Source organism: Achromobacter sp. SD115, from assembly GCF_017355315.1.
GTDB lineage: Bacteria > Pseudomonadota > Gammaproteobacteria > Burkholderiales > Burkholderiaceae_B > Achromobacter > Achromobacter xylosoxidans_B.
Window position 1 is genome coordinate 1 of record NZ_JADIJM010000028.1, and the last position, 57,515, is coordinate 57,515.

Annotated in this window: 49 protein-coding genes (1 of these 49 running past the window's edge); 36 read left to right on the forward strand and 13 right to left on the reverse strand. The window is 64.2% G+C overall.

Annotation, left to right across the window (positions count from 1 at the left end; all coding sequences use genetic code 11):
• Positions 1–111 precede the first annotated feature (111 nt).
• Positions 112–867: a bifunctional 2-polyprenyl-6-hydroxyphenol methylase/3-demethylubiquinol 3-O-methyltransferase UbiG gene (locus tag IPU70_RS28345; protein WP_207472508.1), complete on the forward strand. Its 756-nt coding sequence runs from the start codon at positions 112–114 to the stop codon at positions 865–867.
• A gap of 53 nt (positions 868–920) precedes the next feature.
• On the opposite strand, the gene IPU70_RS28350 is transcribed toward IPU70_RS28345, so the two are convergent.
• The 4 genes from IPU70_RS28350 to IPU70_RS28365 form a co-directional block, all read right to left on the reverse strand.
• The gene (locus IPU70_RS28350) at positions 921–2,987 is read right to left on the reverse strand and encodes a M3 family metallopeptidase (RefSeq protein WP_207472509.1); all 2,067 of its coding nucleotides are present in this window, start codon (positions 2,985–2,987) and stop codon (positions 921–923) included.
• Between the two features lie 172 nt (positions 2,988–3,159).
• Positions 3,160–4,011 (reverse strand): bifunctional methylenetetrahydrofolate dehydrogenase/methenyltetrahydrofolate cyclohydrolase FolD, encoded by an 852-nt coding sequence (folD, locus tag IPU70_RS28355; RefSeq protein ID WP_118933566.1) that lies wholly within the window; start codon positions 4,009–4,011, stop codon positions 3,160–3,162.
• Entirely contained in the window at positions 4,008–4,634 is a 627-nt protein-coding gene (locus IPU70_RS28360; RefSeq protein WP_013393357.1) for a response regulator transcription factor, read from the reverse strand. The genes folD and IPU70_RS28360 overlap by 4 nt, the downstream gene beginning before the upstream one ends.
• A complete protein-coding gene (locus IPU70_RS28365) occupies positions 4,631–6,385 on the reverse strand; it encodes a PAS domain S-box protein (RefSeq protein ID WP_013393358.1) in 1,755 nt (584 codons plus the stop codon). Before IPU70_RS28365 ends, IPU70_RS28360 begins: the two co-directional genes overlap by 4 nt.
• A 350-nt stretch (positions 6,386–6,735) precedes the next feature.
• Here IPU70_RS28365 and aceE point away from each other — a divergent pair, with 350 nt between their 5' ends.
• From aceE to lpdA, 3 genes are read left to right on the forward strand one after another with little or no spacing between them, the layout of a single operon-like run.
• Positions 6,736–9,444, forward strand: a complete 2,709-nt coding sequence (aceE, locus tag IPU70_RS28370; protein WP_207472510.1) for a pyruvate dehydrogenase (acetyl-transferring), homodimeric type — start codon at positions 6,736–6,738, stop codon at positions 9,442–9,444.
• 12 nt (positions 9,445–9,456) lie between these two features.
• Complete coding sequence (gene aceF / locus IPU70_RS28375; protein ID WP_207472511.1) at positions 9,457–11,115, forward strand: dihydrolipoyllysine-residue acetyltransferase; 1,659 nt, start codon at positions 9,457–9,459, stop codon at positions 11,113–11,115.
• Positions 11,116–11,127: 12 nt separating this feature from the next.
• Positions 11,128–12,903, forward strand: coding sequence for a dihydrolipoyl dehydrogenase (gene lpdA, locus IPU70_RS28380; RefSeq protein WP_207472512.1), 1,776 nt, complete (start codon positions 11,128–11,130; stop codon positions 12,901–12,903).
• 200 nt (positions 12,904–13,103) lie between these two features.
• Here the strand turns inward: lpdA and IPU70_RS28385 are convergent, their stop codons facing one another.
• The 6 genes from IPU70_RS28385 to IPU70_RS28410 all read right to left on the reverse strand — a co-directional run bounded on the left by IPU70_RS28385 (position 13,104) and on the right by IPU70_RS28410 (position 18,419).
• Positions 13,104–13,298 (reverse strand): YjfB family protein, encoded by a 195-nt coding sequence (locus IPU70_RS28385; RefSeq protein ID WP_013393362.1) that lies wholly within the window; start codon positions 13,296–13,298, stop codon positions 13,104–13,106.
• A gap of 103 nt (positions 13,299–13,401) precedes the next feature.
• Positions 13,402–13,722, reverse strand: a complete 321-nt coding sequence (locus IPU70_RS28390; RefSeq protein WP_013393363.1) for a helix-turn-helix domain-containing protein — start codon at positions 13,720–13,722, stop codon at positions 13,402–13,404.
• Between the two features lie 2 nt (positions 13,723–13,724).
• Positions 13,725–14,078: a type II toxin-antitoxin system RelE/ParE family toxin gene (locus IPU70_RS28395; protein WP_207472513.1), complete on the reverse strand. Its 354-nt coding sequence runs from the start codon at positions 14,076–14,078 to the stop codon at positions 13,725–13,727.
• A gap of 398 nt (positions 14,079–14,476) precedes the next feature.
• Positions 14,477–15,322, reverse strand: a complete 846-nt coding sequence (locus IPU70_RS28400) for a hypothetical protein (RefSeq protein ID WP_242702735.1) — start codon at positions 15,320–15,322, stop codon at positions 14,477–14,479.
• 370 nt (positions 15,323–15,692) lie between these two features.
• On the reverse strand, positions 15,693–17,198 hold the full coding sequence (locus tag IPU70_RS33040) for a flagellin (RefSeq protein WP_207472515.1): 1,506 nt from the start codon (positions 17,196–17,198) through the stop codon (positions 15,693–15,695).
• 465 nt (positions 17,199–17,663) lie between these two features.
• A complete protein-coding gene (locus IPU70_RS28410; protein ID WP_207472516.1) occupies positions 17,664–18,419 on the reverse strand; it encodes an RNA polymerase sigma factor FliA in 756 nt (251 codons plus the stop codon).
• 430 nt (positions 18,420–18,849) lie between these two features.
• On the opposite strand from IPU70_RS28410, the gene flhD reads away from it, so the two are divergent.
• From flhD to flhF, 16 genes are all read left to right on the forward strand, one after another.
• Positions 18,850–19,173, forward strand: a complete 324-nt coding sequence (flhD, locus tag IPU70_RS28415; protein WP_207472517.1) for a flagellar transcriptional regulator FlhD — start codon at positions 18,850–18,852, stop codon at positions 19,171–19,173.
• 32 nt (positions 19,174–19,205) lie between these two features.
• Positions 19,206–19,787: a flagellar transcriptional regulator FlhC gene (flhC, locus tag IPU70_RS28420; RefSeq protein WP_207472518.1), complete on the forward strand. Its 582-nt coding sequence runs from the start codon at positions 19,206–19,208 to the stop codon at positions 19,785–19,787.
• A 118-nt stretch (positions 19,788–19,905) separates the two neighbouring features.
• On the forward strand, positions 19,906–20,781 hold the full coding sequence (gene motA / locus IPU70_RS28425; protein ID WP_013393371.1) for a flagellar motor stator protein MotA: 876 nt from the start codon (positions 19,906–19,908) through the stop codon (positions 20,779–20,781).
• An 11-nt stretch (positions 20,782–20,792) separates the two neighbouring features.
• Positions 20,793–21,785 (forward strand): flagellar motor protein MotB, encoded by a 993-nt coding sequence (gene motB / locus IPU70_RS28430; RefSeq protein WP_207472519.1) that lies wholly within the window; start codon positions 20,793–20,795, stop codon positions 21,783–21,785.
• Positions 21,786–21,787: 2 nt separating this feature from the next.
• On the forward strand, positions 21,788–22,168 hold the full coding sequence (locus tag IPU70_RS28435) for a response regulator (protein WP_207472520.1): 381 nt from the start codon (positions 21,788–21,790) through the stop codon (positions 22,166–22,168).
• A 29-nt stretch (positions 22,169–22,197) separates the two neighbouring features.
• Positions 22,198–24,300: a chemotaxis protein CheA gene (gene cheA / locus IPU70_RS28440; RefSeq protein ID WP_207472521.1), complete on the forward strand. Its 2,103-nt coding sequence runs from the start codon at positions 22,198–22,200 to the stop codon at positions 24,298–24,300.
• Between the two features lie 16 nt (positions 24,301–24,316).
• The gene (gene cheW / locus IPU70_RS28445) at positions 24,317–24,817 is read left to right on the forward strand and encodes a chemotaxis protein CheW (RefSeq protein WP_207472522.1); all 501 of its coding nucleotides are present in this window, start codon (positions 24,317–24,319) and stop codon (positions 24,815–24,817) included.
• 91 nt (positions 24,818–24,908) lie between these two features.
• Positions 24,909–26,612, forward strand: a complete 1,704-nt coding sequence (locus IPU70_RS28450; protein WP_013393376.1) for a methyl-accepting chemotaxis protein — start codon at positions 24,909–24,911, stop codon at positions 26,610–26,612.
• 8 nt (positions 26,613–26,620) lie between these two features.
• Entirely contained in the window at positions 26,621–27,478 is an 858-nt protein-coding gene (locus IPU70_RS28455) for a CheR family methyltransferase (RefSeq protein WP_207472523.1), read from the forward strand.
• Between the two features lie 20 nt (positions 27,479–27,498).
• Positions 27,499–28,557, forward strand: coding sequence for a chemotaxis response regulator protein-glutamate methylesterase (locus IPU70_RS28460; RefSeq protein WP_013393378.1), 1,059 nt, complete (start codon positions 27,499–27,501; stop codon positions 28,555–28,557).
• Positions 28,558–28,607: 50 nt separating this feature from the next.
• Complete coding sequence (cheY, locus tag IPU70_RS28465; protein WP_013393379.1) at positions 28,608–28,997, forward strand: chemotaxis response regulator CheY; 390 nt, start codon at positions 28,608–28,610, stop codon at positions 28,995–28,997.
• Between the two features lie 8 nt (positions 28,998–29,005).
• A complete protein-coding gene (gene cheZ, locus IPU70_RS28470) occupies positions 29,006–29,638 on the forward strand; it encodes a protein phosphatase CheZ (RefSeq protein WP_207472524.1) in 633 nt (210 codons plus the stop codon).
• A gap of 247 nt (positions 29,639–29,885) precedes the next feature.
• Complete coding sequence (locus IPU70_RS28475; RefSeq protein WP_207472525.1) at positions 29,886–31,403, forward strand: methyl-accepting chemotaxis protein; 1,518 nt, start codon at positions 29,886–29,888, stop codon at positions 31,401–31,403.
• A 186-nt stretch (positions 31,404–31,589) separates the two neighbouring features.
• Positions 31,590–32,744 (forward strand): flagellar biosynthesis protein FlhB, encoded by a 1,155-nt coding sequence (flhB, locus tag IPU70_RS28480; RefSeq protein WP_207472526.1) that lies wholly within the window; start codon positions 31,590–31,592, stop codon positions 32,742–32,744.
• A 3-nt stretch (positions 32,745–32,747) separates the two neighbouring features.
• A complete protein-coding gene (gene flhA, locus IPU70_RS28485; protein ID WP_013393383.1) occupies positions 32,748–34,868 on the forward strand; it encodes a flagellar biosynthesis protein FlhA in 2,121 nt (706 codons plus the stop codon).
• A complete protein-coding gene (flhF, locus tag IPU70_RS28490; RefSeq protein WP_207472527.1) occupies positions 34,865–37,597 on the forward strand; it encodes a flagellar biosynthesis protein FlhF in 2,733 nt (910 codons plus the stop codon). Before flhA ends, flhF begins: the two co-directional genes overlap by 4 nt.
• Positions 37,598–37,731: 134 nt before the next feature.
• Here flhF and IPU70_RS28495 read toward each other — a convergent pair whose 3' ends face one another.
• The 3 genes from IPU70_RS28495 to flgA form a co-directional block, all read right to left on the reverse strand.
• Positions 37,732–38,211: a flagella synthesis protein FlgN gene (locus IPU70_RS28495; protein ID WP_207472566.1), complete on the reverse strand. Its 480-nt coding sequence runs from the start codon at positions 38,209–38,211 to the stop codon at positions 37,732–37,734.
• A 31-nt stretch (positions 38,212–38,242) separates the two neighbouring features.
• Entirely contained in the window at positions 38,243–38,536 is a 294-nt protein-coding gene (flgM, locus tag IPU70_RS28500) for a flagellar biosynthesis anti-sigma factor FlgM (protein WP_059374439.1), read from the reverse strand.
• A 129-nt stretch (positions 38,537–38,665) separates the two neighbouring features.
• Positions 38,666–39,379 carry a flagellar basal body P-ring formation chaperone FlgA gene (gene flgA, locus IPU70_RS28505; protein WP_207472528.1) on the reverse strand — a complete coding sequence of 238 codons (714 nt, stop codon included), beginning with the start codon at positions 39,377–39,379 and terminating at the stop codon, positions 38,666–38,668.
• A 177-nt stretch (positions 39,380–39,556) separates the two neighbouring features.
• Between flgA and flgB the strand changes: the two genes are divergently transcribed.
• The 16 genes from flgB to IPU70_RS28585 form a co-directional block, all read left to right on the forward strand.
• A complete protein-coding gene (gene flgB, locus IPU70_RS28510) occupies positions 39,557–39,964 on the forward strand; it encodes a flagellar basal body rod protein FlgB (RefSeq protein ID WP_013393388.1) in 408 nt (135 codons plus the stop codon).
• Positions 39,965–39,986: 22 nt separating this feature from the next.
• On the forward strand, positions 39,987–40,406 hold the full coding sequence (flgC, locus tag IPU70_RS28515) for a flagellar basal body rod protein FlgC (RefSeq protein ID WP_013393389.1): 420 nt from the start codon (positions 39,987–39,989) through the stop codon (positions 40,404–40,406).
• A 20-nt stretch (positions 40,407–40,426) separates the two neighbouring features.
• Positions 40,427–41,125, forward strand: a complete 699-nt coding sequence (locus IPU70_RS28520) for a flagellar hook capping FlgD N-terminal domain-containing protein (protein WP_207472529.1) — start codon at positions 40,427–40,429, stop codon at positions 41,123–41,125.
• 71 nt (positions 41,126–41,196) lie between these two features.
• The gene (locus IPU70_RS28525; protein ID WP_207472530.1) at positions 41,197–42,696 is read left to right on the forward strand and encodes a flagellar hook-basal body complex protein; all 1,500 of its coding nucleotides are present in this window, start codon (positions 41,197–41,199) and stop codon (positions 42,694–42,696) included.
• Between the two features lie 37 nt (positions 42,697–42,733).
• Positions 42,734–43,498, forward strand: coding sequence for a flagellar basal body rod protein FlgF (locus tag IPU70_RS28530; RefSeq protein WP_013393392.1), 765 nt, complete (start codon positions 42,734–42,736; stop codon positions 43,496–43,498).
• A 65-nt stretch (positions 43,499–43,563) separates the two neighbouring features.
• Positions 43,564–44,349, forward strand: coding sequence for a flagellar basal-body rod protein FlgG (flgG, locus tag IPU70_RS28535; protein ID WP_013393393.1), 786 nt, complete (start codon positions 43,564–43,566; stop codon positions 44,347–44,349).
• Complete coding sequence (locus IPU70_RS28540; protein WP_207472531.1) at positions 44,349–45,038, forward strand: flagellar basal body L-ring protein FlgH; 690 nt, start codon at positions 44,349–44,351, stop codon at positions 45,036–45,038. Before flgG ends, IPU70_RS28540 begins: the two co-directional genes overlap by 1 nt.
• Before the next feature lie 2 nt (positions 45,039–45,040).
• A complete protein-coding gene (locus IPU70_RS28545) occupies positions 45,041–46,177 on the forward strand; it encodes a flagellar basal body P-ring protein FlgI (RefSeq protein ID WP_207472532.1) in 1,137 nt (378 codons plus the stop codon).
• A gap of 5 nt (positions 46,178–46,182) precedes the next feature.
• Entirely contained in the window at positions 46,183–47,160 is a 978-nt protein-coding gene (gene flgJ / locus IPU70_RS28550) for a flagellar assembly peptidoglycan hydrolase FlgJ (RefSeq protein ID WP_207472533.1), read from the forward strand.
• A gap of 70 nt (positions 47,161–47,230) precedes the next feature.
• Positions 47,231–48,898, forward strand: a complete 1,668-nt coding sequence (gene flgK, locus IPU70_RS28555) for a flagellar hook-associated protein FlgK (RefSeq protein WP_207472534.1) — start codon at positions 47,231–47,233, stop codon at positions 48,896–48,898.
• A gap of 47 nt (positions 48,899–48,945) precedes the next feature.
• Positions 48,946–50,193: a flagellar hook-associated protein FlgL gene (flgL, locus tag IPU70_RS28560; RefSeq protein WP_207472535.1), complete on the forward strand. Its 1,248-nt coding sequence runs from the start codon at positions 48,946–48,948 to the stop codon at positions 50,191–50,193.
• Positions 50,194–50,332: 139 nt separating this feature from the next.
• Complete coding sequence (locus tag IPU70_RS28565) at positions 50,333–52,210, forward strand: methyl-accepting chemotaxis protein (protein WP_207472536.1); 1,878 nt, start codon at positions 50,333–50,335, stop codon at positions 52,208–52,210.
• Positions 52,211–52,309: 99 nt separating this feature from the next.
• Positions 52,310–54,160: a methyl-accepting chemotaxis protein gene (locus IPU70_RS28570; protein WP_207472537.1), complete on the forward strand. Its 1,851-nt coding sequence runs from the start codon at positions 52,310–52,312 to the stop codon at positions 54,158–54,160.
• Positions 54,161–54,189: 29 nt separating this feature from the next.
• Positions 54,190–54,657 carry a hypothetical protein gene (locus IPU70_RS28575; RefSeq protein ID WP_207472538.1) on the forward strand — a complete coding sequence of 156 codons (468 nt, stop codon included), beginning with the start codon at positions 54,190–54,192 and terminating at the stop codon, positions 54,655–54,657.
• Between the two features lie 139 nt (positions 54,658–54,796).
• Entirely contained in the window at positions 54,797–56,530 is a 1,734-nt protein-coding gene (locus IPU70_RS28580; protein ID WP_207472539.1) for a methyl-accepting chemotaxis protein, read from the forward strand.
• 295 nt (positions 56,531–56,825) lie between these two features.
• On the forward strand, positions 56,826–57,515 hold the 5' portion of the coding sequence (locus IPU70_RS28585) for a PAS domain-containing methyl-accepting chemotaxis protein (RefSeq protein ID WP_207472540.1). Its footprint extends 906 nt past the window's final position; only the first 690 of its 1,596 coding nucleotides appear in the window; the start codon lies at positions 56,826–56,828; its stop codon lies beyond the right edge, outside the window.

Below are 57,515 nucleotides of genomic sequence, written 5' to 3' on the forward strand. Positions count from 1 at the left end.
GTAAAGCTTTGTCTGTTTATTGTTTGGAAGTGGCGAAATCGCCTGATATGGCGGCATGGCTCCCGCTACATTCAGGGCCGTGTCAGATTTCAGAGTCTAGAGGCGCCACACATGGACATGCCGGTCAGGAATTCCTTGGGCTATCCCTACTATCCGTACTATCCCGTCGTGCTCGACCTCCTGCGCAGCCGCCTGGCGGACTCGGTGCTGGACGCGCCCTGCGGACTGGGCTGGCTGGGCGACATGCTGCCCGCCGCCAGCGGCCGGCAGGTCGATATCGACGGCGTGGGACTGTGGGAGTTTCCGCAGAGCGGCGGCGGCTATCGTCAGCTAAGCGAGCACGACCTCGAAACGCCGCTGACGGTGGCCACATCCTATGACGCCGTGGTCTGCTGCGAAGCGATCCATCTGTTGACCAATCCCGGCGTGCTGATGCAGAGCTTCCACCGCGCGCTGCGGCCGGGCGGTACGCTGATCATCACCACGCCCAACACCTGGTACTTCCGTTCGCGCCTGCAGTTCCTGCTGCGCGGCTTCCATTCCGGGTTCCGGCCCATGGTGGGGCGGCAGCGCGGCGAGGACTACATCACCTACTTCCCCTGGAGTTTTCCGCAACTGCACCTGCTGCTCAAGCACTACGGCTTTACGGACATCACGTTGCACGACGTGGACGAGCACAAGCCCAAGCGCATGGTGGAGCATGTGCTGGCGGTGCCGTCGCGGCTGTACTACGGGCGCCGGCTCAGGCAGGCGCAAGACGAGGAAAGTCGCCGTTACTGGAAGCAGGCCGGCTCCGACCAGTCCGTGCATGGCCGCTGGCTGGTGATGTCGGCGCGCCGGCCGGTTGCCGACACCGCTGGCGGATAGAAAGAAAACGGCCCGCCAGGGCGGGCCGTCGGTTTGCGCACGGGGTGCGCCGCTCAGGCGGGCGTCATGCCGCTGTGGCGCAGCAGGGCGTCGATGCGCGGGGCGCGTCCGCGGAAGGCGGCAAAGGATTCAGCCGCCGGGCGCGAGCCGCCCACGGCCAGCACTTCGCGGCGGAAGCGCGCGCCGGTTTCGGGATCCAGCGTACCCAGGGCGTTGCCAGCCTGGCGCGCCGCCGCTTCCTCGAAGGCTTCGTAGGCGTCGGCCGACAGCACCTCCGCCCATTTGTAGCTGTAGTAGCCCGCGCCGTAGCCACCCGCGAACAGGTGCGAGAAGGCATGCGGCAGGCGGTGCCAGGCGGGCGGGAACAGCACGGCCACTTCCTGGCGCACTTCCTGCAGCAGGGCCAGCACTTCGGCAATCGAGGCGCCCTGGGAGCGGTCGTGCATCAGCATGTCGAACAGCGCGAATTCGATCTGGCGCACGGTCTGCATGCCGCTCTGGTAGTTGCGGGCGGCGACCAGGCGATCGTAGAGCGCGCGCGGCAGGGGCTCGCCCGTGTCGACGTGGGCGGACAGCTTCTGCACCACCGCCCATTCCCAGCAGAAATTTTCCATGAACTGCGAGGGCAGTTCGATGGCGTCCCATTCCACGCTGGCGAAGGCCGCCGCGCCGGGTTCGTCCACCTCGGACAGCAGGGCGTGCAGCGCATGGCCGGTTTCATGGAACAGCGTGATGACGTCATCGTGCGTCAGGACGGCGGCCTTGTCGCCGTTGGGGCGCGAGAAATTGCAGGTCAGGTAGGCGATGGGCGTCTGCACCTTGCCAGCCACGACGCGGCGCGTGCGTTCGCTGTCGACCCAGGCGCCGCTCTGCTTGCCGGCGCGGGCGTACAGGTCCAGGTACAGATAGCCGATGAGTTCGCCCTTGGGGTTTTCCACGCGCACGCCGCGCACGTCGCCGTGCCAGGATGACACGGGCGTTTCCGCCAGGCGCACGTCGAACAGGGTTTCGATGACCTCGAACAGGCCGGACAGCACGCGCGGTTCGGTGAAGTACTGCTTCACCTCGTCCTCGGAATAGGCGTAGCGCGATTCGCGCAGCCGCTCGGAGGCATAGGCCACGTCCCAGGGCTGCAGGTCGTCCAGGCCCAGTTCGCCGGTGGCGTAGGCCTTCAGTTCGGCCAGGTCGCGCTGGGCATAGGGCTTGGCGCGCGCGGCCAGGTCGCGCAGGAATACGGTGACTTCGCGGGCGTCGCGGGCCATGCGGGTCTGCAGGCGCAGCGCGGCGAAGGTGCCCAGGCCGAGCAGGCCGGCTTCTTCGGCGCGCAGGGCCAGCAGTTCCTCGATCAGGGGCGAATTGTCGAACTTGCCGTCGCCGTGTTCCGACGCCACGGTGCCGTAGCCGCGGTACAGCGCCTCGCGCAGTGTGCGGTCCTGGGCGTACTGCATGACGGGCAGGTAGCACGGCATCTTCAACGTGAGCTTCCAGCCCGGCTTCCCGTCTTCCTCGGCGGCGGCGCGGGCCGCGGCGCGCACGTCGGCCGGGATGCCGGCCAGGCGGGCTTCATCGTCGACCAGCAGCGACCAGGCGTCGATCGAGTCCAGCACGTTTTCGGAGAACTTCTGCGAAGCCTGGGCCTCGCGGTCGGAAATGGCGGCGTAGCGTTCGCGGTCGGCGCCTTGCAACTCCACGCCGCTCAGGCGGAAGTCGCGCAGGGCCATTTCCACAATGCGGCGGCGCACCGGTGTCCAGGACGCGAAATCGGGGGCGGCGGCCAGGCGCTGGTACTGCTTGTACAGGCCTTCGTGCAGGCCGACCCAGGTCGAGAATTCGGTCACCAGGGGCAGCGCGGCGTTGTAGGCCTCGCGCAGCTCCGGCGTATTAACCACGGCATTCAGGTGGCCGGCCACCGACCAGGCGCGCCACAGGCGTTCCGAGGCGGTATCCAGCGGTTCCACCACGGCGTCCCAGGAGGGCGCCAGCGCCGGGTCGGCGGCGCGGTCCACGGCCTGGCGGGCGATGCCCAGCAGCTCCTCGACCGCGGGCACGATGTGTCCGGGCTTGACGGCCGCATAGTCGACGAGGTCGGAAACAGGGGCGAGCAGGGGGTTCTGGGACATGGCGGTAGCGGCAGGAATGAGTACAGGAATCAGATAAGGGCGATTCCGGGGAATGCAAGCGGGATGGGTGTGGCCAGGGCGGCGCAGGTGCGAAAAACGTCGCTGCCTGGCGCGCCTGACCAATCAGGCAGCGCCGCGGAACCTGATTCCCCGGCGCTGCGTCCATCCTGGTTCAGCCGGCGGCGCGTTCCGCGGCTTCGATGGTGTTGACCAGCAGCATGGCGATGGTCATGGGACCCACGCCGCCGGGGACGGGCGTGATCGCGCCGGCCACTTCCTTGGCCGAGGCGAAGTCCACGTCGCCGCACAGCTTGCCGTCGGCGCCGCGGTTGATGCCCACGTCGATGACGACGGCGCCAGGCTTGATCATCGAGCCATCGATCATGCCGGGCTTGCCGGTGGCGACCACCAGCACGTCGGCGCGGCGGGTCTGGGCCGCCAGGTCGCGCGTCTTGGAATTGCAAATGGTGATGGTGGCGCCGGCTTGCAGCAGCAGCATCGCCATGGGCTTGCCGACGATATTGCTGGCGCCCACTATCACGGCTTCGGCGCCGCGCAGCGTCACGCCTTCCGATTCCAGCATCTTCATCACGCCATAGGGCGTGCAGGGGCGGAACAGGGGCTGGCCGGTCATGAGCAGGCCGGCGTTGCTGATGTGGAAACCGTCCACGTCCTTCTCGGCCGCGATGGCCTCGATGACCTTGTGCGAGTCCATGTGCTTGGGCAGCGGCAGCTGCACCAGGATGCCGTGGATGGTCGGGTCCTGGTTCAGGATGGCGATGCGGGCCAGCAGTTCGGCCTCGGTCATGTCCGCGGGGTACTGTTCCTTGACGGAATGCAGGCCGGCTTTTTCGCAGGCGGCGACCTTGTTGCGGACGTACACCTGGGAGGCGGGGTCTTCACCCACCAGCACCACGGCCAGGCCGGGGCGGGTGCCCTTGGCGGCCAGGGCCGCAACGCGTTGGGCCGCTTCTTCGCGAATGCGCGCCGACAAGGCCGCGCCGTCGATAATCCTTGCCGTCATGCCGTCGCCTCGGGTTTGGCCAAGGCCACTTTCATCAAATCAGCTACGGTGGTCACTTCAAGTTTTTCCATGATGTTGGCGCGGTGCGCCTCTACGGTCTTGATGCTGATGCCCAGGTCGTCGGCGATCTGCTTGTTCAAGCGGCCCGCGACGATGCGCTCCAGCACCTGCTGCTCGCGCGCGGTCAGGCGCGCCAGCATGGCTTCGTGGTCTTTCTGGGCCTGGTGCTTGCTCACGCGCTGCGTGGCCTGCTCCAGCATGCGCGCCACGATCTCGCGCAAATCGGATTCATTGAACGGCTTTTCCAGGAAGTCGACCGCGCCTTTCTTCATGGTGGACACGGCCATCGGCACGTCGCCGTGGCCAGTGATGAACACGATGGGCAGCGGGGCATTGCGGGCGAGCAGCTGTTCCTGCAGTTCCAGGCCGCTCATGCCGGGCATGCGCACGTCGGCGATCAGCACGCCGATCTGGCTGGCGTCGTAGTCTTCAAGGAAGGATTCGCCGCTGGCGTAGGCGCGAACGCGATAGCCATTGGCCTCCAATAGCCAGCGCAGCGAATCGCGGACCGCTTCGTCGTCGTCAACAATGAAAACCGTGCTCGACAGGTGGGGCGTGTTCATGCGTGCAACTCCTCGGACTGATCGTTCTGGGCCTGCGACTGGGGTGCAGCGCAGGGCAGGGTAAAGCGGAAAATGGTGCCGCCGGCGGGATTGGGATCCGCCCACAGGCGACCATGGTGCGATTCAATAATGGTACGGCAGATATTCAGCCCCATGCCCAGGCCCTGGGTCTTGGTGCTGAAGAAGGGTTCGAACAGGCGCTCGGGTTCGGCCAGGCCGTGGCCGCGGTCGACCACCGCGACCTCGATGTGCTGTTCATGCAGGATCACGGCGACCTTGAGCTCGTCGGATTCACTCTTTTCCATGGCCTCCAGCCCGTTCTTCAGCAGGTTCAGCAACACCTGCTCGATCAGGATGGGATCGGCCAGCACGTCCGGGGCGTTCGACGGCACGAAACGGTCGATGCGGATGCGGCGCTTGCGGGCGTCGATCTCGGCGAAGCCGATGGCGTTGTCGACAATCCGGCTGATCGCGACGCGCTGGCGGCGGGGCTCGCTGCGCTTCACGAATTCGCGGATGCGGCTGATGATCTTGCCCGCGCGTTCGGCTTGGGACGCGGCCTTTTCCAGGGCCGGCAGCAGCATGTTGGGACTGGTGTGGCCGGCCTTGACCAGGGCGACGGCGCCCATGCTGTAGTTGGCGATGGCGGTCAGCGGCTGGTTCAGTTCGTGCGCCAGCGACGAGGCCATTTCGCCCATGGTGGTCAGGCGGCTGGTGAGCTGGATCTTCTCCTGCTGCACGCGCGAGGCTTCTTCATGGACGCGGCGTTCAGTGATGTCGCGCGCCACCTGCATGCGCACGCGGCGGCCGTCGGTCCAGGCCAGCATGCGGTGGTGCACTTCGAACCAGCGTTGCACGGACGGCGCGAAGACTTCCACGGACTCGTCGGTGAAGCGGCCGCGGCGTCCGGCCAGCAGCTCGTCGTGGCCGCCGGTCTGGGCGCCGAACACGCGGCGGTAGGTGCGGTTGGCGAACAGCAGCTCCAGGCCGTCATGGGTGTCGGCAGTGACCGAAATCGCGTCGTCCAGGCCTTCCAGCACCGTCATGAAACGCTCGTGCGCGGCCGTCAGGGCCTCGCGGATGCGCTTGGGTTCGGTGATGTCGGTCATGGAGGTCATCCAGCCGATCTGGTTGCCGTTGGGGTCCAGCAGCGGGGACACGTACATGCGCGCCGTGAAGCGCGAGCCGTCGCGGCGCTGCGCCTCGACTTCGAGGCCGCTGCTGGGGGTCTTGCCGGACATCAGCACGTCCAGGGTGTGCTGGTGCTGCTCGTGGCGGCCCGGCACCCAATAAGGGAAGGGCGGGCTGCGGCCGATCAGGTCGGCCTCGTTCCAGCCGATCATGCGGCAGAACGCCGGATTCACGTAGGCGATGCGCCCCTCCATGTCGAGCACGCGCATGCCGGTGGACATGGAGTTCTCCATGGCGCGGCGGAATCCGGTTTCGGCGATCAGGGCGGCCTCGGCCGCCGAACGGAAGCGCGTATAGCGCCACAGCATCAGCAGGCTGATGACAATCACACAGGACAGGGCCAGCACCACCCAGATCAGGCGCTGCTGGCGCATTTCCTGGTCGATGGTGACAAACATGACGCTGTCGTCATGGATGCGCTGCAGCCAGAAAAACACCGCCATCACACAGATATAGAGGATCAGCACCATCGCTGGCGTGACCCAGTACACCCCGCGTCGGCGAGTGCGGGCGTGATCGTGGAACGGCGTAGGAATATTGGACTTGGGCGCGCTGGACATGGAATTCGGGCCGGATAGACCGCGCATTTTAGTGCGTGTTGGCAGGGATTTGCCGGGATTCGACTCGTCCTTTTGGAGTACCTGCGTAAAAGTATGACGCCAAATCGTTCAGCTGGCTTTAATTTTTCCGCATTATGAAATGCCGTACCGCAACATGAAATTTTTCTTGCGACCGGTTAATCTTCTTTCTTAGAATGCCGGCTGATAGGGAACCGACCCAGTAGCAGGTCTCTAGAACACCCCGACCCATGCCTTGCATGGTAGCCCGGATGATCCCGGCTACCATGCAAGGTCCGCGAGTAGATAAATAAGCGGGTGTGGTCACGAACAAACCCAATAGGAGACACACGATGTCCTCTTTCGCCCAGGCTGGCGCCGTGCAGGCTGCCAACGACGAAGACACCCTTGAAACCCAGGAGTGGCTTGAAGCCCTGGCGGCAGTCCTTGATCGTGAAGGACCGCAGCGCGCCCACTATCTGCTCGAACGCCTGATCGACGAAGCGCGCCGTTCCGGCGCCCATATCCCGTTCTCGCCCAACACCGCCTACGTCAACACGATTCCCCCCGGCCTGGAGCCGGCGCATCCGGGCAACCTGGAACTGGAATCGCGCATCCGCTCGTACGTGCGCTGGAACGCCATGGCCATGGTGGTCAAGGCCAACAAGCACAACCCGCCGGACGGCGGCGACCTGGGCGGCCACATCGCCTCCTTCGCCTCGCTGGCCACCATGATCGGCTGCGGCCAGAACCATTTCTGGCACGCCGAAGACGAAAACCACGGTGGCGACCTGGTGTACTTCCAGGGCCACACCTCGCCCGGCATGTACGGCCGCGCCTACCTCGAAGGCCGCCTGACCGAAGACCAGCTGAACCACTTCCGCCAGGAAGTGGACGGCAAGGGCCTGTCCTCGTACCCGCATCCGAAGCTGATGCCGGACTTCTGGCAGTTCCCGACCGTATCGATGGGCCTGGGCCCGCTGATGGCCATCTACCAGGCCCGTTTCCTGAAGTACCTGCACGCCCGCGGCATCGCCGACACCAGCAATCGCAAGGTCTGGGTGTTCTGCGGCGACGGCGAAATGGACGAACCCGAATCGCTGGGCGCCATCGCCCTGGCTGCCCGCGAAAAGCTGGACAACCTGATTTTCGTCATCAACTGCAACCTGCAACGCCTGGACGGTCCGGTGCGCGGTAACGGCAAGATCATCCAGGAACTCGAAGGCGACTTCCGCGGCTCGGGCTGGAACGTGATCAAGCTGATCTGGGGCGGCTACTGGGATCCGCTGCTGGCGCACGACAAGGAAGGCATCCTGCGCCAGATCATGGAAGACACGGTCGACGGCGAGTACCAGGCGTACAAGGCCAACGACGGCAAGTTCGTGCGCGAGCACTTCTTCGGCAAGCACCCCAAGCTGCTGGAAGCCGTGTCGCGCATGAGCGACGAAGACATCTGGCGCCTGAACCGCGGCGGCCATGACCCCCACAAGGTGTACGCCGCGTTCAACGCCGCCGCCACCCACGAGGGCCAGCCCACCGTCATCCTGGCCAAGACCATCAAGGGCTACGGCATGGGCCACGTCGGCCAGGCCAAGAACCCGACCCACCAGCAGAAGAAGCTGGAGCTGGATTCGATCCGCGAATTCCGCGACCGGTTCGGCATCCCGATCCCGGACGACAAGCTGGAAGACCTGCCGTACTTCAAGCCGGCCGAAGACTCGCCCGAAATGAAGTACCTGCACGAGCGCCGCGCCGCGCTGGGCGGCTACCTGCCGCGCCGCCGCGCCAAGGCCGACGAGCATCTCAAGGCCCCGGCGCTGGACGCCTTCAAGGCCGTGCTGGAGCCCACCGCCGAAGGCCGTGAAATCTCCACCACCCAGGCCTTCGTGCGCATCCTGAACCAAGTGCTGCGCGACAAGGAACTGGGTCCGCGCGTCGTGCCGATCCTGGCCGACGAATCGCGCACCTTCGGCATGGAAGGCCTGTTCCGCCAGATCGGCATCTACGCGCCGGAAGGCCAGAAGTACACCCCGGTCGACAAGGACCAGGTCATGTACTACAAGGAAGCGGCCGACGGCCAGCTCCTGCAGGAAGGCATCAACGAAGCGGGCGCGATGAGCTCCTGGATTGCGGCGGCCACGTCGTACTCCTCGAACAACCGCATCATGATCCCGTTCTTCATCTACTACTCGATGTTCGGGTTCCAGCGCATCGGCGACCTGGCCTGGGCCGCCGGCGACATGCAGGCGCGCGGCTTCCTGCTGGGCGGCACCGCTGGGCGCACCACGCTCAACGGCGAAGGCCTGCAGCACGAAGACGGCCACAGCCACATCCTGGCGTCGACCATCCCGAACTGCGTCTCGTACGACCCGACCTTCGGCCATGAACTGGCCGTGATCATCCAGCATGGCCTGAAGCGCATGGTGGAAGACCAGGAAAACGTCTACTACTACCTGACGGTGATGAACGAAAACTACCCGCAGCCCGGTCTGACCCAGGGCGACGAGGAAGGCATCATCAAGGGCATGTACAAGCTCAAGTCGCACGGCAAGGGCAAGAACCGCGTGCAGCTGATGGGCTCGGGCACGATCCTGCGCGAAGTCATGGCAGCGCAGGAACTGCTGGAAGCCGACTGGGGCGTGGCCTCGGACCTGTGGAGCGTCACCAGCTTCACGGAACTGCGCCGCAACGGCCTGGACGCCGAACGCCACAACATGCTGCACCCCGACGAGAAGAAGCCGCAGGTGGCCTACGTCACGGAACAGCTGGCCAAGACCGAAGGCCCGATCATCGCGTCGACCGACTACATGAAGCTCTTCGCCGACCAGATCCGTCCGTTCGTGCCCAAGGGCCGCGAATACAAGGTGCTGGGCACCGACGGTTTCGGCCGCTCGGATTTCCGCTCGAAGCTGCGCGAGCACTTCGAAGTGGACCGCCACTTCGTCGTGGTCGCCGCGCTGCGCGCGCTGGCCGACGAAGGCAAGGTGCCGGTCGCCAAGGTGGCCGAAGCCATCAAGAAGTACGGCATCAATCCGAACAAAGCCAACCCGCAATACGCCTGAGGGTAAAGAGACATGAGCAACATCGTGCAAATCAAGGTTCCCGACATTGGCGACTTCAAGGAAGTGGAAGTCATTGAAGTGCTGGTGGCGGTGGGCGACACGATCAAGGCCGAACAAAGCCTGATTACCGTCGAATCCGACAAGGCCTCGATGGAAATCCCCGCATCGCAAGGCGGCGTGGTGAAGTCGATCAGCGTGAAGGTGGGCGACAAGGTTGCCGAAGGCACGGTCGTGCTGGAAGTGGAAGCGTCGGGCGCGGGCGAGGCTGCGGCCCCCGCAGCTGCGCCGGCCAAGGAAGAGGCTCCCAAGGCCGAAGCCAAGGCTGCCGCGCAACCGGCTGCCGCTGCCGCCGCACCGGCCGCCTCCAGCGGTCCGGTGAACATCGAAGTGCCCGACATCGGCGACTTCAAGGAAGTCGAAGTCATCGAAATCATGGTCGCGGTGGGCGACACCATCAAGGCCGAGCAAAGCCTGATCACCGTCGAGTCCGACAAGGCCTCGATGGAAATCCCCGCTTCGCAAGGCGGCGTGGTCAAGGAAGTGAAGGTCAAGGTCGGCGACAAGGTCGCCAAGGGCTCGGTCGTGGTCGTGGTGGAGGGCGCCGCGCCTGCCGCCGCTGCTGCCGCCGCGCCGGCTCCGGCCGCCAAGGCTGAAGCCGCCGCCGCGCCCGCGGCCAAGGCCGAGGTTGCGCCGGCGCCTGCCGCGCAGCGTCCGGCTCCCGCCGCCGCGCTCGAAGACGCCGATCTCAAGCCGGGCCAACTGCCGCACGCTTCACCCTCGGTGCGCAAGTTCGCGCGCGAACTGGGCGTGAACCTGAGCAAGGTCAAGGGTTCCGGTCCCAAGGACCGCATCACCGCCGACGACGTGCGCGGTTTCGTCAAGCAGGCGCTGGCCGCCGGCCCGACGGCCGCCGCGGGCGGTTCGGCCGATGGCGCCGCGCTGGGCTTGCTGCCGTGGCCGAAGGTCGACTTCACCAAGTTCGGCCCGATCGAAGCCAAGCCGCTGTCGCGCATCAAGAAGATCTCCGGCGCGAACCTGCACCGCAACTGGGTCATGATCCCGCACGTCACCAACAACGACGAAGCGGACATCACCGACCTGGAAGCGCTGCGCGTCACGCTGAACAAGGAAAACGAGAAGTCGGGCATCAAGGTCACGATGCTGGCCTTCCTGATCAAGGCCGTGGTTGCGGCCCTGAAGAAGTTCCCCGAGTTCAACGCCTCGCTGGACGGCGACAACCTGGTGCTCAAGCAGTACTACCACATCGGCTTCGCCGCCGACACGCCCAACGGGCTGGTGGTGCCGGTGATCCGCGACGCCGACAAGAAGGGCATTCTGCAGATCGCGCAGGAAATGACCGACCTGTCCAAGAAGGCGCGCGACGGCAAGATCTCGCCCGCTGACATGCAGGGCGGCTGCTTCTCGATCTCGTCCCTGGGCGGCATCGGCGGCACTTCGTTCACCCCGATCATCAACGCTCCTGAAGTGGCGATCCTGGGCGTGTCGCGCTCCGCGCACAAGCCCGTGTGGGACGGCAAGCAGTTCGTGCCGCGCCTGATCGTGCCGCTCTCGCTGTCCTACGACCACCGAGTCATCGACGGCGCCTCGGCCGCGCGCTTCAACGCCTATCTGGGCGCCTTGCTGGCCGACTTCCGCCGCATCGCGCTGTAAACGGGGAGCCCCATGAGCAATACCGTTCAAATCAAAGTGCCGGACATCGGCGACTTCAAGGAAGTGGAAGTCATCGAAGTGCTGGTCGCCGTGGGCGACACGATCAAGCCCGAGCAGAGCCTGATCACCGTCGAGTCCGACAAGGCCTCGATGGAAATCCCCGCGTCGCAGGGCGGCGTGGTGAAGTCCATCAACGTGAAGGTCGGCGACAAGGTCGCCGAAGGCACGGTTGTGCTGGAAGTGGAAGCTGCTGCGGGCGCCACAGCCGCCGCCGCACCCACCGCCAAGGAAGCCCCCAAGGCTGCCGAGGCGCCCAAGCAAGCAGCTCCGGCTCCGGCCGCCGCGCCCGCCGCGGCCAGCTTCAAGGGTTCGGCCGACGGCGAGTACGACATGCTGGTGCTGGGCGCCGGCCCCGGCGGCTACTCCGCCGCCTTCCGCGCCGCCGACCTGGGCCTGTCCGTGGTCCTGGTGGAGCGCTACGACACCCTGGGCGGCGTCTGCCTGAACGTGGGCTGCATTCCGTCCAAGGCGCTGCTGCACAATGCCGCCATCATCGACGAAGCCCGCGAACTGGCTGCCCACGGCATCAGCTTCGGCGAGCCCAAGATCGACCTGGACAAGCTGCGCGGCTACAAGGACAGCGTGGTCGCCAAGCTGACCGGCGGCCTGGCCGGCATGGCCAAGGCGCGCAAGGTCACCGTGGTGCATGGCGTGGGCGAGTTCGCCGACCCCAACCACCTGACGGTCAAGGCCGCCGACGGCAAGATCCAGACCCTGCGCTTCAAGCAGGCCATCATCGCCGCCGGCAGCCAGTCGGTGAAGCTGCCGTTCCTGCCCCAGGACGACCGCATCGTCGACTCCACCGGCGCCTTGCTGCTGCGTGAAGTGCCCAAGAAGATGCTCATCGTCGGTGGCGGCATCATCGGCCTGGAAATGGGCACGGTGTACTCCACGCTGGGCGCGCGCCTGGACGTGGTGGAAATGCTGGACGGCCTGATGCAGGGCGCCGACCGCGACCTGGTCAAGGTATGGCAGAAGAAGAACGCCTACCGCTTCGACAACATCATGTTGAAGACCAAGACCGTGGGCGCGGAAGCCAAGAAGGACGGCATCTACGTCAGCTTCGAAGGCGAAGGCGCTCCCAAGGAGCCGCAACGCTACGATCTGGTGCTGCAGGCCGTGGGCCGCAGCCCCAACGGCAAGAAGATCGGCGCCGACAAGGCTGGCATCGCCGTGACCGACCGCGGTTTCATCGAGGTCGATCGCCAGATGCGCACCAACGTGCCGCACATCTACGCCATCGGCGACATCGTCGGCCAACCCATGCTGGCCCACAAGGCGGTGCATGAAGGCCACGTTGCCGCCGAAGCCGCCGCAGGCCAGAAGTCCTTCTTCGACGCTCGCGTCATCCCGTCGGTGGCCTACACCGATCCGGAAGTGGCCTGGGTCGGCCTGACCGAGGACGAAGCCAAGAAGCAGGGCATCAAGATCGAGAAGGGCGTGTTCCCCTGGGCCGCCTCCGGCCGTGCCATCGCCAATGGCCGCGACGAGGGCTTCACCAAGCTCATCTTCGACGCGGAAACGCATCGCATCCTGGGCGGCAGCATCGTCGGCACCCACGCCGGCGACCTGATCAGCGAACTGGCCCTGGCCGTGGAAATGGGCGCGGATGTCGTCGACATCGCCAAGACCATCCACCCGCACCCGACCCTGGGTGAATCGGTGGGCATGGCCGCGGAAGTCGCAGAAGGCGTCTGCACCGACTTGCCGCCGATGAAGAAGAAGTAAGGCGCGAGGCGGCCGTCCGTGGACGGCCGTCTGTTCGCGCAAAGCAAAAGCGCCGGCCCTGCAAAGGGTCCGGCGCTTTTTTATCGCCTGCGCGCTGCTAGCGCAACAGTCGTGATTTCCTGGAGGGCAGGGCGTGCTCTACCGATGTGGGAAAGTGGCTCTGTCTTGCATGCCTTGCTGTTGAGCCCGCTTGGCGCGGCTCAGGCGTGCGTATCGATGCGCGAACCCAGCGTCGCGTCCACCGCCAGCACCGGCAGCGACTGCATCAGCGTCAAAGCCGTATCCGCCTGCGCATTGAGCGCCTTCTTCAGCACGCGGGCCTGCACTTCCTGCATGACATTCGCGTCCTGCAAAGCCAGGGCGGTATTGACGGTACTGCTGATCGAAGCGTCCATGCTCGGGGTGTCCTAGTGTGTGGAAGGCGGTTCAGGCCGACACGGGATTATCGCGTGGACTGGGGCGCAATGCACGAGAATCCTGGCCTGCGAAAACCGATATTCACGCGGCAACGGTAATCCCCGGCGCATGCGCCCGCCGCGCCGGCTCCACCACGATCTCCACATGCTGATCCAGCGACACCAAGGCCCGCATCAAGCGCTCCAGCGAGATGTTCTGCAGCTTGTAGCGGCGGATCTGCGAAACCTTGGGCTGGGTCATGCCCGTAATCGCAGCGGCTTCGATCTGACTGAGCCCGCGTTGATCGATCAATTCATTGAGCTTGAGCGCCAAGGCCGCCTTGGCCGACAGTTCGGCGGCGTCCTCGAAACCAAGGTCCAGCAAGACGTTGTCGGTGCCTGGTGAATGTTCTTTGCGTGTCATTGCTAGCTCCTGCCGGACTCATGCCTGGCCAATACCGCCTTCAAGCGCTTCTCGATGAGCGCGATGTCCGGCTGCGGCGTAGCAATGCCGGACTTGGACTTCTTCTGGAAAGCATGCAGCACATGGACGGTATCCCCGATGCGCACGGCATAAACCGCCCGGAAGGTATCACCAAGGTAGTCATCGACCAGCTCATACACCCGCGAGCCCAGTCCTTTCCACGGCTTGGCCGAGACCGGCGTGCCACCCAGTTGGACGACAAACAGCGCCACACCCAGATCCTTCTGAACTTCGATCGGGAATTTCTTGAAGTCCTTCTTGGCGGAGCCTTCCCAGTAGAGCAGCTTTCTTTCCATTAATTATATCCGTTCAGATATAAACAACAAGTCGTCGACGCTATTGATCGAGTATTGAAGCGCTAGGCCAGAACGATCTGGCGCAGGAGTGGAGGTAGGGAAGGTGTGCGGCTGTGAGTCTTGCCATGGCTGCGGCCATAAGCGCCTTGCAGCAGGCAGGATAGGCGCTTGTGGTCCAGCGTTGTGGCGGACAGGGATGGTTTCAGCACTGGCCCAGCAAGGGGGCGGGCTGTCGCCTGTTGCGGCGTGGCCTCGGTGCCTGTCCCCGCTGGCCGGGTCAGGCTCACACCTGGTTCAAGCTATGCAATGGAGCTTCGGTGCGGCGAGACGGCCGCTAGCAGTAGTCTTGAACTAGATCGCAGCAAGAACGGGGTGGGAACGCGGCCAGGCCCCCGCCATCACGGCCGGTTCGGGCATTCCTTGATGGCGCCCCACGCGCGATTGGGCTCGCAAAACTGCTTGCGTGCGGCCCATGCGCAGTCGGGGCGTTCAAAGAACCCCAGCGTTGCGCAACGCGCCAGCTCGCTTTTCAGTGCTTCGACCCAGGCCATGGGATCTTCGGCGGGGATCTCGGTCACGCGCAGGGTAGAGCGGGGTGCGGCGCTTGCCGTGTCCGCCGCGCTGGCTGCCGCATGCGGTATGGCTGCGTGCTCGGACTGTGCAGGCGGAACGGGTGGCGGGGGGGCAGGCGCTGGCTCTGGCGCGAGGCTGGGCTCAGGTTGGGATTCTCCCGAGCCCGACTCCGAACTCGCATCGGAATCCGAGCCTGGAATCTGCGCTGGCACTGGCACTGCAACCGACGTCAGTTCTGGCTGAGCGATTAGGGGTTCAGCGTGCGGCGTTGGCGTTGCTGCGGGCGTCAGGGGCACCCGTACCGGGCCGGCTGCTGTGGCGCCGGAAACCGTCGTATTCGGCGAACTCCACGACACCACCAACAGCACCAGCGCGCCGTAGATCGCCAGCGTATACAGCACGGTCAACGTGGCATACCCCACGCGCCTGCCCGTGATCGGCCGCGCATCTTCGCGTCCCACCAGGGCGCGCCAACTGACCAGCGCGGCGCCAGGCGCGGAAATCAGCCACCAGAACATCCGCCGCAGCGGACCGGGTTCCTGTGGGGTGGGGGCGGCTTGCGCTTGCGCAGCCAGCAATTCGCGCAGGGCGCGGTTCTCTTCGCGCAGACGCAGGGTCTGCTCATCCATCGGCGCCTGGGTATCGGGATCCGGAGTGCTGTCGTGCTGCATAGCGAATGGATCGGGGGGCGTCGCGGTCATGTTATGAAAACAATAGATACAAAAGCGTGCAGACGCGAGTATGAGGCAATTGGAGGGAGTGAAAAAGGGGAACAGTCCGAAAAAAAGGTGCTTGATTGGGACTGGGGCGTATGCACAGCTCGACGGTGTGTTTGAAGCGGCATCGGGCTGATGCTTTCTCATGCCCGCAACGAATAAATTGCGCCAGCATGGCATGCGAGCGGCAAGCCGGAAGAAAAGAAACAAGCCGGCGGATGCCGGCTTGTTTGTCTCGACAAGGGCGTGAGGGCCCTTGATCGGTGCCGGGAGAGCAGAGCCCAGAGGCTCTGCGTCTACCCGACCGTCAGGCGTTGCGGCGTTATTAACGCAGCAGCGACAGGACAGATTGCGGCACTTGGTTGGCTTGCGCCAGAACCGAGGTGCCAGCTTGTTGCAGGATCTGCGCCTTGGTCATGTTCGACACTTCCGTGGCGTAGTCAGCGTCTTCGATGCGCGAACGAGCGGCGGACAGGTTGTTCACCGTGTTGTTCAGGTTGGCGATGGTCGATTCGAAGCGGTTTTGCACGGCGCCCAACTGGCTGCGCAGTGCGTCGACCTTCGACAGAGCCGAGTCCAGCGTCTTCAGCGGGTCGAGCGTCGATTGCTCCAGCTTGGCCTGGTCTTCGTTAATCAGGGTCTTGTTGCCGGCAGCGGTTTGCGACATGTACATGACCTTGTCGGTGGGAGCCGGAGCGGCGGCGGCACGCAGACGTACGTCGCCCGACGTATCGACGTCATAGGTCGCGCCGTTCAGCTTGAGCGTGCTGCCCGTCGCCGTGGCACCCTTGAGGTCCAGATCCGTCAGGGTGGCGGCCTTGTTATTTTCAGCTGCCTTCGTCGTCAAGCCACCGGACGTAACCGAGGTGAACAACGGCGAGCTAGTAGCCACAGATGCGCCCGTACCAGCGGCGGCGGTGGAGCCGGTGACCGTGAAGTCGACATCATTACCATCGATCTTGGCGGTATACACGCCGTTACCGAAGCCGTCGGTTTGAGCGGTCTTGACCGTAAATTCCAGGCCGTTAACGGTGAATTTCTCGTTGTTAGCCTTGCCAACAGAGGCGGCGGCCAAGCTCGACATATTTGCGGCCGGCATGGTGTATGCGGTGTTGGCCGTGGTCGAACCGGTCACGAGGTTACCCGAGCCAGCGGCCACGTACACGGGGCTAGCCGTTGCACCGGTTGAAACGGCACCGCTGCTGATGTCAACGTTGTACGTCGTACCACCAACATCGTAGTTGTTCGTACCAGTGGCACCGAAATTCGAGACCAGATCGCCAGCGGTCGCCTTCTTGGCGCCGTTGACGTTGAAGCCGCTCAGGCCCAGCGTTTGAGCGTCGATCTTTTGCAGGTCGATGCTGATGGTTTCGTTGTCGTTCGCGCCGACTTGGATCTTCAGCGTGTTATCGCCAGCGAGCACCTTGACGCCGTTGAACTGGGTCTGGCCCGAGACGCGGTCGATTTCGCCCAGGCGTTGCTGGATTTCGTCTTGAATCGACTTCAGGTCGGAGGACGAGTTCGTGCCGTTGACTGCCTGGTTGGTCAGTTGGCGCACGCGTTGCAGGTTGTTGTTGATTTCGTTCAGCGCGCCTTCGGTCGTCTGGGCAATCGAGATGCCGTCGTTGGCGTTGCGGGCAGCTTGCGTCAGGCCGTTGACGTTGGCGGTGAAGCGGTTGGCGATGGCTTGGCCAGCGGCGTCGTCCTTGGCGCTGTTGATGCGCAGGCCCGACGACAGGCGTTCGATGGCGGTACCCAGCGTCGATTGCGACTTGCTCAGGTTGTTCTGAGCAACCAGCGAGAGGTAGTTGGTATTGATGACTGCAGCCATGTTCAGGCTCCCAAGAGAGAAAGGCTTCTTCAAACTGGGCAGCAAGGCCGCCCACTGGTGTTAACGGGAAAGTTCGTCGACTTTGTGTCTAGGAATCTCTCCGTTGCCAGGATTACGGCAGTCCAAAATCAATCTTTAGCGCTATTTCGCGAAAGTCGGGATTTTTCTTTGATCTGGATGGGGAGGGCGCCCGGACTCGGCGGCGCCGACGCATGTCGCGAGGCCTACGTCGCGAGGCCTACATATAGGGCGCCCATCATGGAAGCGCCCATCCGCGCCGTTCTTCTGCTGGGAAGTATGCCGTTCTTCGACTCGGAAGAACGTAGAGAGCGCCTGTCCGCGGTCCTTCATGTGCAACTGGCGCGCAATGCGAAACGGACGCGATATGCGTCCGTCCTGTTGAGAGTCTTTCGTGGTCAAGCCTGGCGGCGTAAGGAATTGCTTATGGGCGCGACCAGCGTCTATCTATATCACCTGGGCGATCTGCCCATCCTGGGGCAGTTCCTGCCAAGCCTGTTCCTTCAGCTTCGCCCGAATCCGCGCCGTGGCCTGCGAACGCAGCTGGCATACCCGCGCCTCGGTCACATTCAGGATCGCGCCGATTTCCTTCAGGTTCAGCCCCTGTTCGTAGCAAAGCGACAACAGCAGCTTTTCACGCTCGGGGAGGGTGTCGATGGCGTGGACCAGCGCCTGGCGGAAGTCGCCGGCCAGAAGCGAATCCAGCGGATTACCCCCAGCGGCGCCATGGTTCAGCGTGGCAGCCCAGTCGGATTGGCCGCTGGCCGAGTCGGGTTCGGTGGCGAAGTCCTCGTAGTGCACGATCTGTACACCCTGGGCGTCGTGCAGCAGCGACTGGTAGTCGCCCAGCGGCATCTCGAGTTGTTGCGCGATTTCGGCTTCGCTTGGTGCGCGCATCAAACGCTGTTCGAGTTGCTGGATGGCCTGTTCGATCTTGCGCGCCTTGGCGCGCACGCTACGGGGCAGCCAGTCCTGGCCGCGCAGTTCGTCCAGCATCGCGCCGCGGATGCGGGTGGTGGCATAGGTCTCGAACTGGGCGTCAGCCGTTTCCTGATAACGGCGAACGGCGTCGAGCAGGCCAATCATGCCGGCTTGTATCAGGTCGTCGAGTTCTACGCTGGCGGGTAGCCGGGCGAGCAATTGCAGGGCCAGCTTCCGCACTAGCGGGGCATATTCGACCAGGCTGTCATCTGCGTGAGGCATTGCGGGAATGTCGGGCGGGTCCATCGTGGCGCGTAAGCTGTTGTTGTCAATTTGCGACATTGTCGACAAACGCGCGGCTGAGCTAAAGCTAGGTGGATTTAATGATCTGCAAGGTGCCATTGTCGGCAAACAACACCGTTTCATTCCTCAAAGTACGCAATGTTTTGAATGCTTATTTGGCAAATTGACGTAAATTTGTCCGAAACTTATATGTCAAGGTGTATCGGAAAAGGTAAGTTGCGCAACATCAACAAAGTTTTGTCATATAAGTCATAGAAAATGACATCAGCTGTGGTAAATTTTACTTAAATTGCGAACAAATGATACATTTCGCATCAATGCAAGGTGTATCGGACGTGAAGGCAACGGAATTCCGGTGCTTTTGCTTACATGAGCCCCCATCGGCGGGATAGGGAATAGGGAGTTGGGCGTGCAACAAATCGAAAATTCATTGCTGACAGACATTCGCGAAGTGAATCTGTCTTATTTGTTACTGGCCCAGCGCATGCTGCGCGACGACTACGCGGCGTCGATGTTCCGCCTCGGATTCAGCAATGAGGTTGCTGACATCCTCATGCGCCTTTCGCCGGCGCAGTTGGTCAAGCTCGCAAGCTCCAGCTCGCTGCTGTGCCGCTTCCGCTTCGATGACTACAGCCTGCTGTCGGCCCTGACCCATGACGTTCTGGGTGGTGCGCTGCAGCAAGCGCATGCAACGATCCTGCTCGCCAAGCAGCCTGTCGAAGAATTGGCCTGACGGTCTGATCATTCCCTCCGGAAACACGTGTAATGGCCACCAAGAGCGTTTCGCAGGAAGCGGATGACATTCTGCTTGCCAGCTCCATGATCACTTTGGGAGCCCGGCTGCAGGTGCTGGGGGCTGAAACCAGCCTCAGCCATGACCGCCTGGCGCGCCTGTACCGCGAAATCCGCGGCTGCTCGCCACCCAAGGGCATGCTGCCCTTTTCGGTTGACTGGTTCATGACCTGGCTGCCGAACATCCATTCCTCGCTCTTCTATAACGTGTATTCGTTCCTGAATGCGCGCACCAGCAGCAAGGGCATACGCGCCACCATCGACGCCTATCGCCTCTATCTCGAAAACGCTGGCACGGATGCCGCTGAAGGCGCAGAGCCCGTCCTGAGCTTCACGCGCGCCTGGATGCTGGTGCGCTTTTTCGATAGCGGCATGTTGCAAATGTCCGCCTGCCGCCAATGCGGCGGGCATTTCATTGCCCACGCCCACGATCCCCAGTCGGATTTCGTGTGCGCGATCTGCCGGCCGCCCCCCCGCGCCGGCAAGACGCGCGCCGCGGCCAAGGCGCGCGCTGGCACCCGCCCCACGCCTGTTGCGAATGCCGCCCGGCTCTGACCGGCGGTATCCAAATACATCAAAAGCCCTGGAAAACCCCCCGTAACCCGCCTTTTTGGGTCGAGGGGAACAGGGGATCATTGACGCCGGTTTTAGACTTCGTTGGCAGGGGCCTGATGTGTTGATTGTTATCGGTTTTCTCGTGGTGGCCGTGTCGGTCGTCGGCAGCTTCATAGCGCTGGGCGGCCATTTGGGCGCGCTGTACCAGCCGTTTGAACTCACGCTGATCTTCGGGGCGGCTTTTGGGGCTTTCCTCGCCAGCAACAGCAAGAAGTCGCTGATGCTGGTCAAGGCCGCGCTACCCGACTCGCTGAAAAGCTCGCGCTACGGCAAGGACGTCTACATGGAGCTGATGGCGCTTCTGTATGTGCTGCTGAACAAGGCGCGCCGCGAGGGACTCATGGCCATCGAATCGCATATCGAAGACCCGGAATCCAGTCCGATCTTCAGCGAATATCCCCGCATCGCCAAAGACGCCAAGCTCATGGAGTTCATCACGGACTACCTGCGCATCATGATCAGCGGCAACATGAGCTCGTTCGAAATCGAGACGCTCATGGACGAGGAAATCGAGACCTACCGCCATGAGCGCGAAGTTCCCGTGCGCGCCTTGCAACAGATGGCCGACGGCCTGCCGGCCTTCGGTATCGTGGCGGCGGTGCTGGGCGTGATCAAGGCACTGGCCGCCGTGGATCAGCCGCCGGCAATTCTGGGCGACCTGATCTCCAAGGCCATGGTCGGCACCTTCCTGGGTATTCTGCTGGCTTACGGTTTCGTGGGTCCGCTGGCCTCGCGCATCGATCGCCGCAGCGACGAAGCGACCAAGGTGCTGGAATGCATCAAGACCACGCTGCTGGCCAGCATGAACGGCTATCCGCCGCAACTGGCGGTGGAATTCGGCCGCAAGGTGCTGTTCTCGGCGGTGCGCCCGACCTTCGGTGAACTGGAAGAACACGTCCGGCAAGCCAAGTCCACCGCCACCGGCAAGGCCTGACGGAGCGGGCCATGAGCACGGTAAACAATCACCGCGTGGTGATTCGCCGCAAGAAGGGCAGGCATGGCGGCGGGCACCACGGCGGCAGCTGGAAGATCGCCTACGCCGATTTCATCACGGCGATGATGGCGTTCTTCCTGGTGATGTGGCTGATCAGCGTCGTGCCGCGCGAAGAGCTCAAGGGCATCGCGGAGTACTTCCGCATGCCGCTGCGCGTCGCCATCACCGGTGGGCCCAGCAGCTCGGCCGAGACCAGCGCGGTGCCTGGCGGCGGCAGCGACCCCCTGCGCAGCGAAGGCGAAGTGCGCCGCGCGCAGGGCAACCGCGTCGAGGCCCAGCCGATGGGCGACGCCGAGCGCCGCGAGCAGCATCGCCTGGAAAACCTGAAAAAGCGCCTCGAAAACGTCATCGAGACCAGCCCGGTCCTGAAGAGCTTCAGGCCGCAGCTGCTGATCGACCTGACCACCGAGGGCCTACGCATCCAGATCATCGACAACCAGAATCGTCCGATGTTCGCCACCGGCCGCGCAGACGTGCAGCCCTATATGCGCGACATCTTGCGGGAACTGGGGCCGGTCCTGAACGAATTGCCCAACAAGGTCAGCATTTCCGGCCACACCGACGCGTCGCAGTACGCGCGCGGCGAACGCGCCTACAGCAACTGGGAGCTGTCGGCCGACCGTGCCAACGCGTCGCGCCAGGAACTGGTGGCCGGCGGCATGAACGAAAGCAAGGTCCTGCGCATCCAGGGGCTGTCGTCCAGCATGAGCCTGGTTAAAGATGACCCGTATGCGGCCGTTAATAGACGTATCAGCCTAGTGGTGCTCAACCAGAGCACCCAGCGGCGCATCGAAAACGAGAACGCCGCCGCAGCGGACGTCAGCGCCAAGGATGCCCGCGAGGTGGGAACGGCAGTGGAGGCGGCGCAAGCCGCGGCCAAGGCCACGACGGCAACCAAACCAGGCGAGGCGGAGAGCAACCCGCCCGCGGAAGGGGTTCGATAGCAATGGCGGCAACGATTCTTGTGGCGGACGATTCGGCGACGATGCGGATGATCGTCCAGGCGACGTTGACGGGCGCGGGATGGCAGGTCTTGACGGCTGGCAACGGCCAGGAAGCCCTGGAAATGGCCAAGCGCCACCCGGTCGACCTGGTGGTCAGCGATTGGAACATGCCGGTCATGGGTGGCCTGGAGCTGATTCAGGGCTTGCGCCAGGAAGACGCATACCTGGACGTGCCGGTGCTGGTATTGACCACCGAGGACGATGTGGACAGCAAGATGGCCGCCCGGGATCTGGGAGTCTGTGGCTGGCTTTCCAAGCCGGTCGACCCGGATGTGCTGGTGGAATTGGCGTCTGAACTGCTCGACGAGCAGGCCGGCGCTTAGGCAGGTTCATTTTTGAAGGCGTACGGGTCATGAGTTCTGGTTTGGACCTCAGTCAGTTTTACGAGACCTTTTTCGACGAGGCTGACGAGCTGCTCGCACAGATGGAGCAGCTGCTGCTTGAGCTCGATGTGGGCGCGCCCGACATCGAACAGCTCAACGCGATTTTTCGCGCGGCCCACTCGATCAAGGGCGGGGCGGCGACGTTCGGCTGTTTCACGCAGCTGGCGGGCACGACCCATTTGCTGGAAAACCTCCTGGACGCGATCCGTCGCGGCGAAATGGCGCTGCGCACGGACATGATCGATATTTTCTTGGAAACGAAAGACGTGCTCAAAAGCCAACTGGATGCCTATCGGGCCTCCGAAGAGCCCGATGAAGCCGTGTTTGAGCGTATTTGCGCCGTGTTGAGGCAGCTTGCGCTGGAGCATAAGGACCCCGCTGCGGCATCTGCGCCGACCGCAATCCCCGCAGCGGCGGCAGCTCCGGCCCCCATGCCGGTGGTCGCCGCTCCGGCGCCAGCCCCGGAGCCAGCAGCGCAAGCGCCGGCCGCGGAAGCCGGCAGCCTGCCTCTGCGTGTGCGGATCACCAAGGTTTCGGACAAGGACGCAGCCTCCTTGCTCGAGGAAATGGGCAACCTGGGCAGCGTCAAGGCCAGTGAACGTGCCGACGGCGCCCTGACCGTGTGGATGGACAGCACCTGCACGCCGGACGATATCGAGGCCGTATGCTGCTTCATCGTTGACGGCGACCAGCTGGACATCAGCCGCGAAGCCGCTCCGGCGGGCGCGACCCAGGCTACCGCGGCTTCCGCTGCGGCGCAGGCTCCTGCCGCTCCCGTGGCACCCGCCGTAGCCGAGTCGGCAGCGGCCGCCGAGGCCATCACGCAGTCCGCCCGCGCGGCGCGGCCCGCCGCGGCGGCGCCGGCCCACGCGGACAAGGAATCCACCTCGATCCGCGTCGGCGTCGAGAAGGTCGACCAGGTCATCAACCTGGTGGGCGAACTGGTCATTACGCAAGCCATGCTGGCGCAGACGGCGTCCACGCTGGATCCGGTGCTGCACGACCGCCTGCTCAATGGCATGGAACAGCTGGAGCGCAACGCGCGCGACCTGCAGGAAGCGGTCATGTCCATCCGGATGATGCCGATGGACTACGTATTCAGCCGTTTCCCGCGCCTGGTGCGAGACATCGCCAGCAAGATGGGCAAGCAGATTGAACTGCAGACTCATGGCCGCGCAACCGAACTGGACAAGAGCCTGATCGAACGCATCATCGATCCGCTGACCCATCTGGTGCGCAACAGCCTGGACCATGGCATCGAGACGCCCGAAAAGCGCGTCGCCGCGGGCAAGGACCCGGTCGGGCAACTGGTGCTGTCGGCCCAGCACAACGGCGGCAATATCGTCATTGAAGTCAGTGACGACGGTGGCGGCCTGAACCGCGACAAGATCCTGAAGAAGGCCATGGCCCAGGGCCTGGCGGTCAACGAGAATTCGCCGGACGACGAAATCTGGCAATTGATTTTCGCGCCGGGCTTCTCCACGGCCGAAAAGGTCACGGACATTTCCGGCCGTGGCGTGGGCATGGACGTGGTGCGCCGGAACATCCAGGACATGGGCGGCCATGTGCAGCTGTCGTGCGAGCCGGGCAACGGCACCACGACGCGCATCGTTCTGCCGCTGACCTTGGCCATCCTGGACGGCATGTCGGTGCGGGTCGGCGAGGAAACCTTCATCTTGCCGCTGAATCATGTGACCGAATCGCTGCAGCCCACGAATGACCAGATCTATTCCGTGGCCGGCAATGAGCGCGTGATGCACGTGCGCGGCGAATACCTGCCGCTGGTCGAGATGCACCGGGTGTTCTCGGTCGGCGAGGCCCAGACCGATCCCACTCAGGCCATCGCGGTCATCATGCAGGCCGAGGACCGCCGTTTCGCGTTGCTGGTGGATCACCTGATCGGCCAGCACCAGGTGGTGGTGAAGAATCTCGAATCGAATTACCGCAAGGTGCCGGGCATTTCCGCCGCCACCATCCTGGGCGATGGCAGCGTGGCCCTGATTGTCGACGTATTTGCGCTTGCGCGCGCCAACCGTGAGCGTTGGTCGCAGCCCGAAGCCATTCTGAATTGATGGAGAACTAAACCTCATGGCAGCCAAACCGCAAGCGCAATCCGCGCGCAATGAAGATGTCGGCAGCGAATTCCTGGTGTTCACGCTGGGTGACGAAGAGTACGGCATCGACATCCTGAAGGTGCAGGAGATCCGTGGCTACGACGCCGACACGGTTACCCGCATCGCGAATGTTCCGCCGTTCATCAAGGGCGTGACCAACCTGCGCGGCATCATCGTGCCCATCGTCGACCTGCGCATCAAGTTCAACCTGGGCCGCGTCGAATACAACGAGCAGACCGTGGTCATCATCCTGAACCTCGACCGCCGTGTGGTCGGGATCGTGGTGGACGGCGTGTCGGACGTGCTGATGCTCAATTCGGGCCAGATCCGTCCGGCGCCGGAGTTTGGCGCCACCTTGTCCACCGAGTACCTGACGGGCTTGGGTACGGTGGACGAACGCATGCTGATTCTGGTGGATATCGAAAAAATGATGACCAGCGACGAAATGGCGCTGGTGGAGAAGGCCGCGTCCTGATCGGAACGGCCTGCTTGGGAGGTAGAAGCGCCATATTGCACCCAATGTGGCGCTTTCCTTTAACGATTTCAGTCTAGGAGTGGTCCTTGTGATGCGCAAGTTTCTCGCGAACATGACGATACGCAGCAGCCTGTTGTGGGTGCTGGCGTTCTTCTCATTCATGTTGGTGATCGGGGCCGCGCTGGGCGTGCTGTCTCTGCGCATCAGCAACGGCACCCTGGCGGAGATAAAGCAATCGCAGGAGCTGGACGATGCGGTTGGCCGCGTCGTCTCCAGCTACAAGGACTCCATGGCCGGCCTTGGCCGCGCCGCCGCGTCCAACTATGCGGACATCGTAAAGAACGTGGGGCAGCCCACCTTGCTGACCCAGGGCTTGTCGTCCGAGGCTGCCGGCCTGCTGGAACGCGCCAAGGCCTCCATGAACAAGGGGCAGGCCGAGTTCGAGTATTACAAGAGCCTGGCCCGGCCCGCCGAAGCGGCCGACGCCCTGAAAGAGATCGACCAGGCCTATGAGGCGCTGGTCGGGCAAGGGTTGACGCCATTGGTGGCCTCCCTGGAAAAGGCGGATATGCCCGCCTACCAGAAGCAGGTTCAGACGGTGCAGGACGCCCTGGAAGGGCGCTACGCGCGCGCGATCGAAGGCTTTGATTTCTGGCGCGCCAGCAAGATGCTGGATGCCCATGAGGTGGCGCAGGTGCGTTACCAGTTCGTCCTGATGGCCGTAGGCGCCGGCGGCGTGGTCGCCGCATTGCTGGTGTTCGCCACGTACGTGTTCCTGCGCCGTCGCGTGCTGTTGCCGCTGAAGGAAGCAGGGCATCACTTCGACCGCATCGCGGGCGGCGACCTTACCGCCCGCGTGGACGTGCGCAACACCAACGAGATCGGCCAGCTGTTTGCCGCCTTGAAGCGCATGCAGGAAAGCCTGACCCGCACGGTGGCGTCGGTGCGCCGCGGCGTGGATGAGATCAACGTGGGTTCGCACGAGATTGCCGCGGGTAACACGGATCTGTCCAGCCGCACCGAGCAGCAGGCTGCCTCGCTGGAAGAAACCGCGGCGTCGATGGAACAGTTGGCCTCGACGGTGAAGCAGAACGCGGACAACGCGCGCCAGGCCAATCAGTTGGCGGCCAGCGCGTCCGACGTGGCCGAACGCGGTGGTTCGGCGGTGTCGGAAGTGGTCAGCACGATGCAAGGCATTTCGGCCAGTTCGCGCAAGATCTCCGAGATCGTGTCGGTCATCGACGGTATTGCGTTCCAGACCAACATCCTGGCGCTGAACGCCGCGGTGGAAGCCGCGCGCGCAGGCGAGCAGGGCAAGGGCTTTGCGGTGGTGGCGGGCGAAGTGCGTTCGCTGGCGCAGCGCAGCGCCCAGGCGGCCAAGGAAATCAAGGGCCTGATCGAGGACTCGGTGACCAAGGTCGGCGCGGGTTCGCAGCAGGTGGAACGCGCTGGCGCGACGATGCAGGAGATCGTGGCCTCGGTGAAGCGGGTGACCGACATCATGGGCGAGATCTCGGCGGCGTCGGAAGAGCAATCCAGCGGCATCGACCAGGTGAACCGCGCGGTGTCGCAAATGGACGAGGTGACGCAGCAGAACGCGGCACTGGTGGAAGAGGCGGCCGCGGCCGCGGGATCGCTGCAGGAGCAGGCGCAACGCCTGGCCGAAGCAGTGGCCGTGTTCAAGATCAACGCGGGCGAAGTCATCGAAGTTCCGGCCCAGCGCCTGTCATCGGCACGCGCGTCGGGTGACGATGCGCGCTTGCAGGCGCCTGATGCGCTTGCTCTTGGGCACTGAGGACTGCAGTGGCGACAGCAGCGGCAAACCAGGCGCCTTCCATCTCGGTGGAACGCCAATTCGATTTTCGCGACGCGGACTTTTCGCGCGTGCGCAAGATGATCCATGCGCACGCGGGCATTTCGCTGGGCACGCACAAGCGCGAGATGGTCTACAGCCGGCTGGCGCGGCGCCTGCGCGCGCTGGGCATGCAGGATTTCGGCAGCTATCTGGACCAGCTTGAAAACGAGCCGAACGCGTCTGAATGGGAAGATTTCGTCAATGCGTTGACGACCAACCTGACTGCTTTCTTCCGCGAATCGCATCACTTTCCCATCCTGGCCGACTTCGCCAAGCGGCGCGGCGGCCCGGTGTCGGTGTGGTGCTGTGCGGCCTCAACCGGCGAAGAACCATATTCCATCGCCATGACGCTGGTGGAAGCGTTGGGTCCGCGGGCCAATGCATGTTCGGTGTTGGCCACCGACATCGACACCAATGTACTCACCCGCGCGCGCGCCGGGGTCTATCCCGCCGAGCGCGTGGACAAGATGGACGGTGAGCGCCTGCGGCGCTTTTTCCTGAAAGGGCGCGGCGGCAACGAGGGGCAGGTCCGGGTGCGCCCCGAGATTGCCGACATGGTCCGCTACGAACCCCTGAATCTGTTGGCGCCGGCGTGGCAGATCAACGAACAGTTCGACGTCATCTTCTGCCGCAACGTCATGATTTATTTCGATAAACCCACCCAGGCCAGGATCCTGGAGCGGTTTGTGCCGCTGCTCAAGCCCGGCGGCTTGCTGTTCGCTGGCCATTCCGAAAACTTCACCTATATCAGCCGGGATTTTCGTCTGCGCGGGCAGACCGTCTATGAATGCGCGGGCAGGTCCTGAGCGGGACGAGGCAGCAAAAAATGAAGAAAATTAGCGTTTTGTGCGTGGACGATTCGGCGCTGGTGCGCGGGCTGATGACGGAGATAATCAACAGCCAGCCGGACATGGAAGTGGTCGCGACCGCGCCCGATCCTCTGGTTGCGCGTGAGCTCATCAAGCGTCACAACCCAGATGTGCTGACGCTGGACGTGGAAATGCCCCGGATGGACGGGCTGGATTTCCTCGAAAAGCTCATGCGCCTGCGGCCCATGCCGGTAGTGATGGTGTCGTCGCTGACCGAGCGCGGCGGTGAAATCACGCTGCGGGCCCTGGAACTTGGCGCCATCGACTTCGTTACCAAGCCCAAGCTGGGCATACGCGACGGCCTGCTCGAGTACACCGAGATCATCGCCGACAAGATACGCGCGGCCTCGCGCGCCAAGTTGAGGGCGCCTGCAGCGCATGCCGCGCCCGCCGCGCCGGCGCCCATGCTGCGCCGGCCGCTGTCCAGCTCGGAAAAGCTGGTCATCGTCGGCGCCTCCACGGGCGGCACCGAGGCGATCCGCGAGGTCCTGCAGCCGCTGCCGCCGGACAGCCCGGCAATCCTGATCACTCAGCATATGCCGGCGGGCTTCACGCGCTCCTTCGCGCAGCGCCTGGATGCGCTGTGCGCGGTGACCGTGCGCGAAGCCGTGCACGGCGACCGGGTGTTGCCGGGGCACGTGTATCTGGCGCCGGGCGGCGACATGCACATGCGTCTTGGGCGCAGCGGCGCCAACTACGTGATCGAACTCGAAGCCAGCGAACCCGTCAATCGCCACCGTCCGTCGGTGGACGTACTGTTCAATTCGGCTGCCGTCGCCGCCGGCAAGAACGCCATCGGCGTCATTTTGACAGGCATGGGCAAGGACGGCGCCGCCGGCATGCTGGCCATGCACCGCGCGGGCGCGCACACGATTGCGCAGGACGAAGCCAGCTGCGTCGTCTTCGGCATGCCGCGCGAAGCGATCGCGCTGGGCGCTGCGGATGAAGTGGTTTCGTTGTCGGCGATAAGCGAACGCATTCTGACTCGCCTGGGCGATCGCGGGCACCGCGTCTGACGCGCAAAGCTCCCCGATCGGTCCAAGGCAAATTTTTTCTGGAGTAGAAGATGGTAGACAAGGGCCTGAAGATTCTGGTGGTGGATGACTTCCCCACCATGCGGCGGATCATCCGCAACCTGCTCAAAGAGCTGGGTTTCGAGAACGTGGATGAGGCCGAAGACGGCGCCATCGGCCTGGAAAAGCTGCGCAACGGCGGCTTCCAGTTCGTGGTGTCGGATTGGAACATGCCCAACCTCGATGGCCTGGAGATGCTCAAGCAGATCCGCGCCGACGCGGCGCTGGCCTCGCTGCCGGTGCTGATGGTGACGGCCGAGGCCAAGAAGGAAAACATCGTTGCCGCGGCCCAGGCTGGCGCCAACGGTTATGTGGTCAAGCCTTTCACGGCGGCGACGCTGGAAGAGAAGCTCAACAAGATCTTCGAGAAAATCGCCGGTTGAGGTGAGCCATGAGTACGACCGAACATGAGAACCCGGGCGAATCCCCCGATCTGATCCACCGCATCGCGTCGCTGACGCGCATGCTGCGCGACAGCATGCGCGAACTGGGCCTGGATCAGGCCATCAAGGACGCTGCCAACGCCATTCCGGATGCCCGCGACCGTCTGCGCTACGTGGCGCAGATGACGGAGCAGGCCGCCAATCGCGTGCTGAACGCCACTGAGCAGGCCGGCCCCATCCAGGACGGGCTGTCGCGCTCGGCGCAGGCGTTGGACACGCGCTGGCAGCAATGGTACGACCAGCCGCTGGAGCTGCCTGAGGCGCGCGAACTGGTGAAGGACACCCGCGCATACTTGCAAGACGTGCCGAAGCAGGCGCAGCAGACGCAGTCCCAGCTGATGGAAATCATCATGGCGCAGGATTTCCAGGACCTTACGGGCCAGGTCATCATGCGCATGATGGACGTGGTGGGCGCGATCGAGCGCGAACTGCTGCAGGTGTTGCTGGACAACGTCCCGCAAGAACGTCGCGACGAGGCCAACAGCCTGCTCAACGGGCCGCAGATCAGCCCGCAGGGCAAGACCGACGTAGTGACCAGCCAAGATCAGGTCGACGACCTGCTGGCGAGCCTGGGCTTCTAGCCAGGATCGCCCCGCCAGACATGCCCTCCGGCGGGGCCTTCCTGACAGTGCGGCCGGTGCATGAACGTATTCCCTAGAGGCGTAAACAGCGCCTCATGGATAGACTCCCCTCCAGAATAATAAATAGGGGCCGTGCAGCGTGAATCATGGCGCGCAGTGCGCGCCAGGCAACGGATGCCCATAGAAGGCGATCCGGGCCGGCACAAGGAGGTTGATCGTGGCCAGATCCGTATTCCGTCTGGGAGGCATGTGGAGTTTGTTGCGGCGGCTCAATCGCGGCGACGCGACGCTGTCGGAGCGCACTTTATCCTTTAGTCCGGCCGTTTGGCCGCTATACGGCTTCATGGCGCGCCTGCGCGGCCGCATCATGACCGTCCGCCAATCCAGCATAGAAATTGCGCTCAATGCCGCGCGCACGCAGTTTCAGGCGGGTCATTGCTCGCTCCTGGCGCAGGAGCAGGCGCGCGCCGCCGACGCACTTGCGGCCAGCGGCGCGCAAATCGCCGCGCTGTCGGCATCCACATCCACCCATGCGCGCGAGATCGCCGAGGTGTCGGGGCAGAATCTGCACGCGGCGCAGCAGGCGTTGGCCGAGCTGTCCGAGGTCAAGGCGCGGGTGGAGCGCATGACGCGCGAGATGGCTGCCTTTACCGAGGTGGTCGGGCAGCTGACTGGCCGCGCCCATTCGGTTGGCGACATCAGCAAGCTGATCAAGGAGATCGCCTTGCAAACCCAGCTGCTGGCCTTGAACGCCGGGGTCGAGGCGGCCAGGGCGGGAGATGCGGGGCGCGGCTTCGCCGTCGTCGCCAGCGAGGTCGGGCGCCTGGCCGAGCGCGTGAACTCGGCCACCAGCGATATCGGCCGGCATACCACCGAGATGCTGGAGCTGGTGGAAACGACCCAGCGTCAGACCGGCACGCTGCGCGAGGATGTCGACACCTCAGGCGAGGTGCTGGGCCGCACATGCTCCGGTTTCGAGCGTTTCGTGCGGGATTTCGACAGCATGAACCGTCAGGTCGGCGACGTGGTCCAGGCCATCGGCGAGGTGGACTCCACCAATCACGGCATGAGCGAGGACGTGGGGCGGATCGCCGCGCTGAGCGCCAACGTGCTCGAGCGTATCGGCAGCATGTCCGGCGAAATCGACCGCATCCGCCGCCAGACGGAAAGTGTGCAGGAGGTCCTGGCCGATATGCGCACCGGTAATACGGCTTTTGATGGCCTGTCCGAAACCGTCGAAGCCTTCCGGGCCGCCGCTGCCAACCTGCTGGAGGACGCCCGGAGCCGCGGGGCCGATGTGTTCGACCGGCATTACCGGCGCATTCCGGGCAGCGAACCGGCGCGCTACCACACCAGCTACGACCGGCAGATCGACGAATCCGTGACCCGGTTGCTGGACAGCGTGCTGGATGGCGTGCCGGGCGGGATCTACACGATTCTGGTGGATAACAGGGGTTACGCGCCGGCGCACAATCTGCGTTTTTCCCAGGCGCCTACCGGGGATCCGAAACAGGATATCGCGCGGGTGCGGAACAAGCGCATCTTTGACGATCCGGTGGGTTTGCGCCTGGCGACCAACACTGGCGGAATGCTGCTTCAGACTTACTCCCGCGACACGGGTGAGATCGTCAACGACATATCCATTCCGCTCTATCTGGGGTCGGAACATTGGGGCGCGGTGCGGATCGGCCTGGATTTCACCCGCTTCCAGGCGGTCGCGGGCGAGGGCGAGGCCGGCGGCCTGGCGGTCGCCGCTGGGGCCTGACGCGGCGGGTCGTCACGGGCCAGGGCGCGTTCCAGGCCGGGTTGGAACGCGCCGCCTGGAACGCATCCGGGAATAGCGCCGCTTTCCCCCCGTTTCTTGGCTTATCGCCCAAGCCCGGGGCCTCCTAGAATCTCGGCGGGCAGCTCGTCATTCCAGAATCCGCGAGCCGCAACGATACCGCAGAGCATGGCCGAAGAAAGCGACCTCGAAAAAACCGAAGCCGCCTCTCCCAGGCGCCTGGAAAAGGCGCGCGAGGAGGGGCAGATTGCGCGTTCCCGGGAATTGGGGACGTTCATGATGCTGGCTGCGGGCGTGGGCGCCATCTGGGTGGGCGGCAGTTCGCTCTACCGCACCCTGACCGGCGTGCTGCGCAACGGCCTGGGTTTCGATCAGCGCATCGTCGCCGATCCCGGCGTGATGGTCGAGCGGGCGGTCGAGGGCTTCGGCCAGGCCTTGCTGGTGCTGCTGCCTATTTTTGGCTTGCTGGCGGTGATCGCGGTGCTGTCCAGCGTGCTGCTCGGCGGCCTGGTCATCTCCGGCAAGCCCCTGCAGTTCAATTTCTCCAAGCTCAGCCCCATTTCCGGGGTGAAGCGGATGTTCTCGTCGCAGACGGTGGTGGAGCTTATCAAGGCGCTGGCCAAGGCCCTGCTGGTGGGCGGCGTGGCAGTCTGGGTCATCTGGCGCTATCACGACGACATGCTGAGCCTGATGCACGTGGCGCCGTCGGCGGCGCTGGTCAAGGCGCTGACGCTGGTGGCGATGTGCTGCGCCTTTATCGTGGCTTCGCTCATCGTCATCGTCATGCTGGACGTGCCGTGGCAGATCTGGAGCCACCTGAAGAAGCTGCGCATGTCCAAGGAAGACGTGCGCCAGGAACACAAGGAAAGCGAAGGCGACCCGCACGTGAAGGCGCGCATCCGGCAGCAGCAGCGCCAGGCGGCGCGGCGCCGCATGATGTCTGAAGTGCCAAAGGCGGACGTGGTGGTGACCAATCCCACGCATTACGCCGTGGCCTTGAAGTACGACGAGGAAAAGAGCGGGGCGCCGCGAGTGCTGGCCAAGGGCACCGGCCTGATCGCGGCCAAGATCCGCGAACTGGCGGCCGAAAACCGTATCCCGACATTGGAAGCGCCGCCCCTGGCGCGCGCATTGCATCAACACGTGGAGATCGGGCAGGAAATCCCGGCCGAACTCTACACCGCGGTGGCAGAAGTGCTGGCGTGGGTCTTCCAGCTGCGCTCCTGGCGGGCCGGGTGGGGCGCCGAACCTGCGGTCCCGACCCGGCTGGCCGTGCCGGCCGAGCTGGACCCGCAAGCCAAAACCGCAGCACAAGGAGCTTAAGGAATGAGCGCTTTGCTCACCATGTTGAAGAGTAGCGGGGCCACGCATGCGCGGCTGCTGGCAGGGCCTGTCCTGATCGTGATGGTGCTGGGCATGATGGTCCTGCCCCTGCCCACGTTCCTGCTCGACCTGCTGTTCACCTTCAACATTGCGTTGTCCGTGATGATCCTGCTGGTTGCCATGTTCACGCGCAAACCGCTGGACTTCGCCGCGTTTCCGGCCGTGCTGCTGTTCGCCACACTGCTGCGCCTGTCGCTGAACGTTGCCTCCACCCGGGTGGTGCTGCTCAACGGCCACACCGGTCCGGATGCGGCGGGCAAGGTCATCGAGGCCTTCGGCCACTTCCTGGTCGGCGGCAACTTTGCCGTGGGGATCATCGTCTTCGTGATCCTGACCATCATCAACTTCATCGTCATCACCAAGGGTGCCGGCCGTATTGCGGAAGTGGGCGCGCGTTTCACCCTGGACGCGATGCCGGGCAAGCAGATGGCGATCGACGCGGACCTGAACGCCGGCCTGATCGGCGAAGACGAGGCGCGCAAGCGCCGCGCGGAAGTCTCGCAGGAATCCGACTTCTTCGGCTCGATGGACGGCGCCAGCAAGTTCGTGCGCGGCGATGCCATCGCCGGCCTGTTGATCATGGCGATCAACATCATCGGCGGCCTGATTGTGGGCGTTGCCCAGCACGACATGTCGATGGGCGATTCGGCGCGCGTTTATACGCTGCTGACCATCGGCGACGGGCTGGTGGCCCAGATTCCGGCGTTGGTGATCTCCACCGCCGCGGGCGTGGTGGTGTCGCGGGTGTCGACCGACCAGGACATCGGCCAGCAAATCATCAGCCAGCTGTTCTCCAATCCGAGCGTACTGTTCCTGACGGCCGGCATCGTCGGCATCATGGGCCTGATTCCCAACATGCCGCACGTTGCCTTCCTGACCCTGGCCGGCGTGCTGGGCTGGGGCGGCTGGGTGCTGTACAAGCGGCAGACTGCGGCCGCCGCGGCCGCCGCGGAGGTGCCGCCGCAGGCGATCACCCAGGCGCAGGCCGCCGCCGCCGAGGCCAGTTGGGACGACGTGTCGATGGTGGACCAGCTGGGTCTGGAGGTCGGCTATCGTCTGATCCCGCTGGTGGATCACGCCCAGAACGGCGAACTGCTGCACCGCATCCGCAGCCTGCGCAAGAAGTTCGCGCAGGACGTGGGCTTTCTGCCGCCGGTGGTGCATATCCGGGACAACCTCGAACTCAAGCCCAACGATTACCGCATCCTGCTGTCTGGCGTGGAAGTCGGCCATGGCGTGGCCATGCCGGGGCAATGGCTGGCGATCGACCCGGGCGGCGTGACCATGCCGATCAAGGGCACGCCCACGACCGACCCCGCTTTTGGCTTGCCGGCGCTGTGGATCGACGGCAGCCTGCGCGACCAGGCGCAGGTGGCGGGCTACACGGTGGTGGATGCCGGCACCGTGGTTGCGACGCACCTGAATCACCTGATGCATCGCCACGGTTCCAACCTGCTGGGTCGCCAGGAAGTGCAGCAACTGCTGGACCGCATCGGCCGCGACGCGCCCAAGCTGGTCGAAGACCTGGTGCCCAAGACCTTGTCGCTCACGGCGCTGCAGAAGGTGCTGCAGGGCCTGCTGTCGGAAGAAGTGCCGATCCGCGACATGCGCACCATCATCGACACCTTGTCCGAGCATGGCCCGCGCCTGGCGGCGCTGGCCGCGGGCACGGGCAGCCAGCCCGACATCAACGAGCTGATCGCCTTGACGCGCCGTTCGCTGGGCCGAGCCATCACCCAGCAATGGTTCCCGGGCGAGGGCGAACTGCGCGTGATCGGCCTGGACGTGAAGTTGGAACGCGTGCTTTCGCAGGCCATGACGACCAGCGGCGGACTGGAGCCGGGGCTGGCCGATACCTTGCTGCGCGAAGCGCAGGCCGCGGTCGAGCGCCAGGAATCGCAGGGCAACGCGCCGGTGCTGCTGGTGTCGCCGGTCTTGCGCGCACCTTTGTCGCGCTTCTTGCGGCACCATCTGCCACAGCTGGGCGTGTTGTCGAATACGGAAATACCCGATGAGCGCATGGTGCGTGTGACCGCGCTGATCGGCGGAGGTAATGGGGCATGAAGATAAGCCGATTTTTTGGGGCGAATAGCCGCGATGTGATGCGTCAGGTCCGGCAGGTGCTGGGGCCGGATGCGCTGATCGTGTCGAACCGCAGTGTCGATGGCGGCGTGGAGGTTCTGGCCACTGTCGAGGGCGCGTTCGACGACACGGCTCATGAGTCTCCGGCACGACAGGAAACCGCGCCCTCCCGGCCGGCCGATGTTCTTCCGCAGGCGCCTGTCGGCGTTCCGGCGGGCGTGCGTTTCGATGTCCCGGATCCGGCGACGTTCCCGTCGGCGCCGGCGCCCGCCATGCCGCCAGCCGGCTACCCGGCGCCGTCGCGTTCGATCGCTGCCTACCAAACCGCCTATGCCTCCTCGACGCAGGCCGAAGACGAGACGCCGCCGGTTGCGCCGCTGGCAACGGTGCCTGCTCCGGCCGCGCCCGTGCGTGTCGAATTGCCATCCTTGCCGCCGTTGCGCGAGACGCCGGTTGCGCAAGCAGCCGCCTCGACCGCAGCCCCCGCAGTCTACGTGCCCGCAGCGCCTCAGTCCGCGGCCGCGTCTTCCATGGCCCGCATGCCCGATGTGCCGCTGCGCCAGCCTCCGATGGTGCCGCCGGCCACGTTGCCTTCCGATGCCGCTGCCGGCTTGCAGGACGCCATCAGTGCGCTGCGCGGAGCCTTGGAAAGCCGCATGGACGGGCTGCTCTGGGGCGGGCGCCAGGGGCCGGGCCGGGAACCTGCGGGCGCCGCTTTGTTCCGCAGCCTGCTGGACGCGGGCTTCAGTACCAAACTGGTGCGCACGCTGGTGGAACGCCTGCCCGAGGGCATGACGCCGGAAGCGGCGTTGAGCTGGGCCCGCAACGAACTGGTAACCCACTTGCCGGTGTTGCGTTCCGAAGACGAGTTCCTGGCCGGCGGCGTGTACGCCCTGGTCGGTCCGACCGGCGTCGGCAAGACCACCACGCTGGCCAAGCTGGCCGCGCGCTGCGTGGCGCGCGAAGGCCGCGAGCAGGTGGCGATGCTGACCACCGACAATTTCCGGATCGGCGCGCTGGAGCAGCTGCAGATTTATGGACGCCTGATGGGCGTGCCCGCTCATTCGGTGCGCGATGCGGGCGAGCTGCGCCGCATCCTGGCAGAACTGGGCAACCGCAAGATCGTGCTGATCGACACCACCGGCATCAGCCAGCGCGACCGCCAGGTGGCGGAACAGGCGGCGATGTTGTGCAACGCGGGCAAGCCGGTGCGCCGGCTGCTGGTGCTCAATGCGGCCAGCCAGGGCGACACCCTGGACGAAGTGGCGCACGCCTACCGCAATGGCGTGGGCGAGGACGTGGCCGGCTGCATCATCACCAAGCTGGACGAGGCCACCCGCCTGGGCGCGGCGCTGGACACGGCCATCCGCCATCGCCTGCCGATCCACTACATGTCGGTCGGACAGAAAGTACCCGAGCACATGGAATTGGCCCGGGCCGACGTGCTGATCGATCGCGCCTTCTCCATGGTCGAGCGGGCCCGCGCGCTATACACGCCCAGCGAGGCCGACCTGGCGACGCTGGTGTCCGCGTCGCGCGAGCCCGAAAGCGTGGATCCTGCCCGCAAGCGGCAATTGCTGGCTTCCGCCATCCTGCGGCCGCAAGGCGGCGCCGGCTCGATCGAAGCTGCGCAAAACCTGGACGATGCCATCGCCTGGCTGGAAAGCGATCCGGCCTGCGTGCAGGCCCGTGCTTCCTGGCGCGGCTATGTTGGAGACGGTTCGGGCGTCAGCCTGACGGCCCTGGGCGACGAGCCCTTGGCGATGGCCGGCCGTGAATTCTCCACGGTCTGCGGGCGGCATCTGCTTGCCGTGCATGGCAAGGCTCCCTTGAAGGGTGAGGGTTTGCCCGGAGGAGCATTGCTGGGCACGCTATTGATGAGCGATCGCGGCACGGCCCTGGCAGCGCCCGCGCAGCAACTGGTTCTGCCGCACGGCATGCTGTCTTCTTTCGCGCCTGCCGCGCCGGCCCAGCCGGATGCGGCCTTGGCGTTGCAGGCGCGCGTGCGCTGGTTGGCGGAAAAACTGGCGCGCGTGCCGGTCGTGCACATGCTGGAGGCCGGTACTTCCGCCTTGTGGCCGACCTTGAGCGAACAAGGCGTCGCCTGGGTGGCACGCAGCGCCGGCGGCCAGCGTGTCATCCAGGATGACTGCCCGACCAATCTGAATGCCGTGGGCAAGAGCGTGGGCTATCTACCCGTCGGCCAGCCCGGTGACATGCCCGGGCTGCATAGCGTCCAGGGCAGCAAGCGCGTACCCCTGGCATTGTGGGCCTCCGGTACGGAAGTGACTTTGCCGGGCCGCAACGGCGGCGAATCCGTGCGGCTGGTCTGCGCCCGTCTGATCGACACGGTCAGCGGCGAAGTGGCCGGACAGCTGTTCGGCATGACCAACCTGCCCGCGTCCCAGGCGGACGCCGCCACGGTGGCGCGCTGGCTGGTGCTGCAAGACGAGGCCAAAGCGGGATTCCGCTATATGGCGAACGCGTGGCAGGCTTTGCCGGCCGTGGATGGCGCCCATGCATTGGCACGCCAATCGCTGATGGCCGGGCAGATGGGCGCGGCATGCTGGCAGTTGGCGCATACGCCGGCGGCGGAAGTGCTGCGCGGGCCTCTGTCAGGCATCATGGGAACGGATCGCAAGCTGTCCGGACGCATGTTGCCGGTCGCGTTGCTGAAGATGTACGCGATGCTGGAGATGACTGCGGTCTGAAGAGAGCCGTTGTTTGATGGGTCGCGTGCGTTAAAGAACTGGCGCTCTTGCGCAAGAAGATGCGCGCCGTAACGCAATCTGCGGATCGCGTGGCGCTGTGCAAGCGCCGCTGTTCAACCGCGGGTGGTTGTGGTTCAGCCGGCCACGATGGGCTTGCGGCCCGGGGCGGTGCGTGCGCCGCGGCCGCGAGCGTCGTAGGTGGACAGCGAGCCGCCAGCAGCGCCCATGTTGCGCAGGGCGTCGAGTGATTGCTGCGTATAGCGCAGATGTACGTCGATGAGCGCGCCGTTGCGCATATTGATTTCGTTGGCGGATGCCGATTTGCTCAGCAGGGCCTGCCAGACGCCTGAAAGCTGCGGGTGCAGAACAGCGGCCTGCTCGGTGCCGGCGTGTCCGGCGGGCAGGCCGATTTCCGCGAGCAAGGAATCGCGGACCTGGCTCAGGTCCACGAGCTTGCGGGCGACTTCGCCCTTGCGTTCAGTGATTTCCTGCAGCGTGCCTACGCTTCCCAAGCCCACCAACACTTCGGTCTCTTCTTCCAGAATGGCGGAGAACTCGGCGATCAGTGCATCTTCCTGCCGCATGCAGGATTGGAGGGACTCGATGGTGCTCATGGTCATGCTGTTCGGCTCGGGAGGTTCGGGGTTACTTAAGCAGATCGCGGGCGCTGGCGATCAGGCTGTCCGCGATGCGCCCGGTGTCGATCTTCAGCTGACCCGAGGCGATGGCGGCGCGGATGGCGGCCACGCGTTCGACGTTGATGTCGTTGGAACCGTCCTGCAGCGCCAACAGCTTGCGCGATGCCGAGCTCAGCGCTACCTGCGAGCTGCTGGAGCCGCTGGCGCTGCCTGCGCCATAGGCCTGGGCAACCGCCGAGTCGGCGCGAGGCGCGACGGCGTCAGCCGAGAGGGGGCGGTTGGTGGTGGAATTGATCTTCAAGATTTTCTCCGCGGGGCGTCCAGGGTCGGTTGTGCGACGGAATCGCCTACTTATGCCTCAGTAACGGCAGGGCCGGAAAGAACTTTAGGGGCGGGCGGCGTATGGGTGAGATGCGACATGTAACAGCAATTACAGTTGTATTTCGACCAGACTGGCGTTGCGCACCACGCCGCTGACGACTTGGCCGCCCGCGGTGCGCACCTGCACGGTGGCGCCCGGCGCCGCGTTGTCGAGCGCCTGCCCTTCGCTGCTGACCACGAAGCCCTTGCCGCGCGCGTTGATGCGGACATTGGCTCCGCGCAGCACGGATTGTGCGTTGCGCAGTCCGGAACTCCGCACCGCTTGCCCGGCGTTGATCCGGTGCACCGCCGTCATCCCCGCCACGGCTTGCGGATCCGTAATTGCGCCTGGGGGCAGGGCGATCAGGTCGCCGTCCCGCGGCGCGAGGTCGTCCGGCGTCAGCGCCTGTCCTGCCGCAATCAGCCGCGCGGCGACGTAATAGTGGCCCGGCACGCTTACCGTCGCCTGGACATACGCCGTCCAGGGTTTGGGCGCGTTGCAGCGTACCCCAACCGTCATGCGCGAACGCAGTTTCATGCCTGACGGCATAAATGGGGACATGGCGTCGCAGGGCGCCAGGCGTTCCGCGCGCGGCGGGTCGATCGCGACCGACGGCTGCCCAGGCAGGCTGGCCAGCTGATCCAGCAGATAGGTCTGCGCCACGAGGGCGATCGCCTCGGGTGCCTGAGTCGCCGCTTCCTGCCCCTGCGCGGCAGCCAGGGGCAGCAGCAGGGCGGCCAGGCAGCCGGCGCGCGCGCGGAGTCGGGTTGCGGATATTTTCATGATGGATGAATTGTAGAAGTCCGCGGCATTCGGCAATACGTGAATTGGATGAGAAATGACGGGTTATTTGGCTGATTGTGTCGAGCCCATGACCCCTATGATGCCGTCATCCAATGGGATAACGGTCTGTCCGGCGTCCCTCGTTTTATCTGAATTGCAACGCACCAAGGCGCTCCGATGCTAGACCGGCTTAATGAAGATTTCCGCTTCTTCCAGCAGTCCCTGGGACTGCGCGCGCAACGCCAGGAAGTGCTGTCCTCGAACATCGCCAACGCCGATACGCCCAACTACAAGGCGCGTGATTTCGACTTCAAGACGGCAATGGCCAACGCCATGGAAGGCACCAAGCGCCTGCCCGATACCTCGCTCACGCTGACGTCCGCACGCCATATTCCGGCCAAGGCCGTATCGCAGGGCCCGACGGAACTGCTGTACCGCCTGCCGTACCAGCCCAGCATGGACGGCAATACGGTGGACATGGACATCGAGCGGGTGCAGTTCGCGGATAACACCCTGCATTACCAAAGCACGATGCAGATGCTGTCTGGCCGTATCCGGACCATGATGGCCGCAATTCAGGAATGATTTTTAAAGGGAGCGGCAGGCAATGTCCTTGTTGAGCATTTTCGATATCGCCGGTTCGGCGCTCAGCGCGCAATCGCAGCGCATGAACGTGGCGGCCAGCAACATGGCCAACGCCGACAGCGTGGTTGGCCCCGATGGCAAACCGTACCGCGCCCGCCAGGTCGTGTTTCAGGTGAATCCCCCGGCCGGTCAGGCCTTGGGCCAGGAGATCGGCGGCGTGCGCGTGGCTGGCGTGATCGAGGACCAGTCCCCCTTGAAGCAGGTCTACGACCCGCAGCACCCATTGGCCGACGCCCAGGGCTACGTCAGCATGCCCAATGTCGACCCGGTGGCCGAAACCGTGAACATGATCGCGGCCTCGCGCTCGTACCAGGCGAACGTGGAAGTGCTCAATACCGCCAAGGCCCTGATGCAGAAGACACTGACCATCGGCCAGTCCTAATTTCCGGAACCCGTGTATCCATGACCATTATCGACCAATCGACGAGCAAGATCGGCCTGGGCCTGGCGCAAACCGGCGCCAACGGCAGCAGCACGGCGCAAGGCCTGCAGGACCAATTCCTGAAGCTGCTGGTTACCCAGCTGCAGAACCAGGATCCCCTGAACCCGATGCAGAACGCCGAGCTGACCTCCCAGCTGGCGCAGATCTCCACCGTGGAAGGTATCACCAACTTGAAGAACACCATGCTCGCCATCAGCAATCAGATCGATGTGTCTCAGTCGATGAATGCGGTGGCGATGATAGGCAAGGGCGTGCTGATTCCCGGCTCCAAGATCAAGTCTGGCGTGGATGCAACGAATCCCGAGGCCCGTGTCGTTACACCTTATGGCCTGGACCTGCAGGGCGACGCCCAGAAAGTGCAGATCCGCATTTCGGACGCTAACGGCGCGGTGGTACGTACGATCGAAACGACGGACCAGAAGCCCGGCGTGTACACGCTGTCCTGGGATGGCAAGAACGATAGCGGCGTTGTGCTGGAACCAGGCGCGTACACAGTGTCCGTCATGGCCACGGATGCCGACGGCAAGAAGGTGAATGCAGAAGTGCTGAGCTATGGCCAGGTCAAGAGCGTGGCGTATTCCACCGAAGGCCTGCGTCTGGATCTGGGCCTGGATGGCCAGACCAGCATGCTGGATGTGCGCAAGGTGATCGGCGCCTGAAGCGGGCGCAATGTATCGGTGCCGGCGCATGGGCGGCGGCTTCCCCTAGTTAAAGATTAGCGAGAACAAACATGGGTTTCGGACAAGGATTGAGCGGCTTGAACGCCGCAGCGCAGAATCTGGACGTCATCGGCAACAACATCGCCAACTCCGGCACGGTCGGTTTCAAGTCGGCCACCGCCTCGTTTGCCGACGTCTACGCCAGTTCGCGCGTCGGCCTGGGCGTGAAGGTCGCGGCCATCAACCAGCGCTTTACCGTGGGTACGGTGAATGGCGGCGGCGGCGAATACGACATCGCCATCGATGGCGCCAAGGGCATGTTCCGCGTCACCGACCAGAGCGGCGCGGTGATGTACACCCGCAACGGCGAATTCCTGGTCGACAAGAACAACTTCATCGTGAATGCCCAGGGATATCGACTGACGGGCTATCCGCCGGGCTCCGTTGGCGCGAATCCGGTTGAGTTGCAGCTGCCCACGGCGAACGTGGCTCCGCTAGCGACGTCCACGGGTACCACCGTGGCCAACCTGAACGCCAACGCGAAAGTCATCTACGAAACGGATACGCAAACCAAGGCGGCTGTCCCCGGGACGGTGACGCTGGGCGCGGCGCCTGGCACTGTGTACACCTTCACCCGTGACGCCACGGGAACGGCGACACTGGTGGATACCGTACCGGCTGGTGGTGCGCTGCCCGCCGCAGGCTCCACTTTCACCGTCGGTACGGAAACGGTAACCGTGGGCGCGGGCGGCGTTATTACGGGCGGTGATCTGTCGAAGATGGGGGCGTTCACTGAGTACACGGCGGCTGTCGTCGAAACAGGCAGGCCGTTCGACCCGAAGCTGTCCAACTCCTATACCAACGCCTCGCCGATGACCGTGTTCGACTCGCTGGGCAACTCCCATCAGGTCATGCAGTACTTCGTGAAGCGTCCTGCCGCCACTGCGGACACCAGCACTTACGACGTCTATTACACGATTGACGGTCAGGCCATGGCGCCGACCACTGAAGCGGGCGGGGTCTGGGGCAACCCGCAGAAGTTCACGTTCAACAAGGCCGGCGTGTTGACCAGCGCGCCCGTGGTCAACCTGTCCTTCGCGAATCCGGGCGGCGGCACCACACCTGCAGACCCGATCAACATTGCGATGAACTACACGGGCACCACCCAGTTCGGCAGCGCCTACAAGCTGGTAGCCAAGCCGGACGGGTACGCTTCCGGCGAGTTCAGCGGCATCAATATCAGCGGCGACGGCAGCATCGTGGCCAGCTACACCAACGGAGAGACCCAGATCGTCGGCACCATCGTGCTGGCCGACTTCTCCAACCTGCAGGGCCTGCAGCCCGTGGGCAACAACGCCTGGACGGAAACTTCCGCCTCCGGCCAGCCCATCCTGGGCCAGCCTGGCAGCAACGGCCTGTCCAAGGTCGTGGGCCAGGCTACGGAGTCGTCCAACGTCGACATGAGCAAGGAGCTGGTCAACATGATCATTGCCCAGCGCACCTACCAGGCCAACTCGCAAACCATCAAGACCCAGGACGAAATCATGCAAGTCCTGATGAACCTGAAGTAAGGCCGGCAGGCACGCGACGACACCGACGGAATAGGCAATGGACCGTATCATCTACACCGCCATGAATGGCGCGGCGCGCATCACCGAGCATCAGGCCGCGCTTTCCAACAACATGGCCAACGTGAACACGGCGGGTTTCCGCGAGCAGATCGCGCTGTACCGCTCGGTGCCGGTCACGGACGGGACGAGTCTGCCCACGCGCGTTTCGACGGTGGCGTCCACGCCGCGCAACAGCTTCCAGATGGGCAATATGCAGACCACGGGCCGGGACCTGGACGTGGCCTTGTCCAGCGAGCGCGGCTGGATCGCCGTGCAGACGCCGCAAGGCGAAGCCTATACCCGCGCCGGTGGCCTGCAGGTCGGCATCAATGGCCTGCTGCAGACCTCGCTCGGCCAGCCTGTGCTGTCCGATCAGGGCGGTCCCATCGATATACCCGACCAGGCTGCCCTGACGATCACCGCGGACGGCACCATTACCGCCATCGGCGCTGGCGATGCGCCGAACAACATACTGAACCTGGGCCGGATCAAGCTGGCCAGCCCGCAGAACGATCAACTGGTGCACGGCGACGACGGGGTGTTCCGCATGGCGCCCGTCAACGGCCAGCCTGCGCCTCCGGTGCCGGCCGATCCCAGCCTGCGGCTGTTGTCCGGCGTGCTGGAAGGCAGCAACACCAATCCCATGGCGGCGATGGTGGGCATGATCGCCAACGCTCGCCGCTTCGAGCAGCAGATGCAGGTGATCCAGCAGTCGGACCGCAACGCCGAACGCGCCAACGGCATCCTGTCGGTAAGCGCCTGATACGGCAACTGAACTAGAAACAATTTTCGCGCGCGGCCGGGCCGCGCCACCAGGAGTACTACATCATGATGCGTTCGCTGTGGATCGCCAAGACGGGCCTGGAAGGTCAGCAGACCTCCATGGACGTGATTTCGAACAACTTGGCCAACGTCTCCACCAATGGTTTCAAGCGCGGCCGCGCCGTGTTTCAGGACCTGATGTATCAGACGTTGCGCCAGCCCGGCGCCCAGGTCGGCGACGCTACCCAGCTGCCGTCCGGCCTGCAGCTGGGTACCGGCGCGCGCGTGGCCGCGACCGAGCGCATCCACACCGCGGGCAACCTGAACAACACCGGCAGCGAGATGGACATCGCCATCAACGGCCGCGGCTTTCTGCAGATCGAATTGCCCGACGGCACCCAGGCCTATACCCGCGATGGCGCCCTGCAACGCGACCAGAACGGCCAGCTGACCACCGTCAGCGGCTACGTGATCCAGCCGCCGATGAACATCCCTGACAACGCGCTGTCGATCTCGATCGGCAACGACGGCATCGTCTCGGTGACGCAGCCTGGCGCCGCCGGCATCAACGTGCAGATCGGCCAGTTGCAGATCGCGACGTTCATCAACCCCACCGGCCTGCAGAGCATCGGCGAAAACCTGTACCTCGAAACCGACGCTTCGGGTCCCGCCAACCTGCTGCAGCCGGGCGTGGACGGCGCCGGTTCCATCATGCAGAAGTACGTCGAAACCTCCAACGTCAACGTCGCTGAAGAACTGGTCAACATGATCACCACGCAGCGCGCATACGAAATGAACAGCAAGGCCGTCAAGACCTCGGACGAAATGCTGGCCCGCCTGACCCAACTGTGATGTCCATGTCTGTCCTGCGCCTGGTATCGAGTGCGGCACTGGCTATGCTGGTGGCCGGTTGCGCCATGATCCCGCCCGAGCCTATCGTGACCGGGCCGACCACGGCCGCGCCGCCGCCGCCGGCCGCGCCGATGGCGCAGCCCACGGGCTCAATCTACCAGCCGACCACCTACGGCAACTATCCCTTGTTCGAGGACCGTCGGCCACGCAACGTGGGGGATATCGTCACCATCGTCCTGAACGAGAAGACCAACGCCTCCAAGAACGTCGCCACCAATACCAACCGCAGCGGCAGCGCCAGCCTGGGCATCGCCGCCGCGCCGTCCTTCATGGATAGCTGGGCTAACGCCAACCTGAACACTGACGCCAAGGGCGGCAACGTGTCGCAGGGCAAGGGCGACAGCACCGCGAACAATGCCTTCACCGGCACCATCACCACCACGGTGGTGGGGGTGATGTCCAACGGCAACCTTCAGGTCGCGGGTGAAAAGCAGATCGCCATCAACCGGGGCAGCGAATTCGTGCGTTTCTCCGGCATCGTTGATCCGCGCTCCATCACCGGCACCAACACCGTGTCGTCCACCCAGGTGGCCGACGCTCGCATCGAGTACCGCAGCAAGGGCGTCATGGACGAAGTCCAGACCATGGGCTGGCTGCAACGCTTCTTCCTGATCGCTTCGCCGTTCTGAACATGAAACAACCGAATCCGATATCCGCCTTGTTGTCCTTGTTGGCGCGCGTCTGCGTTTCGGTCGGGCTGGTGGCCGGCGCAAGCGCGGCTCATGCCGAGCGGCTCAAGGACCTGGCTTCGATCCAGGGCGTGCGGGGCAACCAGCTGATTGGCTATGGCCTGGTGGTGGGCCTGGATGGCAGCGGCGACCAGGTGCGCCAGACGCCATTCACCCAGCAAAGCCTGACGAACATGCTGTCCCAGCTGGGCATTACTGTGCCCGCCGGCAGCAATATGCAGCTAAAGAACGTGGCTGCCGTCATGGTCACGACCACCTTGCCCGCATTCGCCCGGCCGGGCCAGACCCTGGACGTGGTGGTTTCGTCCATGGGTAACGCCAAGAGCTTGCGCGGCGGCACCTTGCTGATGACCCCGCTCAAGGGCGCCGACAGCCAGGTCTACGCTATCGCCCAGGGCAACATCCTGGTGGGTGGCGCGGGCGCTTCCGCCGGCGGTTCGAGCGTGCAGATCAACCAGTTGAACGGCGGCCGCATCAGCGCGGGCGCCATCGTCGAGCGGGGCGTACCCACCACGTTTTCGCGTGACGGCTACATTCATGTGGAATTGAACAATACCGATTTCGGCACGGCGCAGAATGTGGTCATGGCGCTGAACCGCAAGTTCGGACAAGGCACCGCCACCGCGCTGGATGGCCGTGTCGTGCAGGTGCGCACGCCCATGGAGCAGGCCTCCCAGGCGCGCTTCCTGTCGCAGGTGGAAGATCTGCAGGTGGCGCGGGCGCCCACGGTGGCCAAGGTCATCATCAATGCCCGCACGGGTTCGGTCGTCATGAACCGCACCGTCATGATCGAAGAAGCCGCCGTCGCGCACGGCAACCTGTCGGTCATCATCAATCGTCAAAACCAGGTGTCGCAGCCCGACACGCCGTTCACGGAAGGGCAGACGGTAGTGGTACCCAATACCCAGATCGAAGTGCGGCAGGAAAACGGTTCGCTGCAACGGGTGAGCACCAGCGCCAATCTGGCGGATGTGGTCAAGGGCCTGAACGCCCTGGGCGCCACGCCCCAGGACCTGCTGGCGATCCTGCAGGCCATGAAGACCGCGGGCGCCTTGCGCGCCGAACTGGAAATCATCTGACGGCCATGGCGTACACCAACGATGCGGCGCGCGGCGCCAGCCGGCAGGATTCGGTCTTTGATATGGGCCGTTTGTCGGATTTGAAGCGCGACGTCAAGAAGGACCCGGAAGGGACCGAGCAGCAGAAGCAGGTGGCCAAGCAGTTCGAGGCCTTGTTCCTGCAGATGATGGTCAAGCGCATGCGCGAAGCCACCCCCAAGGAGGGGCTGTTCGATTCGCAGCAGACCCAGATGTTGCAGTCCATGGCGGACGAGCAGTTGGCTTTGCACCTGGCGTCGCCCGGTATTGGCCTGTCCGGCGCCATTCTGGCGCAGATGCAGCAAGGCAAGCCCGGCGAGCTGGGTGCGGATGCGGTCAAGCGTCTGGGAGAGGGCGCGGATGCCGATTTCCGTTCTGCCGGTTCGCGTGAAGTTTCGGCGTTGCTGAACGTGATGCGCAACAACAGCGCCCAGAACCGGGCGCTGGCTGCGGTGGAAGGCGCGCCAGACCATGTGGTCGCCTTCGTTTCCAGGATGTCGCGCGCAGCGAATCTCGCTTCCCAGCAAAGCGGCGTGCCCGCGCGTCTCATCATGGGCCAGGCAGCGCTGGAGTCGGGCTGGGGCAAGCGCGAGATCAAGCACCAGGACGGCAGCACCAGCTACAACCTGTTCGGCATCAAGGCGGGATCCAGCTGGAAGGGGCAGGTTGTCAATGTGCTCACCACCGAATACGAAGACGGTGTGGCGAAAAAGGTGACGCAACCTTTCCGCGCCTACGCTTCCTACGAGGAATCGTTCGCGGATTATGCCCGCCTGATCGGCAACAGTCCGCGTTACGAGGGCGTCACGCAGGCGCGCAACGAGATCGAGGCGGCGCGCAAGATCCAGGCCGCGGGCTACGCGACAGATCCGCAGTATGCGCAAAAGCTGATCGGTGTCATGGGCCAGCTACGTGGCGCGGCATCCAAGGTGGAAATTTCTCGCCAGATGTTGGAAGGACTCTAAATTCGGATCATCTCCTGCCGTTAATTGGATATCCAGGTATATCAGCGGTTACATACGGGGCATTGTCAGCATGAACATGTATAAATTGGCGCTGGGCGGGCTGAACGCCGCTCAGGCAGGGCTGGCCACCACCAGCCACAATATCAACAATGCCACCACGGTCGGTTACAACCGCCAGCGCGTCATGGTTTCGACCGCCGGCGCCCAGGCCACCAGCAACGGCTACATCGGCCGTGGAGTCCAGGTCGACACGGTCGAGCGCAGCTACGACAGCTTCCTGTACAAGCAACTGGTAGGTGCGCAGGGCAGCGGTGCCCAGCTCCAGACGCAATACAACCAGGTGTCGGCGATCAACAACCTGTTTGCGGACCGCACCGTCGGCATCGCGCCGGGCTTGACCAATTTCTTCACCAGCATGAACGCGGTGGCCAGCAAGCCGGCCGACCCCGCTGCGCGTCAGGATTTACTGGGCAAGGCCAACAGCCTGGCCACCCAGATCCGTTCGGCCTACACCGAAATGCAGAATCAGCGCATCGGCCTGAATACGCAGATCACCACGACGGTCGAGCAGGTCAACAGCTATCTGACGCGTATCGACGACCTGAACCAGCAGATCTCGCTGGCTACGGGCAAGGCGGGCGGCAGTCCTCCGAACGATCTCCTGGATCAGCGTGACCAGGCGGTCATGGAATTGAATCAGCTGGTGGGCGTCACCACCTACGAGCAAGGCGACAAGATCAACATCACGCTGGCCAACGGCGGGCAAGCCCTGCTGTCGGGCAACACCATCTATCCGCTGCAAGCGGTAGCTTCGTCCAAGGACGTGGGGCGCACCACCATTGCTTATACGCTGCCAGCCGGCGCGGGCAAAACGGTCGCTGTGGAACTGAACGATACGGAAGTGACCGGCGGTTCGCTCGGCGGCTTGTTGCAGTTCCGCGCAACGTCGCTGGATGTCATGCAAAGCCAGTTGGGCCAGATGGCCGTCGGCCTGGCGCTGTCCTTCAATGAGCAGCACAAGCAGGGCCTGGACCAGAACGGCAATCCTGGCACGGACTTCTTCGGCATCGGTTCGCCGCAGGGCGTGCCCAATGCGCAGAACAAGAGCAACGCGTCGATTTCCGGCCAGTTCACGAATCTGAACAACATCAACGCCAAGGAATACGAGATTTCCTTTGACGGCACGAACTACCGGGTGCTGCGCATGCCGGAAGGCTCGCAGGTCTACAACGGCCCGGCGACCGGCACGCCCGGCACGCTGAATCTCGACAGCGAAATGGGCGTTACCCTGACCATCAGCGAGCCGCCCCAGGCCGGCGACAAATGGTCGCTCGCGCCCACACGTGACGCGGCCCGCGACCTCACTGTGCTGATCTCTGACCCCTACAAGATTGCGGCGGCCGATACGGCCGGCGGTGACGCCAACGGCAAGAACGCGCTGAAGCTGGCGCAACTGCAGAACAGCAAGGTGCTGGGCAACGGCACGATGAGCGTGAACGACATGTTCGGCCAGGTCGTGAATACCGTCGGGGTCCAGACCGCTCAGCTCAAGTCCGCGGCGACCGCGCAGGCCAACCTGATCACGCAGAAGGCGGCGGCGCAGCAGGCGGTTTCGGGCGTCAACCTGAACGAAGAATACGTCAGCCTGTCGCTGTACCAGGAACAGTATCAAGCCAGCGCCCGCATCATCGATGTGGCCAGCACCATGTTCGACACGCTGCTGGGTCTGCGCGGCTGATCGGATCGTTGAATCGTGACCAATAAAGAAAATTTCGGAGCTTCACCATGCGCCTGAGCACCTCGATGATGTACTCGAACGGCCTGAAGGGCGTTCTCTCTCAGGAATCCGACATGAACCGCCTGGTCGAGCAGGTCGGCAGCGGGCGCAAGAACCTGACGCCGGCGGACGATCCCCTGGCCGCCGCGCTCGCTATCAGCGTGGCGCAGACCCAGAGCATGAACAACACGTATGGCATGAACCGCCAGACCGCCAGCACGAATCTCGGCCAGGAAAGCAACACGCTGACAGCCGTGACTAATGCCTTGCAGGAGGCGCGGACGCGCATCATCCAGGCGGGTGGCGTGCTGTCGGACAGCGACCGTCAGACCTTGTCCACCGCACTCAAGAGTACCCGCGAGGCCTTGCTGGGATTGGCGAACACGACGGACGGAAACGGCCAGTATCTGTTCTCGGGTAATGATGGCAGCGTTATTCCGTACTCCAAGGACGCCGCAGGCAAGATCGCTTACAGCAATTCGGTCGGTGAACGCACCATTCAAGTCGATCAAAGCCGTCAACTGTCCTCCAGCGATCTGGGTAAGGACATTTTTGGCCGCGCCAATCCGGGTTCGCAGGCCTTTGTGGCTTCTGCAGCCAATTCCAATACTGGCACCGCCGAGTTTGGCTCGCCATCCGTGACGCCGGGTTCGGCCAACACGGGCATGAAGTTCTCGGTCCAGTTTGAAACCGACGCGGCCACGGGAGCGGTCGGCTATCGGGTCACGACGACGAATCCCGACGGTTCCAGCGCGACCGTGCCTATTGCGGGATCTCCTGCGACGGCTTACACCGATGGCGCCGCGATCAATCTGGGCAGCGGCGTTTCCGTATCGATAAAGGGTGCCCCGCAGGCTGGTGACGTGATCAAGGTCGATAGCGTCCAATCTTCCAATATGGACGTGTTTGCCACCCTGGACGACGTCATCGCAGCCCTGGACGCGCCTAGTGCTGGCGACCCTGTGGCGACTGCCAAGCTGAACAATGCTTTGGCAACAGCCAACAAGAAGCTGGCGAATACCTATGACAACGTTCTGACGGTGCAGGCTTCGGTCGGTGCCAGAATGAATGAACTTGATGCGCTGAGCGCCACGGGTACGCAGAAGGGCCTGTCTTACTCCAAGTCCCTGTCGGATCTTGAAGAACTGGACTACTACCAAGGCGCCAGCCAGCTCGCATTGCGCCAAGTCGCGCTGCAAGCCGCGTCGGCGGCGTTCATGACCATCCAGGGATCGAGTCTGTTTAGCCGCAAGTAGTAATGCGGTAGGTAAAAGCGCGCCATCGAGTGCGTAGAGTTGCGCCTTTGCGGACGCTACCGGCCAAGGGCCGGGGCGTCCGTGTGTGCGTGCAGTGTAGGAAATTCTCGTTTCACATTGCTTAACGTTCGGATATTCCATGCTTGTCAACTTGAAAGTCCGCACCTGTCTCGTTCTGGTGTTGCTGCTCTTCACGGGCGCCATGTTCATATCCAATGGCGTCGCCTGGATGGGGCTGAACTCGAGCAATGAGAAGCTGGAGCGGGTCAATGATGCCTATTCCACTCAGGCCACACAGTTAAACCGCTCCTACATCCTGTTTTTGCGCGGCCGCTTGTTGCTGGCGACATCACTGATGGATCTGCAGCAAGGAAAGACCGAACAGGCGAACGCGCAGGTCAAACGCGCCGAAGGCCTGATGCAGGATGGCGTCAAGGCACTGGATGCATACCGCAAGGCGCCGCGCCTGGAAGGCTCGGAGGCCGTGAATCAAAAGCTGGAGAGCGCCTACAGGCAATTCGACGGCGTGGTCAAGCGTCAGGCGGCTGCGCTGTCGACCATGGCCGTACAGGACTACCTGGACTTGAACGACGCCGGCAGTGCCGCGAACACGGCATTGAGAGAGGCAGTGGGAGAGGTGCTGGCGCATATTGACTCCAGCACCGACGAACTGGTCTTGCAGGCCGAAACGGCCCACGGCGTTTCGCGTACGGTCACGATCGTGATGCTGGCGATTTCCCTGGCCCTGGCATTGGGATGCTGGATGTTCATCAGCCGGACCGTGCTGCGGCCGCTGCGTGAAGCGGGCGATCACTTCGAGAAGATCTCGGGCGGCGATTTCACCGGTCGCATCGACGTACGCAGCACCAACGAGATCGGCCAGTTGTTCGGGGCGATCAAGCGCATGCAGGAAAGCCTGACCCGCACGGTGGCGTTGGTTCGCCGGGGCGTGGACGAGATCAACGTGGGTTCGCGCGAGATCTCGGCCGGCAATACGGACCTGTCCAGCCGCACCGAGCAGCAGGCGGCCTCACTGGAAGAGACCGCGGCCTCGATGGAACAGTTGGCCTCGACCGTGAAGCAGAACGCGGACAACGCGCGCCAGGCTAACCAGTTGGCCGCCAGCGCGTCCGACGTGGCCGAGCGCGGCGGTTCGGCGGTGTCGGAAGTGGTCAGCACGATGCAAGGCATTTCGGCCAGTTCGCGCAAGATTTCCGAAATCGTATCGGTCATCGACGGCATTGCGTTCCAGACCAACATCCTGGCGCTGAACGCCGCGGTGGAAGCCGCGCGCGCAGGCGAGCAGGGCAAGGGCTTTGCGGTGGTGGCGGGCGAAGTGCGTTCGCTGGCGCAGCGCAGCGCCCAGGCGGCCAAGGAAATCAAGGGCCTGATCGAGGACTCGGTGACCAAGGTCGGCGCGGGTTCGCAGCAGGTGGAACGCGCTGGCGCGACGATGCAGGAGATCGTGGCCTCGGTAAAGCGGGTGACGGACATCATGGGCGAAATCTCGGCGGCGTCCGAAGAGCAGTCCAGCGGTATCGACCAGGTGAACCGCGCGGTGTCGCAGATGGACGAGGTGACGCAGCAGAACGCGGCGCTGGTGGAAGAGGCGGCCGCGGCCGCGGGTTCGCTGCAGGAGCAGGCGCAACGCCTGGCCGAAGCGGTGGCCGTGTTCAAGATCAACGCCGGCGAAGTGATCGAAGCCCCCGCGCAGCAATTGGCATCGCAACGCAGCGCGCCGCGCATGCCGGCTCCGCAGGCGGCTGCGGCAGGCAAGGCGTCGGCCGAACCCGTCAAGACAGATGCGCCGCCGGCGGAACCTGTCCCGAAGGCCGCGCCCGCGCCACGGTTGACGCAAGTCGCCCGGCCCAAGCCGGCCCCGGAAGCCGCCACCACCGTTCGTCCGTTACGCCGGCCGACCATCCGCCCGGCGAGCGCCAAGGATGCCGCCCCTGCGGCGTCACCGGCCAGCCGACGGCCGGCACCTTCGTCGGACGACGATTGGGAGTCTTTCTGACGGAGGGATCCGTCAGCGCAGCACATGCAGTAAAGCTACCCCCCTATTTACGGCCTGGCGGCAAGAATGCCGCCGGGACGACTACCGGAATATACGGAAATGTTTAGCAATCTGAAGGTGCGCACGGGCTTGATGCTTGCCCAGTTGGCGGTGGCTTTGGCCGCGCTGGTGTCCATCGTCCTGGGCTGGAACAGCATGCGAGCCAACTCCGAGGCGATCAACGCCTTGGACAGTTTGAGCGTTCAGCAGGCCAATCTGATCAAGGACGCATACACGCAGATGCTGCGCGCCACGATACGCGCCGACATTGCCGCTGCGCAGCGGGCCACGGGCGACGCCAGCGGCGCCAGCGAGAACACGCGCACGGTGCAGCAATTGGTTGCGGATGCCAAGAAGAAGATGGAGACCTTCAAGACCATTCCAAAGACCACGGCAGTCGGCAAGAGCGCCGAAGGCGACCTCATTTCGTCGTTCAACGGCTTTGCCGACGCGCTGCAAGCCATGATGTCGGCCTTGGACAAGGGCGATTCGGCAGCCTACCTGGATCTGAAGAACACCCGGGCGGGCGCCGCGAGCGGGGCCTTTTCGAAGCAATTGACCGAATTCGCCAAGGACATTACCTCTTATAGCGAAGAGATGGTGTCGTCCTCGCGCTCGCAGGCGGCGACGATGGCCATTGTGTACGTCGTGCTGGCCGTGCTGATCGTGGCGGTATGGCTGGGCGCCTTCCTGTTCATGAACCGCGTGGTCCTGCGCCCCTTGCGCGCCGTCAGCGACAGTTTCGACAAGATCGCTGGCGGTGACCTGACCGTCCGCGTGGACGTGGCCTCGACCAATGAGATCGGCACGCTGATGGCGGCGGTCAAGCGCATGCAGGAAAGCCTGACCCGCACCGTGGCGTCGGTGCGCCGCGGGGTGGACGAGATCAACGTGGGCTCGCGCGAGATTTCCGCAGGCAATACGGATCTGTCCAGCCGTACGGAAGAACAGGCGGCTTCGCTGGAGGAAACCGCGGCATCGATGGAGCAACTGGCTTCGACCGTGAAGCAGAACGCGGACAATGCGCGCCAGGCCAACCAATTGGCGGCCAGCGCGTCCGACGTGGCCGAACGCGGCGGTTCGGCGGTGTCGGAAGTGGTCAACACCATGCAGGAAATTTCCGCGAGCTCGCGCAAGATTTCCGAGATCGTGTCGGTGATCGACGGTATCGCCTTCCAGACCAACATCCTGGCGCTGAACGCCGCGGTGGAAGCGGCGCGCGCGGGCGAGCAGGGCAAGGGCTTTGCGGTGGTGGCGGGCGAGGTGCGCTCGCTGGCCCAGCGCAGCGCCCAGGCAGCCAAGGAAATCAAGGGCCTGATCGAGGATTCGGTGACCAAGGTCGGCGCGGGCTCGCAGCAAGTGGAACGCGCTGGCGCGACGATGCAGGAGATCGTGGCTTCGGTGAAGCGGGTGACGGACATCATGGGCGAGATCTCGGCGGCGTCGGAAGAGCAATCCAGCGGCATCGACCAGGTGAACCGCGCGGTGTCGCAGATGGACGAGGTGACGCAGCAGAACGCGGCGCTGGTGGAAGAGGCGGCCGCGGCCGCGGGATCGCTGCAGGAGCAGGCGGAGCGCCTGGCCGAAGCAGTGGCCGTGTTCAAGATCAACGCGGGCGAAGTGATCGAAGTCCCGGCGCACCAGTTGGCTGGCCAGCGCCGCGCGCCGCGCGTGCCTGCCCCGGTCGCTCCCGCAGCGCAGGCGGAGCCGTCTGCCCCGGAAGCCAAGGCAGTTCCGGCCGTACGTTTGACGCATTCCTCGCGGGCCAAGCCGGCCGCGGCCGAAGGGGCGACGGCGGCCCGGCCGCTGCGCCGTCCCGCAGTGCGTCCGGCGGCCGCGTCGGAGGTGAAGCCCGCGACGGCGCCAAGCCGCCGGGCCGCGCCTGCGGATGACGATTGGGAATCTTTCTGACACCGGCCTGGCCGGTAAATGGGTAGGGTATGCGAGGCTATATACATCTTCTGGCGGCCGCCGCGATAGCGGTGTTTCTGGCCGGCTGCGCGGCGACGGGGCATAACTTCGACCCGGGCAAGTTGTCGATGCTGACGCCGGGGCAGACGACGCTGGAAGAGGCATCGCGCACGCTTACCGCTCCGCCCGACAAGCTCTATAAGCAGACTGACGGCACGCTGCTCGCGCTCTGGGCCTTCAAAATCACCTTCGTCGCGGACGGCTTGTACAGCCGCAAGGAAGCGCTGTTGCAGTTCGGCCCGGACGGCCGGCTGCTGCGCCTCGTCGACAGCACCAATATCTTGCTGGAACCTTGGGAACGCCAGAAGCTGCTGGGACCCGCGCCTATGCCTGACCTGCGTCAGGACGTGGCGCCATCCACCGTGGCGCCCGAGGTGCAGACCATCTACATCCCGGGTCCGGGTGAACCGACCGGGTTGCAGCCTCAGGGCAAATAGCGCCCTGTAGTCCAGCGGGGAGCATCGCGGCGCGCGCCGCGATGTACGTCGCCCGAAGTGCATGCCTCGTGTAACAAGGCATGTCGATCGGGTGGTTTTTCATTTGGTCAGAGTAGTTCCTGAGGGATGGGGAAATAATATGGAAGCGAGTCTCGAATCCGGTGCGAAATCCGGCAAGGTCGGAAAGAAGAAGGCCGCGCGCGCACCTAAGGTGAAGCGCAAGCTGCGGTTGCGCGATGCCCGCGTCGGCACCATGTTGCTGTGGGTCATGGCGTTCTTCGCCGTGTTGATCGCGGCGGTGGGCGGTCTGGCCGCGTACTTCCTGCAGAGCAACTATGAGTCGATCCGCGAGGTCAATGCCTTGACCGAGCGTTCCAAGCAGGTCGAAGTGATCAACAGCGACATGCTGCGCGCGCGGGTTGCCCTGATGGTTGCCGCGCGCCACCTCCAGGAATCCGGCTGGGGCAGCGGAGAGAACTCGGCCCGCGACGCCGCAGCGGCCTTGAAGGGCGCCACGGACCTGCTGACCGGCGTGCGTAGCCGCTTCGCCGATTTCCAGAAGAACATGCTGCAGGATGACACCGGCCGTCAGCTGTCGATGAATCTGGTGCGCCGCTACCGCTCGTACATCGACGACGGCGTGGACACCATGGTCGAAGCCTTGCGCAGCGAAGACTATTCCACCTTCTATATGGTGAACAACGAGTACGGCACGCCCCGCAGCGCCGCCTTCATCGAGGCGCTCAGCGAATTCGGCAAGTACATTGGCGACCAGCAGCAAGCCACGATCGACGAGGCCGAAGCCAATTTCAACCTCGCCATGGTGGCGGTGGGCGTCGCGGTCGGCCTGGCGGTGCTGCTGATGATCCTGGCCCGCATCGTGTTCGGCCGCCTGGTGGTACGCCCCTTGGTGGAAGCCGGCCAGCATTTCGACAAGATTGCCGCGGGAGACCTGACCAGCCGAGTGGAAGTGCGCTCGCACAATGAGATCGGCCAGCTGTTCGCTGCACTCAAGCGCATGCAGGAAAGCTTGACCCGTACCGTGTCGGTAGTGCGCCGCGGCGTCGACGAGATTACGGTGGGTTCGCGTGAGATCTCGGCCGGCAACACGGACCTGTCCAGCCGCACGGAAGAACAGGCCGCCTCGCTGGAAGAAACCGCGGCCTCGATGGAAGAGTTGGCTTCGACCGTGAAGCAGAACGCCGACAACGCGCGCCAAGCCAACCAACTGGCGGCCAGCGCCTCGGACGTGGCCGAGCGCGGCGGTTCGGCGGTGTCGGAAGTGGTCAGCACGATGCAAGGCATTTCGGCCAGCTCGCGCAAGATCTCCGAGATCGTGTCGGTCATCGACGGTATTGCGTTCCAGACCAACATCCTGGCGCTGAACGCCGCGGTGGAAGCCGCGCGCGCAGGCGAGCAGGGCAAGGGCTTTGCGGTGGTGGCGGGCGAAGTGCGTTCGCTGGCGCAGCGCAGCGCCCAGGCGGCCAAGGAAATCAAGGGCCTGATCGAGGACTCGGTGACCAAGGTCGGCGCGGGTTCGCAGCAGGTGGAACGCGCTGGCGCGACGATGCAGGAGATCGTGGCCTCGGTGAAGCGGGTGACCGACATCATGGGCGAGATCTCGGCGGCGTCGGAAGAGCAATCCAGCGGTATCGACCAGGTGAACCGCGCGGTGTCGCAGATGGACGAGGTGACGCAGCAGAACGCGGCGCTGGTGGAAGAGGCGGCCGCGGCCGCGGGATCGCTGCAGGAGCAGGCGCAACGCCTGGCCGAAGCAGTGGCCGTGTTCAAGATCAACGCGGGCGAAGTCATCGAAGTTCCGGCACACCAACTGTCGGGTGGTTACGCCGCGCCGACGCTGACGCAGGTGTGACGCCAGTCTTCTGACGTCTGCAACAGGACCGCGGCCGCGCTGATGCGCGGCCGCGGTCCATGTGCTTTACGCCTTGGCGCGCGCAAAACTCATGCGCACGTTAAGTTTTCGAAAATTTAGCCGTTAACAAAAATAACGCCTGAAAAGGGCGGTGAACAGTGTTCGAAAATGCGGGGATCATGCTGTTCCCGAAGCTGACGAACCTGGCGGGGGAACACGTCTATGCGGGGCGTCAGATCCGGTTTGCTCGCCGATATTCATTCGCTGCCCGATATGATGTACCCGGAGACAAGCTGTGCGCGTCAACCTACCCGTCCACAATGTAGAAACCAAGCTGCGCGAAGATCAGTACCTGATCTCACGCACGGATACCAAGGGCCGGATCGTCTATGCGAATCCGGCCTTTATCGAAGTCAGCGGCTTTTCCCGAGAAGAACTCATCGGCAAACCGCACAACATCGTGCGCCATCCCGACATGCCGCCCGAAGCCTACGAGGACCTGTGGGAGACGCTGCAGGCGGGCGAATCGTGGCTGGGGCTGGTGAAGAACCGGCGCAAGGACGGCGGCTACTACTGGGTGCTGGCCAATGCGACGCCCATCGTCGAGAACGGCGAGGTCGTGGCGTACTCCTCGGTGCGGGTACGGCCGTCCGAAGAGCAGGTTGAAATGGCCGAGGACCTGTACGCCCGCATCCGCGAGGGGACGGCCCGGGGCGTGCGCATCCTGCGCGGGCGTCCCGTGCGCGCCGGTTGGCGCCGTGGCCTGGACGTGCTGACGTTCGCTTTCCGCAGCAATGTCCGCAGCCGCATGCTGCGCCATGCGCTGCTGTCGTCAGGCATCGTCGCCGGCGCCGGGATCTATGGTTTGCGGACTAACTGGGCGGAGCTGAGCACTTTGGGCGCGAGCGTCGGCTGCGCGGCCATCGCACTGGGTGTCATTGCCATCTTCGGCATGGGTTGGCGCTTGTCCCGGTCGCTGCTGGAT

Excerpts from the sequence above, each read along its gene's own strand:
- IPU70_RS28345 (WP_207472508.1), top strand. The coding sequence starts at position 112 with ATGGACATGCCGGTCAGGAATTCCTTGGGCTATCCCTACTATCCGTAC.
- IPU70_RS28350 (WP_207472509.1), bottom strand. The coding sequence starts at position 2,987 with ATGTCCCAGAACCCCCTGCTCGCCCCTGTTTCCGACCTCGTCGACTAT.
- folD (WP_118933566.1), bottom strand. The coding sequence starts at position 4,011 with ATGACGGCAAGGATTATCGACGGCGCGGCCTTGTCGGCGCGCATTCGC.
- IPU70_RS28360 (WP_013393357.1), bottom strand. The coding sequence starts at position 4,634 with ATGAACACGCCCCACCTGTCGAGCACGGTTTTCATTGTTGACGACGAC.
- IPU70_RS28365 (WP_013393358.1), bottom strand. The coding sequence starts at position 6,385 with ATGTCCAGCGCGCCCAAGTCCAATATTCCTACGCCGTTCCACGATCAC.
- aceE (WP_207472510.1), top strand. The coding sequence starts at position 6,736 with ATGTCCTCTTTCGCCCAGGCTGGCGCCGTGCAGGCTGCCAACGACGAA.
- aceF (WP_207472511.1), top strand. The coding sequence starts at position 9,457 with ATGAGCAACATCGTGCAAATCAAGGTTCCCGACATTGGCGACTTCAAG.
- lpdA (WP_207472512.1), top strand. The coding sequence starts at position 11,128 with ATGAGCAATACCGTTCAAATCAAAGTGCCGGACATCGGCGACTTCAAG.
- IPU70_RS28385 (WP_013393362.1), bottom strand. The coding sequence starts at position 13,298 with ATGGACGCTTCGATCAGCAGTACCGTCAATACCGCCCTGGCTTTGCAG.
- IPU70_RS28390 (WP_013393363.1), bottom strand. The coding sequence starts at position 13,722 with ATGACACGCAAAGAACATTCACCAGGCACCGACAACGTCTTGCTGGAC.
- IPU70_RS28395 (WP_207472513.1), bottom strand. The coding sequence starts at position 14,078 with ATGGAAAGAAAGCTGCTCTACTGGGAAGGCTCCGCCAAGAAGGACTTC.
- IPU70_RS28400 (WP_242702735.1), bottom strand. The coding sequence starts at position 15,322 with ATGCAGCACGACAGCACTCCGGATCCCGATACCCAGGCGCCGATGGAT.
- IPU70_RS33040 (WP_207472515.1), bottom strand. The coding sequence starts at position 17,198 with ATGGCTGCAGTCATCAATACCAACTACCTCTCGCTGGTTGCTCAGAAC.
- IPU70_RS28410 (WP_207472516.1), bottom strand. The coding sequence starts at position 18,419 with ATGCCTCACGCAGATGACAGCCTGGTCGAATATGCCCCGCTAGTGCGG.
- flhC (WP_207472518.1), top strand. The coding sequence starts at position 19,206 with ATGGCCACCAAGAGCGTTTCGCAGGAAGCGGATGACATTCTGCTTGCC.
- motB (WP_207472519.1), top strand. The coding sequence starts at position 20,793 with ATGAGCACGGTAAACAATCACCGCGTGGTGATTCGCCGCAAGAAGGGC.
- IPU70_RS28435 (WP_207472520.1), top strand. The coding sequence starts at position 21,788 with ATGGCGGCAACGATTCTTGTGGCGGACGATTCGGCGACGATGCGGATG.
- cheA (WP_207472521.1), top strand. The coding sequence starts at position 22,198 with ATGAGTTCTGGTTTGGACCTCAGTCAGTTTTACGAGACCTTTTTCGAC.
- cheW (WP_207472522.1), top strand. The coding sequence starts at position 24,317 with ATGGCAGCCAAACCGCAAGCGCAATCCGCGCGCAATGAAGATGTCGGC.
- IPU70_RS28450 (WP_013393376.1), top strand. The coding sequence starts at position 24,909 with ATGCGCAAGTTTCTCGCGAACATGACGATACGCAGCAGCCTGTTGTGG.
- IPU70_RS28460 (WP_013393378.1), top strand. The coding sequence starts at position 27,499 with ATGAAGAAAATTAGCGTTTTGTGCGTGGACGATTCGGCGCTGGTGCGC.
- cheY (WP_013393379.1), top strand. The coding sequence starts at position 28,608 with ATGGTAGACAAGGGCCTGAAGATTCTGGTGGTGGATGACTTCCCCACC.
- cheZ (WP_207472524.1), top strand. The coding sequence starts at position 29,006 with ATGAGTACGACCGAACATGAGAACCCGGGCGAATCCCCCGATCTGATC.
- IPU70_RS28475 (WP_207472525.1), top strand. The coding sequence starts at position 29,886 with ATGTGGAGTTTGTTGCGGCGGCTCAATCGCGGCGACGCGACGCTGTCG.
- flhB (WP_207472526.1), top strand. The coding sequence starts at position 31,590 with ATGGCCGAAGAAAGCGACCTCGAAAAAACCGAAGCCGCCTCTCCCAGG.
- flhA (WP_013393383.1), top strand. The coding sequence starts at position 32,748 with ATGAGCGCTTTGCTCACCATGTTGAAGAGTAGCGGGGCCACGCATGCG.
- flhF (WP_207472527.1), top strand. The coding sequence starts at position 34,865 with ATGAAGATAAGCCGATTTTTTGGGGCGAATAGCCGCGATGTGATGCGT.
- IPU70_RS28495 (WP_207472566.1), bottom strand. The coding sequence starts at position 38,211 with ATGAGCACCATCGAGTCCCTCCAATCCTGCATGCGGCAGGAAGATGCA.
- flgA (WP_207472528.1), bottom strand. The coding sequence starts at position 39,379 with ATGAAAATATCCGCAACCCGACTCCGCGCGCGCGCCGGCTGCCTGGCC.
- flgB (WP_013393388.1), top strand. The coding sequence starts at position 39,557 with ATGCTAGACCGGCTTAATGAAGATTTCCGCTTCTTCCAGCAGTCCCTG.
- flgC (WP_013393389.1), top strand. The coding sequence starts at position 39,987 with ATGTCCTTGTTGAGCATTTTCGATATCGCCGGTTCGGCGCTCAGCGCG.
- IPU70_RS28520 (WP_207472529.1), top strand. The coding sequence starts at position 40,427 with ATGACCATTATCGACCAATCGACGAGCAAGATCGGCCTGGGCCTGGCG.
- IPU70_RS28525 (WP_207472530.1), top strand. The coding sequence starts at position 41,197 with ATGGGTTTCGGACAAGGATTGAGCGGCTTGAACGCCGCAGCGCAGAAT.
- IPU70_RS28530 (WP_013393392.1), top strand. The coding sequence starts at position 42,734 with ATGGACCGTATCATCTACACCGCCATGAATGGCGCGGCGCGCATCACC.
- flgG (WP_013393393.1), top strand. The coding sequence starts at position 43,564 with ATGATGCGTTCGCTGTGGATCGCCAAGACGGGCCTGGAAGGTCAGCAG.
- IPU70_RS28540 (WP_207472531.1), top strand. The coding sequence starts at position 44,349 with ATGTCCATGTCTGTCCTGCGCCTGGTATCGAGTGCGGCACTGGCTATG.
- IPU70_RS28545 (WP_207472532.1), top strand. The coding sequence starts at position 45,041 with ATGAAACAACCGAATCCGATATCCGCCTTGTTGTCCTTGTTGGCGCGC.
- flgJ (WP_207472533.1), top strand. The coding sequence starts at position 46,183 with ATGGCGTACACCAACGATGCGGCGCGCGGCGCCAGCCGGCAGGATTCG.
- flgK (WP_207472534.1), top strand. The coding sequence starts at position 47,231 with ATGAACATGTATAAATTGGCGCTGGGCGGGCTGAACGCCGCTCAGGCA.
- flgL (WP_207472535.1), top strand. The coding sequence starts at position 48,946 with ATGCGCCTGAGCACCTCGATGATGTACTCGAACGGCCTGAAGGGCGTT.
- IPU70_RS28565 (WP_207472536.1), top strand. The coding sequence starts at position 50,333 with ATGCTTGTCAACTTGAAAGTCCGCACCTGTCTCGTTCTGGTGTTGCTG.
- IPU70_RS28570 (WP_207472537.1), top strand. The coding sequence starts at position 52,310 with ATGTTTAGCAATCTGAAGGTGCGCACGGGCTTGATGCTTGCCCAGTTG.
- IPU70_RS28575 (WP_207472538.1), top strand. The coding sequence starts at position 54,190 with ATGCGAGGCTATATACATCTTCTGGCGGCCGCCGCGATAGCGGTGTTT.
- IPU70_RS28580 (WP_207472539.1), top strand. The coding sequence starts at position 54,797 with ATGGAAGCGAGTCTCGAATCCGGTGCGAAATCCGGCAAGGTCGGAAAG.